The 57,671-nt window shown below is 45.9% G+C and carries 47 protein-coding genes; 18 read left to right on the forward strand and 29 right to left on the reverse strand.

What is annotated here, in order from left to right; genetic code table 11:
* From dnaA to DQN70_RS00025, 5 genes are all read left to right on the forward strand, one after another.
* A complete protein-coding gene (dnaA, locus tag DQN70_RS00005) occupies positions 1 to 1,407 on the forward strand; it encodes a chromosomal replication initiator protein DnaA (protein WP_042225728.1) in 1,407 nt (468 codons plus the stop codon).
* Between the two features lie 278 nt (positions 1,408 to 1,685).
* Entirely contained in the window at positions 1,686 to 2,441 is a 756-nt protein-coding gene (locus DQN70_RS00010) for a TrmH family RNA methyltransferase (protein ID WP_231968829.1), read from the forward strand.
* 217 nt (positions 2,442 to 2,658) lie between these two features.
* Positions 2,659 to 4,110 (forward strand): CCA tRNA nucleotidyltransferase, encoded by a 1,452-nt coding sequence (locus DQN70_RS00015; RefSeq protein WP_023939730.1) that lies wholly within the window; start codon positions 2,659 to 2,661, stop codon positions 4,108 to 4,110.
* Positions 4,107 to 5,420 (forward strand): 3-phosphoshikimate 1-carboxyvinyltransferase, encoded by a 1,314-nt coding sequence (locus tag DQN70_RS00020; protein ID WP_023939731.1) that lies wholly within the window; start codon positions 4,107 to 4,109, stop codon positions 5,418 to 5,420. The genes DQN70_RS00015 and DQN70_RS00020 overlap by 4 nt, the downstream gene beginning before the upstream one ends.
* Before the next feature lie 12 nt (positions 5,421 to 5,432).
* On the forward strand, positions 5,433 to 5,861 hold the full coding sequence (locus DQN70_RS00025) for a hypothetical protein (protein WP_023936197.1): 429 nt from the start codon (positions 5,433 to 5,435) through the stop codon (positions 5,859 to 5,861).
* Between the two features lie 120 nt (positions 5,862 to 5,981).
* Here the strand turns inward: DQN70_RS00025 and DQN70_RS00030 are convergent, their stop codons facing one another.
* The 9 genes from DQN70_RS00030 to DQN70_RS00075 form a co-directional block, all read right to left on the reverse strand.
* Positions 5,982 to 6,977, reverse strand: coding sequence for a class II fructose-bisphosphate aldolase (locus DQN70_RS00030; RefSeq protein WP_023939732.1), 996 nt, complete (start codon positions 6,975 to 6,977; stop codon positions 5,982 to 5,984).
* Positions 6,978 to 7,253: 276 nt separating this feature from the next.
* Entirely contained in the window at positions 7,254 to 8,462 is a 1,209-nt protein-coding gene (locus DQN70_RS00035) for a tetratricopeptide repeat protein (protein WP_036890044.1), read from the reverse strand.
* Between the two features lie 79 nt (positions 8,463 to 8,541).
* A complete protein-coding gene (gene gyrA, locus DQN70_RS00040; RefSeq protein ID WP_036890045.1) occupies positions 8,542 to 11,100 on the reverse strand; it encodes a DNA gyrase subunit A in 2,559 nt (852 codons plus the stop codon).
* Between the two features lie 174 nt (positions 11,101 to 11,274).
* Positions 11,275 to 12,321: a Holliday junction branch migration DNA helicase RuvB gene (gene ruvB, locus DQN70_RS00045; RefSeq protein WP_036887990.1), complete on the reverse strand. Its 1,047-nt coding sequence runs from the start codon at positions 12,319 to 12,321 to the stop codon at positions 11,275 to 11,277.
* 506 nt (positions 12,322 to 12,827) lie between these two features.
* The gene (locus DQN70_RS00055) at positions 12,828 to 13,835 is read right to left on the reverse strand and encodes a relaxase/mobilization nuclease domain-containing protein (protein WP_023939735.1); all 1,008 of its coding nucleotides are present in this window, start codon (positions 13,833 to 13,835) and stop codon (positions 12,828 to 12,830) included.
* A complete protein-coding gene (locus DQN70_RS00060; RefSeq protein WP_023939736.1) occupies positions 13,825 to 14,229 on the reverse strand; it encodes a plasmid mobilization protein in 405 nt (134 codons plus the stop codon). The genes DQN70_RS00055 and DQN70_RS00060 overlap by 11 nt, the downstream gene beginning before the upstream one ends.
* A gap of 231 nt (positions 14,230 to 14,460) precedes the next feature.
* Entirely contained in the window at positions 14,461 to 14,967 is a 507-nt protein-coding gene (locus DQN70_RS00065) for a DUF3408 domain-containing protein (protein WP_023939739.1), read from the reverse strand.
* Positions 14,968 to 14,970: 3 nt separating this feature from the next.
* On the reverse strand, positions 14,971 to 15,987 hold the full coding sequence (locus DQN70_RS00070) for a toprim domain-containing protein (RefSeq protein ID WP_081711887.1): 1,017 nt from the start codon (positions 15,985 to 15,987) through the stop codon (positions 14,971 to 14,973).
* A 369-nt stretch (positions 15,988 to 16,356) separates the two neighbouring features.
* Entirely contained in the window at positions 16,357 to 17,547 is a 1,191-nt protein-coding gene (locus DQN70_RS00075) for a VapE domain-containing protein (protein ID WP_023939743.1), read from the reverse strand.
* A 479-nt stretch (positions 17,548 to 18,026) separates the two neighbouring features.
* Between DQN70_RS00075 and DQN70_RS00085 the strand changes: the two genes are divergently transcribed.
* Together DQN70_RS00085 and DQN70_RS00090 are read left to right on the forward strand one after the other, a co-directional pair.
* Entirely contained in the window at positions 18,027 to 18,305 is a 279-nt protein-coding gene (locus tag DQN70_RS00085; protein WP_023939747.1) for a helix-turn-helix domain-containing protein, read from the forward strand.
* Between the two features lie 2 nt (positions 18,306 to 18,307).
* Positions 18,308 to 18,595, forward strand: coding sequence for a helix-turn-helix domain-containing protein (locus tag DQN70_RS00090; protein WP_023939749.1), 288 nt, complete (start codon positions 18,308 to 18,310; stop codon positions 18,593 to 18,595).
* 101 nt (positions 18,596 to 18,696) lie between these two features.
* Here DQN70_RS00090 and DQN70_RS00095 read toward each other — a convergent pair whose 3' ends face one another.
* Together DQN70_RS00095 and DQN70_RS00100 are read right to left on the reverse strand one after the other, a co-directional pair.
* Positions 18,697 to 20,109: a leucine-rich repeat domain-containing protein gene (locus tag DQN70_RS00095; RefSeq protein ID WP_042225733.1), complete on the reverse strand. Its 1,413-nt coding sequence runs from the start codon at positions 20,107 to 20,109 to the stop codon at positions 18,697 to 18,699.
* A gap of 71 nt (positions 20,110 to 20,180) precedes the next feature.
* Positions 20,181 to 23,288, reverse strand: coding sequence for a C1 family peptidase (locus tag DQN70_RS00100; RefSeq protein ID WP_023939752.1), 3,108 nt, complete (start codon positions 23,286 to 23,288; stop codon positions 20,181 to 20,183).
* A gap of 325 nt (positions 23,289 to 23,613) precedes the next feature.
* Between DQN70_RS00100 and DQN70_RS00105 the strand changes: the two genes are divergently transcribed.
* Positions 23,614 to 24,213, forward strand: coding sequence for a TetR/AcrR family transcriptional regulator (locus tag DQN70_RS00105; RefSeq protein ID WP_023939754.1), 600 nt, complete (start codon positions 23,614 to 23,616; stop codon positions 24,211 to 24,213).
* Between the two features lie 4 nt (positions 24,214 to 24,217).
* Positions 24,218 to 25,357, forward strand: coding sequence for a StlD/DarB family beta-ketosynthase (locus DQN70_RS00110; protein WP_023939756.1), 1,140 nt, complete (start codon positions 24,218 to 24,220; stop codon positions 25,355 to 25,357).
* Between the two features lie 89 nt (positions 25,358 to 25,446).
* Here the strand turns inward: DQN70_RS00110 and DQN70_RS00115 are convergent, their stop codons facing one another.
* Both DQN70_RS00115 and DQN70_RS00120 read right to left on the reverse strand, forming a co-directional pair.
* On the reverse strand, positions 25,447 to 26,631 hold the full coding sequence (locus DQN70_RS00115; RefSeq protein ID WP_111759301.1) for a site-specific integrase: 1,185 nt from the start codon (positions 26,629 to 26,631) through the stop codon (positions 25,447 to 25,449).
* The gene (locus DQN70_RS00120) at positions 26,594 to 27,865 is read right to left on the reverse strand and encodes a site-specific integrase (RefSeq protein WP_023939773.1); all 1,272 of its coding nucleotides are present in this window, start codon (positions 27,863 to 27,865) and stop codon (positions 26,594 to 26,596) included. Before DQN70_RS00120 ends, DQN70_RS00115 begins: the two co-directional genes overlap by 38 nt.
* A gap of 980 nt (positions 27,866 to 28,845) precedes the next feature.
* On the opposite strand from DQN70_RS00120, the gene tsaB reads away from it, so the two are divergent.
* Genes tsaB through DQN70_RS00145 form a run of 4 tightly spaced genes read left to right on the forward strand, consistent with a single transcriptional unit; the run spans position 28,846 to position 33,221 of the window.
* Complete coding sequence (tsaB, locus tag DQN70_RS00130; RefSeq protein ID WP_023939777.1) at positions 28,846 to 29,568, forward strand: tRNA (adenosine(37)-N6)-threonylcarbamoyltransferase complex dimerization subunit type 1 TsaB; 723 nt, start codon at positions 28,846 to 28,848, stop codon at positions 29,566 to 29,568.
* The gene (locus tag DQN70_RS00135; protein WP_023936181.1) at positions 29,565 to 30,428 is read left to right on the forward strand and encodes an electron transfer flavoprotein subunit beta/FixA family protein; all 864 of its coding nucleotides are present in this window, start codon (positions 29,565 to 29,567) and stop codon (positions 30,426 to 30,428) included. Before tsaB ends, DQN70_RS00135 begins: the two co-directional genes overlap by 4 nt.
* A gap of 16 nt (positions 30,429 to 30,444) precedes the next feature.
* Positions 30,445 to 31,464, forward strand: coding sequence for an electron transfer flavoprotein subunit alpha/FixB family protein (locus DQN70_RS00140; protein WP_023936179.1), 1,020 nt, complete (start codon positions 30,445 to 30,447; stop codon positions 31,462 to 31,464).
* A gap of 35 nt (positions 31,465 to 31,499) precedes the next feature.
* Positions 31,500 to 33,221 carry an acyl-CoA dehydrogenase family protein gene (locus DQN70_RS00145; RefSeq protein WP_023939780.1) on the forward strand — a complete coding sequence of 574 codons (1,722 nt, stop codon included), beginning with the start codon at positions 31,500 to 31,502 and terminating at the stop codon, positions 33,219 to 33,221.
* A gap of 125 nt (positions 33,222 to 33,346) precedes the next feature.
* Here DQN70_RS00145 and DQN70_RS00150 read toward each other — a convergent pair whose 3' ends face one another.
* The 6 genes from DQN70_RS00150 to DQN70_RS00175 are packed head-to-tail and all read right to left on the reverse strand — an operon-like array spanning position 33,347 to position 40,164.
* Positions 33,347 to 33,847, reverse strand: a complete 501-nt coding sequence (locus DQN70_RS00150) for an OmpH family outer membrane protein (protein ID WP_052115616.1) — start codon at positions 33,845 to 33,847, stop codon at positions 33,347 to 33,349.
* Between the two features lie 29 nt (positions 33,848 to 33,876).
* Positions 33,877 to 34,392 carry an OmpH family outer membrane protein gene (locus tag DQN70_RS00155; RefSeq protein ID WP_023935875.1) on the reverse strand — a complete coding sequence of 172 codons (516 nt, stop codon included), beginning with the start codon at positions 34,390 to 34,392 and terminating at the stop codon, positions 33,877 to 33,879.
* 59 nt (positions 34,393 to 34,451) lie between these two features.
* Positions 34,452 to 37,181, reverse strand: a complete 2,730-nt coding sequence (locus DQN70_RS00160) for a BamA/OMP85 family outer membrane protein (RefSeq protein WP_023935873.1) — start codon at positions 37,179 to 37,181, stop codon at positions 34,452 to 34,454.
* A complete protein-coding gene (locus DQN70_RS00165; protein WP_023939782.1) occupies positions 37,174 to 37,983 on the reverse strand; it encodes an isoprenyl transferase in 810 nt (269 codons plus the stop codon). The genes DQN70_RS00160 and DQN70_RS00165 overlap by 8 nt, the downstream gene beginning before the upstream one ends.
* Positions 37,984 to 38,004: 21 nt before the next feature.
* The gene (locus tag DQN70_RS00170; protein ID WP_023939784.1) at positions 38,005 to 38,745 is read right to left on the reverse strand and encodes an outer membrane beta-barrel protein; all 741 of its coding nucleotides are present in this window, start codon (positions 38,743 to 38,745) and stop codon (positions 38,005 to 38,007) included.
* A 54-nt stretch (positions 38,746 to 38,799) separates the two neighbouring features.
* Positions 38,800 to 40,164 (reverse strand): DUF6242 domain-containing protein, encoded by a 1,365-nt coding sequence (locus DQN70_RS00175; RefSeq protein ID WP_023939785.1) that lies wholly within the window; start codon positions 40,162 to 40,164, stop codon positions 38,800 to 38,802.
* Between the two features lie 571 nt (positions 40,165 to 40,735).
* Here DQN70_RS00175 and DQN70_RS00185 point away from each other — a divergent pair.
* Positions 40,736 to 42,139 carry a DEAD/DEAH box helicase gene (locus DQN70_RS00185; protein WP_023935865.1) on the forward strand — a complete coding sequence of 468 codons (1,404 nt, stop codon included), beginning with the start codon at positions 40,736 to 40,738 and terminating at the stop codon, positions 42,137 to 42,139.
* Between the two features lie 85 nt (positions 42,140 to 42,224).
* Positions 42,225 to 43,778, forward strand: a complete 1,554-nt coding sequence (locus DQN70_RS00190) for a hypothetical protein (RefSeq protein WP_023935864.1) — start codon at positions 42,225 to 42,227, stop codon at positions 43,776 to 43,778.
* Between the two features lie 94 nt (positions 43,779 to 43,872).
* On the opposite strand, the gene DQN70_RS00195 is transcribed toward DQN70_RS00190, so the two are convergent.
* From DQN70_RS00195 to DQN70_RS00240, 10 genes are all read right to left on the reverse strand, one after another.
* Complete coding sequence (locus DQN70_RS00195) at positions 43,873 to 45,144, reverse strand: exo-beta-N-acetylmuramidase NamZ family protein (protein WP_023939793.1); 1,272 nt, start codon at positions 45,142 to 45,144, stop codon at positions 43,873 to 43,875.
* A 10-nt stretch (positions 45,145 to 45,154) separates the two neighbouring features.
* Positions 45,155 to 45,814 (reverse strand): fructose-6-phosphate aldolase, encoded by a 660-nt coding sequence (gene fsa / locus DQN70_RS00200; RefSeq protein WP_023935862.1) that lies wholly within the window; start codon positions 45,812 to 45,814, stop codon positions 45,155 to 45,157.
* A gap of 171 nt (positions 45,815 to 45,985) precedes the next feature.
* Positions 45,986 to 46,405 carry a cytidine deaminase gene (gene cdd / locus DQN70_RS00205; protein ID WP_231968832.1) on the reverse strand — a complete coding sequence of 140 codons (420 nt, stop codon included), beginning with the start codon at positions 46,403 to 46,405 and terminating at the stop codon, positions 45,986 to 45,988.
* Positions 46,406 to 46,686: 281 nt separating this feature from the next.
* Entirely contained in the window at positions 46,687 to 47,646 is a 960-nt protein-coding gene (locus tag DQN70_RS00210; protein WP_023935859.1) for a PspC domain-containing protein, read from the reverse strand.
* Positions 47,647 to 47,659: 13 nt separating this feature from the next.
* On the reverse strand, positions 47,660 to 48,706 hold the full coding sequence (gene galE, locus DQN70_RS00215; RefSeq protein WP_023939796.1) for a UDP-glucose 4-epimerase GalE: 1,047 nt from the start codon (positions 48,704 to 48,706) through the stop codon (positions 47,660 to 47,662).
* Entirely contained in the window at positions 48,706 to 49,311 is a 606-nt protein-coding gene (gene yihA, locus DQN70_RS00220) for a ribosome biogenesis GTP-binding protein YihA/YsxC (RefSeq protein WP_023935857.1), read from the reverse strand. Before yihA ends, galE begins: the two co-directional genes overlap by 1 nt.
* A gap of 60 nt (positions 49,312 to 49,371) precedes the next feature.
* Complete coding sequence (locus tag DQN70_RS00225; RefSeq protein ID WP_023939798.1) at positions 49,372 to 50,391, reverse strand: NAD-dependent epimerase/dehydratase family protein; 1,020 nt, start codon at positions 50,389 to 50,391, stop codon at positions 49,372 to 49,374.
* Positions 50,392 to 50,699: 308 nt separating this feature from the next.
* Positions 50,700 to 51,563: a sigma-70 family RNA polymerase sigma factor gene (locus DQN70_RS00230; protein ID WP_023935854.1), complete on the reverse strand. Its 864-nt coding sequence runs from the start codon at positions 51,561 to 51,563 to the stop codon at positions 50,700 to 50,702.
* 202 nt (positions 51,564 to 51,765) lie between these two features.
* A complete protein-coding gene (locus DQN70_RS00235; RefSeq protein WP_023935851.1) occupies positions 51,766 to 53,262 on the reverse strand; it encodes a Do family serine endopeptidase in 1,497 nt (498 codons plus the stop codon).
* A gap of 319 nt (positions 53,263 to 53,581) precedes the next feature.
* Entirely contained in the window at positions 53,582 to 54,070 is a 489-nt protein-coding gene (locus tag DQN70_RS00240; RefSeq protein ID WP_023935849.1) for a ferritin, read from the reverse strand.
* Between the two features lie 707 nt (positions 54,071 to 54,777).
* On the opposite strand from DQN70_RS00240, the gene DQN70_RS00250 reads away from it, so the two are divergent.
* From DQN70_RS00250 to DQN70_RS00260, 3 genes are all read left to right on the forward strand, one after another.
* The gene (locus DQN70_RS00250; RefSeq protein ID WP_023935847.1) at positions 54,778 to 55,548 is read left to right on the forward strand and encodes a tRNA1(Val) (adenine(37)-N6)-methyltransferase; all 771 of its coding nucleotides are present in this window, start codon (positions 54,778 to 54,780) and stop codon (positions 55,546 to 55,548) included.
* A 259-nt stretch (positions 55,549 to 55,807) separates the two neighbouring features.
* A complete protein-coding gene (locus DQN70_RS00255) occupies positions 55,808 to 56,839 on the forward strand; it encodes a patatin-like phospholipase family protein (protein WP_023935843.1) in 1,032 nt (343 codons plus the stop codon).
* A 332-nt stretch (positions 56,840 to 57,171) separates the two neighbouring features.
* Positions 57,172 to 57,651, forward strand: a complete 480-nt coding sequence (locus DQN70_RS00260) for an RNA-binding S4 domain-containing protein (RefSeq protein ID WP_023939804.1) — start codon at positions 57,172 to 57,174, stop codon at positions 57,649 to 57,651.
* The last annotated feature ends 20 nt before the right edge of the window (positions 57,652 to 57,671 follow it).

A 57,671-nucleotide genomic window follows, 5' to 3' on the forward strand; every position in this document is an offset into this window, starting at 1 on the left:
ATGGATCGAAGCTCCAATTATACTACAGTCTGGCAGGACTGTCTCGCTTGTTTGCGCTCCTTGCTCAACGAAGAAGAATACACCACTTGGTTTACCCCTTTGGTACCAGTAGACTTCGACGGGCGTACAATCAAGGTGCGCGCGCCGAGTGTCTTTGTCTTCGAACATATTGAGGCCAACTATGTAAAGCAGTTGGGACAAGCACTTCAGCAAGTAATTGGAGCTGATGGACGTTTGGTGTATGATGCCTTGGTAGACAGTACTTCCGGCAGCCCTTCTGCAGCCAGTATCCACTCTCCATCTCGCTCCAGAGCCAGCACACAGTTACCTATTACTATGCCCGGGACTCCTCAACCTGTGGCAGTACAATCGGGGTTCAACTCCAATCTTAATCCTCGATTTTCTTTCGAACACTTTTTTGAGAGTAGTTGCAACAAAATTGCTGTAACGGTAGGTCAGACAATTGCATCTGTGCCGGGGACACCGTCTTCCAATCCCTTCTTCCTCTATGGGCCGAGTGGAGTTGGGAAGACTCATCTCTGCCAAGCAATAGGCCTTAAAGTCAAAGAGTTGCATCCGGAGATGAGAGTCTTGTATGTGTCCTCTCATCTTTTTGAGTTGCAATACACAACGGCCTCTCGCTCATCGCAATACAACAACTTCATCAATTTCTATCAGCAGATAGATGTTTTGATCATTGACGATATACAGGGATTGATCGGAAAAACCGGTACACAAAAGGCCTTCTTTGAGATATTCAATCACCTCTACATGCTTGGCAAGCAGCTAATCCTCACCTCGGATAAGCCACCAGTAGAGCTCAAGGGGATGCACGATAGACTTATCACTCGTATCAGCGGTGCCTTGGTGGTTCCTATCGACAGACCGGACATCGAGCTCAGGCACATGATCCTACACCATCGAATGGAGCAGGAAGGTGTCCACCTAAAAGAAGAAGTGATCAACTATTTGGCAGATAACTTGCGAGGGAATGTCCGTGAGTTGGAGGGTACACTGATTTCACTCATCACCAATAGTGTAATTCAAGGGAAAGAAATAGACTTGAATTTTGTCGAGTGCATCGTGAAACGCTCGGTAGAGGTAGAGAATGCGGAAATCACAATGGAGCTGATTCTGGAGAAAGTGAGTGTGCAATGTGCCGTTTCTATAGAGAAGATACGGAGTAAGAGTCGCCTGCAAGATATTGTACAAGCCAGACACCTCTGCATGTATCTGGCGAAGAAATATACTCCTCTATCTCTCAATGCCATTGGGCAAATGTTAGGAGGGAAAAATCATACAACAGTATTGCATGGGCACAATACGATATGTGATCGAATGTGCACAGAGTCGGATTTGAAACACCTTGTCGAAAATCTGGAAAGATCTATCGGGGTACATTCCTAAGAAGTAGGGGTATACCCCCCAAAAGAAAGAAAAAAAGAGAACATATTGGCTGTGTAGGGGGCTGCTTCAAAACTCGCATTTTGAGGCAGCCCCCGATTGTTTTTTGTCTATTCTCACAATACACTGTTCCAACTTGTCGGGACTCAGTACCCTCTGGACATATGAAAGGCTTTCATTAAAGAGGAACAAAAGACAAGACCGTGACTCCGACAAAATAGTGCACCTTTGCAAACAGATACGATACAGCAGGATATAAATAGATGATCAGCAGAGCCGAAATGAAATGGATTCGTTCGCTTGACCGAAAAAGCGTACGAGATAAAGAGGGGGTATTTGTCGCCGAAGGAGCCAAAGTGGTGAATGAGCTAATGCCACACTTCCGCTGCTTCTTGCTGATAGCAACAGAGTCGGCTCTATCCTGCATTGACAATCAGCAAGCCGAACGAACAGAAGTTGTTCCCGAATCTTTCCCTTTTGACAAAGTAAGCCAATTAGAGTCTCCCCAGCCCATCATAGCAATCTTTTACCGACCTCAATACTCCGCTCCTTCACTCGAATACCTCCGTGGACTGACACTACTCCTCGACACAGTGCAAGATCCCGGCAATGTGGGCAGCATCATCCGTTCAGCAGCATGGTTTGGTGTTGGCACAATCTTTCTGACTCCCGGCACAGCCGATCCTTTCGGTAGCAAAGTAGTTCGAGCGACGATGGGGGCCCTGGGGCAAACCAGGATTATTACACTGGAAGAACCCGGCAAGTTGCTTCAGGAGGCTCGTCAGGCTGGACTTAATATCTATGGCACATTCCTGCATGGTCCTTCTATCCGAGAAATACAATTCCCCTCACCTCAAGAAAAAGCTCTTCTGTTGATGGGAAATGAAGGACAAGGCATCAGCAGCGATCTGGCTGCGTATTGCAACAAACCAGTACATATCCCTCCTGCTGCAAATCCCAAAGGACATCCGGAGAGCCTCAATGTGGCCGTGGCTACAGCTATTATGCTCTTCCATTGGCAGGGAACCAAATCCTGAAAAAAAAGGGAACGAGGAACACACAGGGAGGGAAACACCTCGAAATAAGTTCTTGAACGGATTTTATGCCGGACTATATTTTGACCATCTCAAGAGAAACACAACGAAATAAATTCTTGAATCTCATGTTGAAATTCCTCGAGCATACTTGACTATTTGGATTTGTCCGACTCGACAAAAGAGTGTACAAAGCTCTCATCATCGTATCTTTGCACCCATGCTAACAAATCAAGAGCTCTACGAAGCTATAGACAAACCTATTTTTCGCCTCATTGGTAGTACAGCAGATGAATTGAAGTTGGAGGCCTATGTCGTAGGAGGATATGTACGAGACCTTATGCTCCACAGACCATCGAAAGACATTGATGTCGTGACTGTAGGCAAAGGGATTGATCTGGCTAAAGCTGTAGCACGTAAACTGGGGCGCGAAGCTCATGTGTCAGTCTTTGCCCGTTTTGGGACAGCTCAGGTCAAATACAAGGAATACGAAATAGAGTTTGTAGGAGCCAGACGGGAGAGCTACTCTCCAGACAGCAGAAAGCCGGTTGTTGAAGATGGGACATTGGAAGATGATCAAAGACGTCGAGACTTTACGATCAATGCGCTGGCCCTATCTCTCAATACTGAGACATACGCCCGTCTGACAGATCCGTTCGACGGAGTAGCCGACCTCTACGAATACACAATCTGCACCCCTCTGGATTCAGAAGTCACGTTTAGCGATGATCCTTTGCGCATGATGCGTGCAATTCGCTTTGCTTCCCAGTTAGGTTTTATAATCGAAGAATTTACTTGGGATGCGATTTGTAAGATGGCCGAGCGAATCCGTATTGTCTCTCAAGAACGGATTGCAGACGAGTTCAACAAAATAATGCGTTCACCCAAGCCTTCAGTGGGGTTGGAGCTTTTTGCTCTGAGTGGACTGATGGAGATCGTAATGCCTGAGGTTTATGCTCTCAAAGGAGCTGAAACGAAAGAAGGGATCGGACACAAAGACAATCTGACTCATACATTCAAAGTTGTAGACAACATCGCCAAGCACACCGATGACCTATGGCTTCGCTGGGCTGCCCTATTGCACGATGTGGGTAAGCCCAAAACAAAGAAGTTCGTCCCCGGGGCAGGCTGGACTTTCTACAATCACAATTTTGTAGGGGCCAAGATCGTACCTCCTCTTTTCAGGCGGCTAAGGCTACCCATGGATCACAAGATGAAGTATGTGCAGAAGTTGGTGGACCTGCATATGCGTCCTCAATCACTTGTAGATGAAGGTGTGACAGACTCGGCTGTGAGGCGTCTACTCTTTGAAGCCGGAGACGATATAGATGATCTAATGATGCTTTGTGAAGCTGACATCACAAGCAAAAATCCAGCTAAAGTGAAGCGTTATTTGGATAACTACGGTCTGGTAAGACACAAACTGAAAGAAATAGAGGAGAAAGATCGTATACGCAACTTCCAGCCTCCTATAGATGGGCAGGATATCATGCGCATATTCGGCCTACCTCCCTCTCTTCCCGTAGGACAAATCAAAGATGCCATAAAAGATGCTATCCTTGATGGCCTGATCCCCAACGAATACGAAGCTGCCTACCATTTTATGCTCAAACGAGCAGCCCAATTGGGTTTACAACCAACAAATGGGATTGAAGACCCTAACCCGAAGTGATAAGCAAGACAATCTATTTTCGTAGACCGGCACAAGCGGATAGTCCCATACCGTTACGGTTGCCTTTCTCCAAAAGCATCTGCTCCAGAGAGATAGTCATATCAGCACTCTCTACGAAGAGCCAAACCTTCGTTAATGGATTTACCGAGTCTCTCTCGGATGATCTCGCTGTACTGCAGCACGCTCTCAGCGCAAGTCTACATCAAGAAGCTACAATTGACCTGCAGGCCTCCGGTACAGCCTTACGTTTCCTCACAGCTTATTTTGCACTGCAAACCTCAGTTCCCATTCTCCTTACTGGCATATCCAGGCTCTGCAACAGACCAATCGCACCATTGATCGATGCTCTGCGTATGCTTGGTGCTCGTATCACCTGCATGGCGCATGAAGGTTTTGCTCCTTTGTACATAGAACCGGCAAAGCTGGAAGGGGGCAAGATAATCGATTTAGATGCTTCGCTGAGTTCTCAATTCGTATCAGCTTTGCTCTTAATTGCCCCCTGTCTACCGGATGGCCTATGTCTGCAATTGTCTACACCTCCGGCTTCAGTCTCGTACATAGCAATGACGATAGAGGTGATGAAACGAGCCGGAGTTTCAGTGCAAGTGTCACCTGACTATCGCTCCTATACGGTTGCTGCCGGCAGTTATACGCCTCTCCCCTTACCAATGATTGAGAGAGACTGGAGCGCAGCAGCTTTTTTCTACACCTTATTGGCTATTCATCGTTCCCCTTCCTTACAATTACAGCTGGAAGGAATCTACCAAGACTCAATACAAGGAGATAAAAAGGCCACTGAATACTTTGCTGCGCTGGGCGTGGAAAGCCGACAAAGGAAGAATGGTATTATTATCGAGTATAACTCGATGTCGAAAAATCAAGAGACTATCCTTCGCCCGGACTTCTCTTCCTGCCCCGATATGCTTCCGGCATGGGTTGTAGCTGCAACACTGCAAGAGAGACCTTTTGTCGCCACAGGTATTGCTACCCTGCGGCACAAGGAAAGTGACCGAATCGCTGCCGTAACAGAGGGACTGCTCCGTCTGGGATACAAAGGCTTAGAAATTCACTCTGATAGTCTCGTTTACCATAGTACTCCTGTTCAGCAAATGAGAGAGACAATCCCTACAATAGATAGCTACGACGATCATCGTATTGCTATGGCTTTTGCCATGGCTTCTGCAGACAGACGGTTTACAAACGGACTTTGTATTCGTGGGATAGAAGCTGTATCCAAATCTTTTCCCAACTTTGAGTCGGTAGCAGAGCATTGCGGACTCCTATTTACTTCCAATGGAAATGCTTATTAGTTCTCAAACCATATGACTAATACCATACTCATCTTTATTATCTCAATTACCCTGTTAGCTCTGATTGCTTTATTAGCTTCTCGAAGAGAAAAACGCAATCGGATTGCTCGAGGACTGCCCGCAGAGGAACCTTCAAGCTATCGACGCCCCGAAGGTTGCTGTGGCAAACATGAAGTCTGCGAACATGATCCGGCTCTAAGACATAAACAGGCGAAACCGACCTATTTCGATGACGAAGAACTCGATCGCTATTGTGGTACTCCTCCCAACAAATACAACGAAGAGGATAAGACTCTTTTCTACGAAGTCCTTTACACCCTTCTGCCCGAAGACATAAAGCCATGGATACTCAGCCTCGGACAAAGAGGAATCACTCTGCCCGATGACGTCAGACAACAAGCACATAGACTGTATAAAGAGCAAGAAAAGCCACGCTCTTAAACGACTCTCTATATTTTCTCCCTCTTTGAGAAAGAAAACCGCCTCACAGTTCCTAAAAGAACCATGAGGCGGTCGTTTTATTTAGCCCTCCTTGCAAAAGAGGAGGGAATAGACACCTCGTCAGATCTTATTATCCGAACCAAGCACCTTCTCTATTTTGTGCATATACAATTCCTTCAGGCTGTCACGAGCCGGGCCGAGGTATTTACGTGGGTCAAACTCGGCTGGCTTAGTAGCCATTACTTCTCGGATAGCAGCTGTCATGGCCAAGCGACCATCAGAGTCAATATTGATCTTGCACACCGAACTGCCGGCTGCACGACGAAGCTGTTCCTCGGGTACTCCTACGGCATCTTTCAGTGCTCCTCCATACTTGTTAATGGTCGCCACCTTATCTTGAGGTACAGAGCTGGAGCCATGCAACACAATTGGGAAGCCAGGGATACGACGCTCAATCTCTTCCAGAATATCAAAGCGCAGGGGAGGAGGCTGCAATATTCCATTCTCATCACGAGTACACTGCTCTGGAGTAAATTTGTAAGCACCATGGGATGTTCCTACTGAGATAGCCAAAGAGTCTACACCGGTACGCTTGACGAAGTCTTCCACTTCTTCCGGGCGTGTGTAGGTGTGAGACTCATGCTGCACATCATCCTCGATACCGGCCAATACTCCCAATTCGCCCTCCACAGTAACATCATATTGGTGAGCGTATTCCACCACACGACGAGTCAGCTCTACATTTTCATCATAGGGCAAAGCTGATCCATCTATCATCACCGAAGAGAAGCCCATTTCGATACAACTCTTACACAGCTCAAAAGTATCGCCATGATCCAAATGCAAACAAATTTGCGGATTGGCACAACCTAATTCTTTAGCATACTCTACTGCTCCTTGAGCCATGTAACGCAACAGAGTTTGGTTGGCATACTTACGTGCGCCACTCGAAACTTGCAAGATAACCGGAGAATTGGTAGCCACTACAGCCTGAATGATAGCCTGCATTTGCTCCATGTTGTTGAAGTTGAAAGCCGGTATGGCATAACCACCTTTCACTGCCTTGGCAAACATCTCCCTGGTGTTCACCAAGCCCAAATCTTTGTAACTTACCATATGATTGTTGTTTACACTTGTAATGAATGATCAGATAAAGAAAATGCCGGGCTATAATCACCACGACCACTACCGACAAAGATAGCCCTTGTATTTGGATTTATCCCCACTACTACTCGGTATAAAAGCCTCTTCTGGGCCAAGCCCTCTGAGGCATATTTTTAGGGAATAGAGGGAGCATTCACAGCCTTGTTTATTTTGAGAAGGAAAGAAATAAGCCCTTGCTATCCTCAAATGGATGACAAGGGCTTTTCTCTTCGGCTGAACCTGTTTACATCAGAATCCTCGAGCTTCGATGGCTTTGTACTGATCCATCATCTTGAGGTTGTAGTATACATTTTTCAGCATATACAAAATCTTGCTGTCATCCGGGCGAAGGGCATCAGCCTTCTCCAACAGAGGTAGAGATTGCTTGAGGAGTTCGTTGGCCTTCGCTTCCATTGCTGGGTTGTAGTTTGTAGCACTCTTGAGTTCGGCAGCCTCATTGAACAGAGCATTAGCATACTTGAAGTTCACCTCTGCATCATCAGGCTTGATCTGCAAAGCCTTGCTATACCACTTGATAGAAGTCTCAATGTCATTCTTCTGGACATGAAAGAGGTCTCCCATCACCAGATACAGCTGAGCATTATTGGGGGCGATAGTAATCGCATCTTCGAGATACTTGATAGCCTCATCAGTCTGTCCCTTACTACCATAGAAGTCTACCAAAGAAGCATAAAAGAAAAAGTCATTGGCACACTCCTTGGCTCCCTTCTGCAAAAGATTCAGATATTCTACAGAGTCTTGTTTGGCCAAATAAGCAGAGGCTTTTCCGCGAAGTACTTGACAGCCTTGGTCTCCCCGAGCAGCACCTTCTACAATAGAGAGGATATTCAATGCACGGTCAGGCTGATTGGTGCGAGTTGCCATTTCGGCCACAATCACAGCAACGCCAACCGAAGAGGAGTCCTGTGTGGAAACCTCCGGATCCGAAGCAAACATCCCCAGGCTCTTGATCTTGTAGTACTGCTCAAAAGCATCGAGAGATTTGTTCATGTCATTGGCCTGAGAATATACCACACCTGCATTATATACATAGGTCAAGTCTCGCTTCAGAAGTTCGGCCAACTTTTTAGCATAACGGGGTTTTATCTTTCCTTTCTCATTGGGCATATTATCCAATTCTCCAGCCTTCATTGCCTCGGGAAAAATCCTCAAAACAGCAGCATACATCTTATCCACATCCACTTCCTCTCCTTTTTGCTGTTTATCCAGCCAGTAGCGAAATTCAGTCTCAGCGATGTGGGCAGCCGTGTAGTAAGTCTTGGCATCATTAGCTGTCTCAGGATTTTCCTTGGCAGCATTGATAAGGGTACGCGCCTCTTCAAAATCAGGCTTACTCTGCTCTGCTCGTTTCTCGGCAGCACTCACGTTGCTTTTCTGAGCCATAGCACCGGCAGTTGCACAGAGGGCCAGTGCCAATATAAATGCGATCCTTTTCATTCTCTTCGTTTATTGGTTGAGATTTATACTTAAGAAATCCTACAATCTATTATTCTTTCAAAGGTGAAGCAAAGATAAATCAGGATTCGACAATTATGTCATCCTCGGCCGTTGTATCTGCATCAGTAGTGGAGAGACTCGTGACCCCTTCTCCTTTCGGAGTCTCTGCTTCGGCCATTTCCTCCTCCGAAATGACACTGCAGACGGAAGCTATATCATCACCTCGCTTATCCAAATTAATCAGCCTTACACCTTGCGTAGCACGACCGATCACGGCTATATCCTTCACACTTATACGAATAGCAACACCGCTTTTGTTGATAATCATCAAATCATTATCCTCCTCTACAGCACGAATGTCGATCAAATGACCGGTCTTATCCGTTACCTGCATGGTTTTGACACCCTTACCTCCTCGGTTGGTTGTGCGATAGTCTTCTATCGAAGATCGCTTGCCATAGCCATGTTCGCTCACCACCAATACAGTCTGCTCCTCGGGGTGTTTGATGGCAATCATACCTATCACTTCGTCCTGCCCATCCTCATCCAGACGCATACCACGCACCCCTATCGAGTTGCGACCGACTGTACGAACTGTAGACTCGTCGAAACGCACAGCTCGTCCGTTTCGATTGGCAATCAGGATCTGGTTTCGGCCATTGGTCAAACGCACACTTACGACCTCATCTCCCTCATTGAGATTGATAGCGATCACTCCATTGGTGCGAGGGCGAGAATAGGCCTCCAGCAAGGTCTTCTTCACCATACCCGTCTTTGTGGCAAACATCAGGTAATGAGAATTGACAAAGGCCTCGTCTTTAGTCAGGTCTTTAATTCGGATGAACGCAGTCACCTTGTCGTCAGGATCTATGTTGAGCAAGTTCTGTATAGCTCTACCCTTGGCATTTTTGGCCCCCTCAGGGATCTCGTACACCTTGAGCCAATAGCATTTACCTTTGGCTGTAAAGAGCAAAATCGTTGCGTGCATCGAGGCCGAATAGATATATTCCACGAAGTCTTCGCTTCGGGTATCCGACCCCTTGGCCCCTACTCCCCCTCTTGACTGAGTGCGGAACTCTGTGAGAGGCGTGCGCTTGATGTACCCCATGTGAGAGAGTGTGATTATCATCTCATCATCGGCATAGAAGTCCTCTGGGTTAAATTCTTCACTGGCGTAAATAATCTCGGAGCGTCTGTCATCGGCATACTTCTCTCGTACCTCCAGCAGTTCCTGTTTGACCACCTTCATTCGCTCTTCTTTGCTACCGAGGAGCATCTCGAGGTAGGCAATCTGTCTGGCAATCTCTTCATATTCGTTCCGCAGCTTTTCACGCTCCAGACCAGTGAGGGCTCTGAGCCTCATATCTACGATAGCCCGGGCCTGTATTTCGCTCAACTCAAAGCGAGCGATCAAGTTTGCCATTGCTTCGTTTGGATCCTTGGCAGCACGGATAATAGCTATTACCTCATCTATGTGATCTACGGCGATGAGCAGTCCTTCCAGGATGTGCGCACGCTCTTTGGCTTTTCTCAACTCATATATGCAGCGGCGAGTCACCACATCGTGCCTGTGATCGACAAATTCTCGAATGAGATCTTTGAGGTTTAACAGCATAGGACGTCCGTTCACCAGCGCAATGTTGTTTACACTGAAAGAGCTTTGGAGGGCCGTCTGCTTGTAAAGTTTGTTGAGCACAACAGAAGCATTGGCATCTCTCTTAATCTCTATCACAACACGTATACCCTGCCGGTTCGATTCGTCTCGAATATCTGAGATTCCGTCTATTTTCTTTTCGTTTACCAGTTGAGCTATCGAAGCGACTAAGTCGGATTTGACTACCTGGTAGGGGATCTCTGTCACTATGATACGCTCGTGATTGGCATGCTGCTCGATCTCGCAACGAGAGCGAATAACAATCCGTCCTCGTCCTGTCTCGAAAGCTTCCTTTACTCCGGCATAGCCGTATATCAGTCCTCCGGTCGGGAAATCGGGAGCCTTGACATACTTCATCAATTCAGAAATCTCTATCTCGCCATCGGCATCGATATAAGCTACACAGCCATCTATACTTTCGCCCAAGTTGTGAGGGGGCATATTGGTTGCCATCCCCACCGCAATACCAGCTGCTCCATTGACAAGCAGATTAGGGATACGAGTCGGTAAGACAACCGGCTCTTGCAATGTATCGTCGAAGTTATTTTGGAAGTCTACGGTTTCTTTGTCTATGTCACGCAGCATTTCGGCTGCTATGCGACTTAGCCTGGCCTCCGTATAACGCATAGCTGCGGGGGAGTCGCCATCGATAGAGCCAAAGTTACCTTGCCCATCTACCATCGTGTAGCGCAAATTCCAAGGCTGGGCCAATCTCACCAGAGTGAAATACACCGAGCTGTCCCCGTGTGGGTGATACTTAGCAATCACTTCACCGACGGTTTTTGCACTTTTCTTGTGTGGTGACGAGTGTACATTGCCGGTATCATTCATGGCATACAACACACGTCTGTGCACGGGCTTGAATCCGTCGCGCACATCAGGCAAAGCACGAGACACTATCACAGACATAGCATAGTCTATGTAGGCCGTGCGCATCTCTTTGTCGATATCAATATTGATAATCTTATCCTCTGAATCTATCATATTACAAACCAATACCACGCCGACAACGCGTGATTTATGAATTTAATGCCACTAAGGTACGTCTTTTCGATGAGACGACAGCTAAAAAAAGAAAGCCAAAAGCAAGTTTTTTACATTTGGAGAGAGTCAGCCTTTACGGTCGATCAAAGGGGACGAACAAATGATACTCAATGATCAAAAATCACCATCCTCAAAAAGCTCTCCGACGGAGGGACGCAAAGAGCGTCCGAGGTGTCGATAAGCCAAATGGGTAGCTTCTCTACCTCTTGGAGTTCTCTTGAGAAACCCCTCCTGTATAAGGAAAGGCTCATAGACCTCTTCGATAGTGCCAGGATCTTCTCCCAAAGCTGTCGCAATGGTCGTGAGCCCCACTGGCCCTCCGCCAAACTTATCAATGAGAGTACAAAGCAGTTTGTTGTCGGTCTGATCCAGACCATAGGTGTCTATATTGAGGGCTTCGAGGGCAAAGTTCGCTATCTCCAGGTCGATCCTTCCAGATCCTTTGACTTGCGCAAAATCTCTCACTCGCCTCAACAAAGCATTGGCAATACGAGGAGTCCCCCGACTACGTCCGGCAATCTCCCGAGCAGCCTCCGGTTCACACACAACTCCCAATATCCGTGCCGACCGGGCCACGATATTGGCGATCGTGTTCGTATCATAGTACTCCAGATGCAGATTGATACCAAAGCGAGCTCGGAGAGGAGCCGTAAGAAGCCCGGAACGAGTTGTAGCTCCAATCAGGGTAAAAGGGCTGAGATCAATCTGTATAGATCGAGCCGAAGGCCCTTTATCAAGCATAATATCAATGCGATAATCCTCCATTGCAGAATACAAATACTCCTCTACAACAGGGCTAAGCCGGTGAATCTCATCTATAAATAAGACTTCGTTCGGCTCAAGTGATGTGAGCAGACCCGCCAAATCCCCAGGCTTATCCAGTACTGGCCCCGAACTGATCTTAATATCGACCCCTAACTCGTTGGCGATAATATGAGAAAGGGTCGTTTTGCCCAAACCCGGGGGGCCATACAATAGCACATGATCCAGAGCCTCCCCCCGCATCTTGGCAGCACGAACAAAGACTGCAAGATTTTCGACTACCTTGTCTTGCCCACTGAAATCCTCAAAACGATGAGGCCGAAGCGCACGATCCAAATCGCGCTCCTCGGGAGCAATGGGTATATTCCGTTCGTTGTGAATATTAAAATCCGAACTCATTTGCTGCAAAGATAATGAGACAGGGCGAGAAAAATACACCACCGAAAGCCCCAATGCCGGGAATGACGTACAACAAGAACGACCATGCAGCAGTCTCTGAAGAAAGCTCCTGCTTCGACCATCAAAACCAACAAGTTTTGTTAATTTCCTATCATGACAAAAACCGGGAAAAGAGGGGAGAAAAGAGACTGTTGTAGACAAGTAGACATGCCTTTTTTTATGTTTTATATCGCCTTCTCAAAACATTGATGAACAGGGCGTTTCAAAGGGATCATTTTTTCTCCTGTGAGACTTTTTGCCTGCGAACTATCTTACTGAGGAGCAGAGTGTTACCATTTAGTAGTGGATAGATAGGTAACGATTTAGAAATGAGCGGAGTGCTTTGAGGTACACTGTTTTGAATAGCCAAAGAACGCTCACTATTATCACTTGCAAAGATATTGATTTGTGAGCAAAAGTGAGCGTTCTTTCGTGATTTTCTTCTTTGAGAAGAGAGAATTTGTTCCCTACATCCTTCGTCCCCGTTTCTTTCTCTTGTTGGCTTCGTGGCGCAGTCTCCGCTGAAAGGCGGTTTCGGCATAATCCTCTCCATGGACTTGGAAGTCCAGCATACCGCCAACACCCGATGCAATCCCTTCGGCAACAACATCCACTACGCTCTCAACAAGGCTTGGTTCAGGACTTGGTGTTGGCTGTCGCTTTTCTTCTTGTAAAGGGCCTTTCGGCTGATAAATTGGAACAGAAGAGTGATAGGGAGCAGCATAGGACAGCCCGAATTGTTTCAGCAGCGAGTTATATCCAAACTCTCGTCCTATTTCCGAAGCCTTGAAAGTCTGCCCCTCAAAATGAAACTTCAGTCCATAGATGCTACCTTTCTTGTTCGTCATCTGTTCCACGGTTACTCCTCGTCGTCTCAATTCATATCGAAAATAAGCATAGCCGTTCACTCCGCCATTCGTATATTTTCCCAACAATCCGTAAGCCATCAAGCGTAGTTTTTCTTTGCTCGCTTCTCGCGTCTGATTGACTCTCGGCTTTTGATACCGTTTCTTTGCCCGTATCTCATTGGCAATCGTCAGACCGTGCTTGCGACTCAATTCCTCTGCCACTCGTGCTGCCTTGTTGCTCACAAAGGTTGTGTCGTAAACCGCCCCGTTCATATCCATCCGATTGGCAATGATATGAATGTGCAGATTGTCAGTATCCTTATGCGTAACGGCTACCACTTGATGCTCCTGCAATTTCATTGCTTGGATAAACTCACAGGCTATCCCTTGGAGCCTCTTCCAATTCATTCCTGCTTCATCTTTCGGAGCGATGCCGATTTCTATCCGCAGGAACTTATTCCTACAACGGCTGTTGAACTGATTGACAAGGTTCATCTCCTCGCATATTCTCTCTGCCGTATCTCCACAAAGGTTCTGGATTAAGAGCTTATTCTTGAGTTTCGTTTCTCTGAAAATATACTCCAATGCCGTCTTGCCGTGTGCTATGGCTTTACACTTAGCTATCATTACGCTTGATATTTAGAACATCATATACCTCGTCCGTAATCCGGTATCGAGGATTATAGAATCGCTCAAAGGCGTGCAGGGAGATGCAAGAAAGGTTCTTGGCAATGGGAGCCCAAGATGGGTCTCTCGTCTTAATCAAGTTGGAAATATGACTGAAGAAATAGCTGACCCGTTGCAAGACCCGAATGGCTTCCCGTTCGTGTTCTCCCAATCGGGGAACGGCAACAATCTCTCCCGTAAGCAATGCCTCCCGACAGAACTCGGAGAGCTTCTTGCCCGTCCGCTCCGCTCGCTTTTGTATCCTTGCTTTCTCCTCTTCGGAACAACGTACCCGAAGAAGGCAGGTCTTATTGGACTTCTTATTTCGTTTCTCTTTATCTGTTTTTGTTTTCATCTTAGCTTGTTTATTAAGGCATCCCAGCCGATGAGAACGAAGTAATTACGGCTCTCCCCCGAGCGCAGTGGCGAAGGGGGCAAGCGCAGTTTGTGGCTACAAACTGACGTCTTGCAATGTTACCGATGAAATACCTGCGCATATACTATACTTGGCTTTCATCTCTCGTTCTTCTTGCCTTCTGAGAATGCCGATTATCCATTTCATCACTGATGGTTCGGAATGCTGTAATTAGAGTTTACGCCAGCGTTCTATCTCCTCGCTGTATTCTTCCAAATGTCGGAGAGCTATGCACTCCAAGAAACTTGAAACATTGGCTCCGTAATCACCCAAGCGACGAACAACAAACTGCAAGCGTTCCCACGTGGAGCGACTGAGATAAGTTGCCTTTCGGTCGATGATTTTATGGGGCGAGAGAAAGGCTTCCTGATAGCTCTCCAAGCTCTCTTGTCGTTGCTTGTGGCTGATGCGTTTCGGACTGCTTGATACCGCTTCTTGTTTCTCCTGTACGGAATGCGCTGCATTCACGGCATCCTTTACTTCATCCGAAGGCTTGGACGGCAATGTCAGTTCGGATGTAGAGGAATGCAGAGAGCTTTCAGATTGCCCGGATTGCTCTATCTGCTTTGCTTCTTGTTTGGTAGAGATGGCTTTACTGACAATTTTGGAAAGTATCTGTGAGCCATCGGAGTCTTTGGGATGGTTCAAGTAATGAGACAAATCAAATTCTTCTTTCATGGCTTATTTGAGTTTACGTTTGACAATAACAGGGCGCACCGTTCGCCCTCTCTCGATTTCTAATGAGCTTTCTCCCGATTGGTAATTAGTAATCTTTGGATTGCCAATTAGCTTTTTCTGCTGTTGAGAGCATTGAGCAACATGATACTCATTGAGGTCTTTGTATCGGGAATAGTGTCGGCTCATATCCTCCACGTTGATACCTGCCGATTGTAAAGAATGTAGGGCTTGTCGTCCAGCTTGGTCGTTATCGAAGAAAGCTTGAACGGAATCGATACCTTTCTCGTGGAGATAGGCAATGGCTCGTGGGAGATTGCTGACAGAGTTCAGTACAAGGCAGGGAGCAGTTTCTTTTCCTTTCATCGTGAGAAGGGAAAGGAAATCCATAAAGCCCTCAAAGATGCAGTGAGGAGCATTGTTCGCTTCTCCTGCAATCAGAGAAATATCCTTTGGAGCTATCGTTCCCTTGAATGTCTTGTCGTCTCGGAGTTCATATCCTCCTGCACGATTGGCAAAGCCGATGGCAGAATACTCTCTTCCTCCTACTTCGTAGCGAATATGACGGAGATAAGGACTTGCCACGGCAAGGTCTATCCTGCGTACCTCTCGAAGATAGTTTTGCAGATACAGGGGCAACTCTTCGCTGATGAAGAGAATACGCCTTACATTACTTGGTCGCTGTTCACCTCTTATCTGCTCTGTGTGAGTTTCACGATGAAAGGAAGAGGAAGCGAGGGTTATCGCTTTCCTTTCGGCAAGATGCGCCATTGCTTCGTAGGTACTGCATCCACGCATCCGCATCACAAGGTCTATGATGCTTCCACCTTGGCTTGTCCCATAGTCGTGCCACAGGTTTTGCCGAAAGTCCACTTTCAGGCTGGCATTGGGGTCTTCTCGGTAAGGTGCGTGGTAAAGAGCATAGCTGTTGTAACGCTTGGCTGGCTCGATACCGCAGGCGTGCAGATAGTCCGCTATCGGCATCGCCTTGATGTGTTGCAGGTCGTAATATTCGTTGTTCATTGCTGTTATCGTTGGATTGGGATTATTCATATTCATTGTTCGATATTTCATTGTTCGCTCTGTTTTCTCTTTCGGGAATTTTCCTCTTTTCATCTTACTACCCTTCGACACTCGGATAAGTGATTGACAGTGAAAGAGAAAAGTGTAACACTTCATTCGGTTTTATCCTTCTATACCTTCTTTCTACACCTCTCCCCATTCATTCTGCCGTAGAAGCGTAGAAAGATGGTAGTAAGCAGTGTCGAAAGATGGACACCTCCTGCAATCCTTTCTCTTTCACTGTATTACCCTTAGTTGTAGTAATGTAGTAAGGAGAATAGGAAAGAAAAGAGAAAGGAGTATTACAAAGAGGTTGGTAACAACAGGGAGCTATGGTGGTTGCTCGGGGTGAATCTTGCGGACGGCATAGACATAGACAGGATTGCTGTTTATCCTGCGACACTCCCTCGCATAGCCTGCCTTTCTCAGGGCTTCGCCCATCCGTTTGGTGGAGAGGGATTGTCGGGTATAGCAGGAGAGGTAACCCACTATCTCCGAATTGGTCATATAGAAGCGTTTCGTTGCCGTCTCCGCTTCCGTGGGAAAGGTGAAATAGCGGAGCAACAGTTCCATCTCTGTCGTATAGACTTGGAAGGCTTCGCTGTTTCTATGCAATTCGATAATCTCCTCATCATTGAACCAATAGCGAAACCCTTCATTCAATAGGGTCTTGGCTTCACTGTAAACGTCATCCATCGGAATGCTCTTGGCTCGGTCTATATCTATTGCCAGCACTTCAAAGGGCAGGAAGCGTCTGCTTCCTGTCGGGTCGGTGAGGAAATCGTTGCCATTGACCGAAGCCACGAAACTTGCCAAGTGGGGTCGTTCCTCGATATGCTTCTCGTAGGGCATACGATACTTCACCTGCGGACAGGTAATGAGGTTCTTCAGTTCGTTCTCGTCCCGCTTGTTGAGGGCTTTGAGTTGGTCGTCAATGTTGATGATGAGGTTTTGCCCGATAAGGCTCAGCACGTCCTTTTCCTGCGGGTAAATCTTTCCCGTATAGCGGTAATCGGATAGAGCCGGTGGACAGAGCAAGTCAAGGAACGTTGTCTTGAACTTGCCCTGCTCGCCTGTCAGCACAAGGCAGGTGTGATTGCGACACTGCTTGTCGTCCATTACATTGGCGACCACTGCCACCAGCCACTTGGTGAGGTATTCTTTCCACTTCTCAGGATTGGTTACGCTCACGCAGTCGGAAAGGGCGGTGATAGCTTCCGCATTCCCTTTCGTCAGCGGTAAGGCTTGGAAATAGGCTTGCACGGGATTGATGCGTGGTGAGAAATCGCTTTCGATGATGCTGTACAGGTTCTCGGGTGAGGTCTGTACATCGGCTTCCTTGTCCAAGGCTCGTTTAAGGGTATTGATGCGGTAGCGGTCTATGGCTGTGTAATCACCCATCCCTCGAGGACGGTACTCCGCTCGGCGCAACACGGTGTTGTACCGAAACTCGTAGCGAGCTGAAAGAAACTCTTCTATTTGGGCATTCCTGGAGGGGTTGTCCTTCTCTTCTTTTTTCATTGTTCGTTCTTCTTCTGTTTGCTTGATTTTGAACTTTCATCCGAAAACGGATGCTGAAACCAAGTTAGAGAGCCGAACACAGAGACCCAAGGTTAGTGTGTCTGTTGCTTCGAGGTACAGAGAAATGCTCCGAGAATGGATGGGATAAACAGGAAAAATTGGGACAAAAACGCTCAAAAGGAGAGAACAGCGAGGAGAACGGCTCGGAAAGCGACTTCATCGGACTGCCAATGCCTGCATTCTTTTTCTTCGGACGAAAGAGGAGCATCTGTTTTCATTGGCAGGAGAGCCACTTCATACCATTTCGACGCCACAAGTACGCACGTAGAGAAAAGGGTGTGGAACAGGTGGTTTGTGCTTGTACATTTGCCTCGGACTTCCTGCTGTTTCCCTTGCTTTCATCGGGGCTGGGAACAAGGATTTCGCCTGCGTACATTTGCACCGAACAAAGTAAAAATGACAATTAAAACGATATTGATATGAGATTTACCGCCATCGACACCTCCGCTTGGGAGGAACTGAAAAAGAGCATCGAAGAGTTGGCTATTTGTATGAGAGAACATCTCGGTACAAAGCCCGAAGTCCCCGACTTGTTGCACAATGGGGACGTGTGCCGAATACTGAACATCAGCAAACGGACGCTCCAGCACTATCGGGATACTTCCGTATTGCCCTTTATTCAAATCGGGCATAAGTGTTATTACAAACTTGAGGATGTGGAAGCACTCCTCGAAAAGTCGAACCGAAAAATACAATGACTATGGAACACGAAATCGTAAACAAAGAAACACCCGAAATGAAACAACTCATTTCGGGCATTCAAGAAGTAAGCAAACGTATTCGGGAGATTGCCCAAACGCATCGTCCGCTGTTCGGAGGAGAAATCTATCTCACGGGGCGAGAGGTCTGCGAACGCCTTTTCGTCAGTCCCCGCACCTTGCAGGATTATCGGGACAAGGGCATTATTCCCTATACCCAAATCGCAGGGAAAATATTATACAGACTGTCAGATTTAGAGCAACTTCTAATTCAGTTCTATCGTATGTAAACAAGTGCATTTTTAGCTCTCTGCTTTTAAGCCTCTCTGACTCAGCACTTTTTTCACCTATTTATACAATGATTATTCCATACCTAATCTCAACGCATCTTTTACAACAAAATCTTCCGAGCTACATCCGCAATACAAACTACGTACCTCCCTTCATTAATAAGAATAAAAGTTTTCCCTTCTTGAAGAATGCCCTGCTGGATGAGCGAACCCTCCAGAGAGTAGACAGCATAGGCCTTACCTGACAACTCCGCAGGAGTTTCAATCACCAACTGCCCATTGCAACCATACACTTTACACAAAACAGGTGGGCGGTTGGGTTGCTCATTGGCTTGGGGGAACTGCCAAGGGTCAAGTTCTACAATAGTTCCAAAATTCCTAAAAATCTCCGAAGAGCGGTAGGCTTCTGCAGAGCCTTTTGGCACATAGAGGGTAACGGTTTCCTCATTGCAGGCATGAAAAGGCAAATTGGGAGCAATCACTGTCGGTTCACTTGTTACAGGAGGTACGACTGGTTTAGCATACACTTTCTTTAAATTGCGATTATTCCAAAAAGCCTCTCGTCCGATTAAAACGACCTTTGGGGGGATAACAATCGAGTCAAAAGGAGCACTGTTAAAAGCATCATCTTCTATATGAGTTACAGATTCTGGCAACGTTATATCTTTCAACTCTAAATTCCAAAAGAAAGCCCCATTACCGATACGTGTAACTCCCTCGGGAAGTTTGACCTCTCGCAATTCTTCACACCAATAAAAAGTATTTTTTTCGATTTCGGTTAAAGGAGCTTGAATATCGACCTTACGAAGTTTTTTTGCCCCCCAAAAGGCTCCCTGCATCTTCTTGACACTCTTGGGCACTACAATCTCATCCATCAAAGTGCCTTCAAAAGCAGTCTCTTCAATAATTTCCAATGTATTAGGAAGCTCTTTTATGTGTAAATTTTCACATCCCCAAAAAGCACTATCTCCAATCCTTTTTAAGTTTTTGGACCAATGTACTTCACGCAAGGCAATACAGCCTCCTCCCAACATGCTCTCACTAAACTCTGTCAGACTCTCGGGCAGCCAAATCTTTTCCAAGTTCCTATTCCAATAAAAGGCTCTCTTGGCAACATGAGTGACACCCTCTGGTATGCGAAGCTCTTTGAGATCGTGATTCCATTGGAAAGCACACTGCTCTATGTTTTTTAGGGTCTTGGGTAATTTGTAACTTTCCATACAACACTTGAAGAAACCCTCTTTAGGAATTGTATTATTCTCCAATACAGCATCTTCGATATCGAGATGGCGGAGCTTGCTTTGGGAGCGAGGATATCTCGCCAGACTTCGTATAAAAGCAAGGTCTTGAGCATTCAAGAAGCCCGTAATGCGAATATGGGATAAATCTCGCACCTCGGGCCCTACCACTTGCGATAAGGTCCCAGCTTTTGTTACATGATACTCTTGTGCTTGCACAGAGATAGGGAGACAAAACAAGACAAACCCTAGCAATAAGAAATATTTTGCACTCATAACCAATATCTTAAAAATAAATGATATATGGGGAGAGTGTCCTATTGAAGAACAGGACACTCTCAAAGGATTTATTCTTTAAAGAATTTTGCAGTAGCTACCAGTTGTCCATTTTTGTCTAGGATCGAGATTACGTAGCCTCCTTGCAAAAGGTCTGAGACATCAATACTCTTTTCTTGATGATGACCGTCCACCAATTCTCTTCTGAAAATATACGTGTCATCGAGTCCTCTTATATGTAAGAAATATGTCTCTTCTGTTGGAAGCCTATATGATAGAGTTAATCTTGATCTTACAGGATTGGGAATAACTTGTAATCTCGAATTCATCTCATTAGGTTCCACCATCGTTTCTGAGTAGGTGCAATATCCATCTGACTTAGCTATTACTTCTACTTTATATGTTTCCTTGCTATATGGATTACAGGAAAGCGTTTCTCCTTGCCCTACAAAATTCCCTTTTGAATCAAACCAATGATATTCAGCATCTTCTCCTACACCTCGGGCTGTAAGTATAAGCTTACTTCCTTGTCTTTCTTGCTCAATGTGAGGAATAATTACAGTTCTTGGATTACGGATAATAACAAAAGTTTCTCCTCCAACAATAACGCCTTTTTCGTCTATTTGTCGCAGAAGCAATGTCCGTTTTTCTGGTTGTGAATACCATGGAAGAACCGAAGTAAAGTTCACTTTTAGATTAACGAGGGAATATTCCTTTGGATTGAAAATCATATCTTTAAGTACTCCAGAAGAGGACGTATATTCTACAACGCTGGGAATTTCTGTAGACCTTAGATATTCTCCCTTTTTTCCTCCTTTTGTCCAGGCATTTAGCACTTTGGGAGACATCTTTAAGGAAACTTTCGCTTGCTCGAAAATGGATGTTTGGTTGTCCTCTAAAAGCTCCACAATATCCAAACTGTACTTTTTATGCTCGGATAGATGATTATACATACCTACTGTACCCTGATATCCGGAATTTCCCAATTTTACAAAAGTCACATTCTTTTGTGCGAGGTTGTTATTGTTAATTACATTGACATGCGAGGTCGGAGTAAGAGGATAGGTATCTGGGTCATTTCTATCCGTGATTCTTAGCAGCAAACAGAAATGCCAAAGGTTATCTCCCCCAATCTGTTCATTCTCAAGATTTGCATATTGTTCAGGATCCGGAGTACGCCATTTAATTGTTATAATTTTTGATTCTCCAGGATTTATAGGAGGAATTCTTCCCACATCAGTAACTCTAGCCCCCATCGTTAATCCCTCTTCAAGATCTTCTCCTGTCCAAGCTCCAGGCCAGGGTAAATGAGTGCCCGCTTTAGACCAATAAGCGACAACTGTGGAGGGTTTTGAGACCTGTGTCCCTCTATTCCAGACACGAACTTTTATGTAGTTTTCTGCATTTGGAATAGGATTTTGATGCATTTCCACATCATCATTCTCATGCCTAACCCATACTTCAGGAGCACTCCAGAAATCCCCATTTTTGATGGTTATATTGGGTTCGAATCCTCTATCTTCCGAATTATCTTTAATAAATAAATCATATTTTTTCAAAACTTGTGGATAACCATATTGATCCATGGGTCCAATGGAAGCATCACTATCATCACTATCCTCCTCCAGCTTGGCATTGGGAGGTAGATTTTTTGGACGAGGCCCAATACCCCACCAATAATATCCATCATTATCCTTATCATAAGCAGAGGGAAAGGTGGAGAAAAGATTATAAAAACTTTGGGGCATATGGTAAGCATAACCCCGAAGTTGGCAGGAAACGGGATAAGAAGGGGTTGCCGAATTGCGCATATTGCTAATATCAACAAAGGCATAGAGAAAACCATGATCTCCCCAACTTTCTCCCCAGCTATTTTTGAAAATCCAAACAGTTTTTCCAATACGCGGATCTCCCGGTTTAATCTTAATAGCAGTAGTATAATGTGGATAAATCACATCTCCCTCTCTGATTGTTTTATACCCTACCAGAGTCATGGCATGTCTCCATTCCCCGACTCTTCCTGCAAGAGGACTTTTTACCAACATGGATTTCAGTTTTTCCATATCGGCATGGGCGTTTCCAGTCGGATTAAATAACTCCTTTCCTGCAATCTTCACTCGATAAGCATAAGGCTTCTTGTCAGAGCAAGGGAGATCTTTTGCTTTATATTTGAAAGAGTTTTCATCCTGTAGGTAGTAGCCACGAATATAATCTAGTGCCGAAGAGGCAAAACCTCCAGTACAATTGCCTGCGTTTGAACAAGAAACCAACTCCTGTTCAGATAGATTCAAGTTATATGTAGCATTCTTATAAAGCTTGGCCACTGCTTCGACCGCCCCTGCTGCTGAAAAAGCCCAGCAAGAACCACATCCTGCCTGATCTTTAACTGGGGTAATCCAGCCTGTGACTTCATGTTGGAAATAAGGAGAACCCTTAATATTTGCAGAATGACGTGCTCTCCAATCGAAATCGGGGGTATAGGCAGAATTTTCTCTAGGGGCATTATCTCTGGACTGTCCACTGATATCAATAATTCCTCCAATGTAGTATTCTGCTCCCTGAAGATTGGGAACAACCCCTCCAAAAAGGGTCTTCTTTTCTTCATAGGAAAGGCGCGAAAAAGGAGTATCTCCAGCACGCCAAAGCTCCCCTCTTCGTGCTAAATCTATATTCATTCTTTGAATCAGAGCAGCACGGTATTCACCAGCATCTCTGAGCTGAAGTGAATAAGTGTATTTTTTTATTTTCAATGTGGAAGTAGAACTTCTCAAATTTCCTAATCCGCCGATATTCAAAGTCAAGTTGAAAATTTCAGCATTCTCGAGTTGAAGATGAATCTCCTGAGGATCGAAATCCTTCAAATTGAAAGTTTCCCATGCCATGTGTTCAAAATGGTCAACATCATTTGTCGCTAGTAGAGGAAAAGACTCATAAATCATCTTTTCAAAACCATGTTCGTTGACCGATAGAATACGGACATTCCCTTTGGGAGCTGTAAAACGAATTGTTCCGCTTACAGATATGGAAGAGATAGATTTTCCCTCTTCCTTGGAGAAGGATAATAAGATTTCATTACTTCTCAATGTTTTTTCAATCGAAACCTCAACATTCTGTCCCCATAAAGTTGTCGTGCCAAGTAACAGACAAACCAATGATATGAAGTATTTTTTTGTATTCATAGTTATCTCAAGGATTAAATTGTACTTATTTGGTATTGTAAACACTCTGGGTTACCTCGGTTTTTACTACCAAAGTAACCCCTTTCGTATATGGTGGATTATCTGTACTCATAAGCATTATCAATCATTTATAAAAACTAACAATACCAGGGTATTGAGGTCATAAATATTTCTATCCTAAAGCCTTCCCCTTTATTATCGTCTGCTAAATTAGTAAAATATTCCGAATGTACGTACGGTTTTTCTTTTGTTAAACACAAAACAATAGATTCTCAAGCTTAATTATTACCTTAGCGTTGGAATTCAGACAATAAGCACAGTAGAAATGAATAAGAATGAGGAATTGATATACAGCTCAGCTTTTCGCCTTTTTTTACAGAAAGGCTATCATGATGTATCTGTCAAAGATTTAGAGGCGGCTACAAACCTCTCTAGAGGAGCTGTATTTTATTACCAGCGTGATAAGAGGGCTTTGTATACGAGAGTATTGGAGTCATACTTCTTATCTCAACAGTCGGTAGAAAGGAAACTTTCTGGTTATGAAGCTTGTAATACACTTGCTGGCTTTATCGATTTTTATCTTGGCAAAGTAGAGAAATCAATGACATACATATATGAGGATGTAGGCAAAAAAAATATCCTTCAACCCTACCTCTTGTTGTCATTGGAGGCACACAAGCATATTCCTGATTTTAACGGACGTATGGAAGTCCTCTTTGAGGAAGAACGCAATGTCTGGAGAAAGATTATTGACAAAGCAAAATTGGCTGGAGAAATTTCACAAACGTTCGACACCGAAGTTATCGTCACTATGTTTCGTACAGCCTTTTTCGGTCTTGTTTTCGAAACGTCCTTCTCTAGAGATTTAAACATTTCCAAATTACAGAACCTTTTTTCGACAATTTATAACCTACTAATGAACTAACTGTATGATTCGTGATGTTTTCCTAACAACCACTTCTTCTCTTTTTCCGAACGAACCGATTCTGAATGAAGAAATGGAGGATTATTTGGGGCGAATAAATGGTAAAAATTCTAGATGTCGCTCCATCGTTTTGAGGCAAAATGGGATAAAGTGCAGATACTATGCTCTTAATAAACAGCAGGGTATAACTCATACTAATGCTGAATTGGCCAAGGGTGCTGTTGAGAAAATTCTTGAAAAACGCTCTTTGGACATAGGTGAGGTTTCTCTACTCGCCTGTGGAACATCCAGTCCCGACCAACTACTGCCCTCTCAAGCCTCAATGATTCATGGTGTTTTAGGTGGTGCACCACTAGAAATTTTTCAAAGCGGTGGTGTTTGTCTAACCTCTTTACAGGCTCTTAAAATTGCTTTTTGGGCTGTTGCCAGTGGCGAAAAGGAAAAAGCAGTGTGCTGTACTTCCGAATTGGCATCTCCTACCCTTATATCCCAAAATTATGACATTGAATATGAACGATGCAGTAAGGTTGGGACCAATCCTTATATGGCGTTTGAAAAGGACTTTTTGCGTTTTATGCTATCAGACGGGGCAAGTGCTGCATTGTTGGAGGCCCAACCGAATGGCGACTTGTCATATAAGATAGAATGGATTGAAATGACTTCATATGCAAATGAGTTGCCAACATGTATGTTTATGGGGGCAGAGTTAAGGGAAGATGGAGAGTTAAAAAGCTGGAAAAACTTTTCTCCTCAAGAACGACTAAACCGCTCGATTTTTGTGGTTAAGCAAGATATTCGCCTGCTTAAACCATACATTATAAAATATTGGGTTAATCACATAGAAGCAGTGTTGGCTAAACACAAAATTGGAGCTGAAGAAATAGATTATGTACTTCCCCATGTATCTTCGATGTTTTTTTATAACAAATTACTAGATGAGATAAAAGCCAGAAACTTGTGTTTAGGAGAAGAGAAATGGTACACGAACCTTTCTGAGGTGGGGAACATTGCATCTGCAGCCATCCTATCTGCATTAGATTATCTTCCCCAAAACAAAAATCTTAAGTCAGGCGATAAAATACTTTTATTAGTACCCGAAAGCGGACGTTTTTCGTATGGAACGGCATTATTGACACTTGTATAAACGAAAAGTCTGGGATGATTTATGGATGGAAGCATACCATTGTTGTAGTAAGTGATATGCTTCCTTCATTGTTTGATCTATCATCCTCTCTATAAAGAAGAGGATACTCGCTGCACCAACTTCTCCATATCTCTTGCAATCTTTTGGTCGGTGATTTGGGCGTAGATTTGCGTGCTGGCAATGGACGAATGTCCCATCATCTTGGCAATGCTCTCTATCGGAATGCCTGCTTCCAAGGTCAGCGTGCCGAAACTATGCCTACCAACGTGGTAGCCCAGCGGAGTACGAACGCCACACGCCAAGCCCACGGCTTTGAGATGGAAAAGCAGTTTGCCCTTGCTTATCGTATTGGGGAATATCTTGTAATCCTCTTTGTTCTCCTCCTTCGTGTAAAGCGAGAGTATCTGCTCCGCAATCGGATGCAGGGGTATCAGACTCTCCACTTCCGTTTTCTGTCTTGCCTTGCGGATATACCGCTTCCCCTCACTGTTCGTTTCGATTTGCGAAGCTCTTAGGCTCTGCAAGTCGGCAAATGCCAAACCCGTAAAGACAGAGAAAAGAAACATTCTTCGGCTCAGTTCCGCCCCTTCTTCCTGCAACGGGAATGCCAAGAGCTTTGCCACCTCGCCCTTGCTCAGGAAACGAGGTTTGCGCTCCACGGCTTCATACTTCACCTCTTCAAACGGATTGAAGCGTATTGTCCCTTGGCTGACAGCTCGGTACATCAACCGACTCAACCAACAGAGATGCTTGTTTATCGTTGCAGGAGCATAGCCCTCCTTCTTCAAATAAAAACGGTAATCATCAAAAAAGTCTATCGTTAGAGCCGTTAGGGGAATATCCTCCTCGCCACGACTTCGCACAAAAGCGTTAAGCTGTCTGTCGGAACTTCGATTGTTGCTATACGTTCCCTCGCTCTTGCTTTCTCGTTGGACTTTGAGTTCCTCCGTACTAAGAGCAAGCAGGGTCGTTTGAGTTCTCCCGATGCCTTGCTGGTAGTTCTTCAGAAGCTCGGCACTCACTGCTCCATATTTGTAGAGCAAGGTATTGTAGCCTTGTTCGATTTCTTCCCGAAAGGCTTGCAGGCGTTGGTTGGTCTTCTTGTCCGTTGTTTCCCCTCGCTTCACGTTCCAATCGTGGGGAGTTGTGCTTTCTCCCGTGGTTATCACTACGTTTGCTCCGTCAATGGTAATGCGGCAAAGGATTGCCGTTGTGCCGTCCGCCTTGGTCTTATTCTTATTGATATAGAAAAGGATTTTGAATGTACTGCGCATAGCTTTGTAGGGTTAAGGTTATATTTTCAGTGAAAGAGAGAAATCGCTCGAACTCATCAAAGAGTTTCTTCGGTGTAACGTGGGCATATCGCTCGGTCGTTTGGATGTTGCTATGCCCCAGCATTCGGCTCACCGTTTCGATGGGAACTCCTTGTTCCAAGGTAATCAAGGTCGCAAAGGTGTGGCGACCGACATGTGCCGAAAGAGGAATAGATATACTAGCCCGAAGTTGCAGGGCTTTGAGCTGGACAAGATAAGCCGAATAGGCAATGGGAGCAAAGAGCGTGGTTCGTTCGTCAGATTGATACCGCTCTATCAAACGCACAGCTTCAGACAGGAGCTTCACACGACAAAGGGTATTGGTCTTTTGTCTGCGGAACTTCAGCCACAAAGCACCCTCATCGTCCGTAAAGAGATGTTCCCGATTCAAGGCGACCATATCGCAATAGGCAACGCCCGTATAACAGGAGAAGAGAAAGAGATTATGAGCAGTTTCCAACTCCACTTCATACGGCTCAAAGGTCAAGCCCTGCAACTTATCCAACGAAGCCCTATCCAATGCCCGAGGTTGTTTGTTCTCTCCTCGCTCTATCTCCACGTGCGCAAATAGTTGTCGCTCTGTTAATCCTTCACGATACGCCAAACGGCAGACTTTCTTTACGGCTAATGCCAGCTTGCGATAACAGGCTTGCGAATGTCCCAATACTCCAATAGAGTAGCGTTGAAGACTTTCCAAGAAATCTTCTTCTATCTGTCCGAAAGGAATGTCTGCCGTATGGTACTTCTCACCAATAAAGACTTGCAAATGCTTACGGATAATATAGTAACCTCTCATAGTCGTAGTCTTTATTTCGATGCCCACCTTTTGCTCCATCTCCTTGACCATTCGGTCGTATCGCTCCAAGAAGGTGGTCTGGCTTTGCATACTCCCTTGGAACTGCTCCTTGATGTCCGATGCCGTAAACACCACACCACGCTCACAAAGTACTTGATAAGCCGACTGCACTGCGAGAAGCAAGCGTTCCAACTTGCCATTCGTGGCCACTGCTTCACGGCTCTTCCCGTTCAGTCTGCTCTCACGAGCATTCCACAGCTTGGGATCGCATGAAAGCTTACAACTAAATTGGGCTATTGTTCGCCCGTATGTTATTCGTCCCATTATCGGGGCTTGCCCCGACTTGTCCAATCCGCTCTTTTTCAGGTAGAGCAAAACCTTGAATTTGTCTGTTTGCATACGCTTCTGTTTTTATGGGCAAAGTTACCCGTTATCGAAGCGTTTTCAGCTATGCAAAACATTGTATTACAAAGCATAAGCACCGTAATGACAGAAAAGATAGTTACCGAACACTCTTCTGTCAGTTACCTTCTCTTACCTCTTCGTTACCATTAGAGAAATGGACTAACGATTTGGTAACGGAACTTCTGCATAAATCCACATCTTCTGCACTTTATCCCTCAATGCAAACCACCGAGATATGGCGCAAATCGCTCTCATTTCCATTCACTTACCTCTCATTCTCTCTCTAATGCCCTTTCCTCTGATAGTTCCTGAGAGAATTTTTGCTAACACAGGAGAGAGCAAATTTTTTCTCAGGAGAGAAATTTCATTCTCTCCTCAGGCAGAAAAAAACGACTCCTATCGACATCAAAAAAGGAAGTGAAAGTACGATCAAAAAGCTCCCAATCTGAGCAGAAAATGCACAGCAAATGGAAATAGAAAAACATACAAACAAACAAATAAATATACACACTCTAAAGAAGAGACTCGAGGACTTGTATTCAGGGACTGTTGCACAACACGGCACTCACTGTATCATTTTCGACATTCGGGCTTGGTCATGCACAACAAGTATACCTCCTGCACCTTCATTCTCAGTCTCAATACCGTCAAAAGGTCACCGCATTCTGCAAAATCAACAAAACGGCAATTAAAACTTGTCATTTTGTAGTCTGTGCAAAGATCTCTTGAAGGACTTTTTCAGTATACATCAGTATATATGCAAGGGCCGTACACAACGGTCTCTCCAAAGAATTTAATGCGATTGATCTGCTGCGAGAGAGCAGGTTTGCTCAAAAGAACTATTTTTGTGCAGTTTTCGAGTTCTACATATATAGACAATTGCCCAACTTAGGGTATATTTGCCAGATGTAGATAGGCTTTCTTCTTACAGGATAAATAAGGGGATTGATCGAAACAAAACAGAAATAAAGAATATGCAATCGAAGGAAGGAATATTGCTTATCGAGACTGCAACCCGAGTCTGCTCCGTAGCCTATAGCCTCAAAGGAGAGCTACTCGCACAACGTATCAGCTCGGAAGCAGGAGCCAATCACGCTGTACAGCTGGCACCTTTCGTACAGGAAGTGCTAACCGAAGCACAAGCACAAGGTTTTGCTCCGGAAGCTATAGCCGTAAGTGCAGGGCCAGGATCCTATACCGGACTTCGGATAGGCGCATCGACAGCCAAAGGACTTGCATTCGGCTTCGAGATACCTCTCATAGTCGTACCCACGCTGCAAATCGTGGCAGCAGCTGCTATACCATACAACACACAAAACTTACGCATTCGCAGCATGATCGATGCCAGACGAATGGAGGTCTACACAGCGATGTACGACACCGATCTTCGCCCTCTCTCAGACGAACGGGCAGAGGTGCTGACCCCAAAGTCTTTTGAATCGGACTTTGCGCTCGGTCCCGTCTTGTTGGTGGGAGATGGAGCAGCCAAAAGCAAAGAAATATTCACCCATCCCCATGCTGTATTCTGCGACCAGGAGATTGCTCCGACCGCCATGGCTATGGCTCGATTGGCTCAATCTAAGATGGAACAAAGAGATTTTGCAGATCTCGCTTATTGGGAACCGGATTATCTGAAAGAATATGTGGCCGTAGTTGGTCAGAACAAAGTGCTAAACAACATAACCAAGACAGTATGAAAATAATCGTATTAGCCAAACAAGTACCCGATACCCGCTCTGTGGGGAAAGATGCCATGAAGGCAGACGGTACAGTCAATAGGGCTGCGCTGGAAGCAATCTTCAACCCTGAAGACCTCAATGCTTTGGAGCAAGCTCTCCGCATCAAAGATGCTACCCCGGGTAGTAGTGTACATATCCTCACCATGGGTCCTCTGAGAGCTTCCGATGTGATACGGGAAGCTATGTACCGCGGGGCAGACGGTGGATACTTGCTCACAGACAGAGCCTTTGCCGGGGCAGATACTTTGGCCACAAGCTATGCTCTCTCTACTGCCATCAAGCACTTGGGAGGAGCCGACCTGATACTCTCCGGCAGACAAGCCATAGACGGAGATACAGCTCAAGTAGGTCCACAAGTAGCCGACAAACTCGGATACTTGCAGGTAACCTATGCCGAAGAGATAAAAATGCAGGATGGCAAACTGACCATCAAACGCAGACTTGACAATGGGGTGGAAACCGTGCGTTGCCCCCTACCCTGTCTGGTCACAGTAAATGGATCGGCAGCTCCTTGTCGCCCTCGCAATGCCAAGCTACTGCAACAATACAAACACGCCAAGACTCCTACGGAGCTGCAAGAATGTGACGAACGTATACAGACATTGGTAGCAGCACGCCCGGACCTCAACATCACGGAACTGAGTGCTCAGGCAGTAGGTGCCGACCCCAACCAATGCGGTTTGCCCGGGTCTCCCACCAAAGTAAAGACAATCGTGAATGTAGTATTTCAGGCCAAAGAGGCCCGCACAATAGAGCCGACCGACAAGGCTATAGAAGAGCTGGTGGTCGAATTGATTGCTAACCATACCATAGGCTAAGGAGGTGCCAAGAACAATGAACAATCTATTTGTATATCTGGAAATAGAAGACGCCCAAGTACAGGAAGTAAGTTTGGAGCTGCTTACCAAAGGGCGCAGCTTGGCAGACATTTTGGGCTGTGAACTGGAGGCTATCGCTATCTCCGGTTCCGAACAAGGTATTGCCGAGCAGGTGATGCCGTATGGAGTAGATCGTCTGCACATCTTTGCAGATCCCAGATTGGCCCACTACAGCACAATGCCTCACACGGCCATCCTCTGCAAACTCTTTGAGGCAGAGAAACCACAAATCGCTCTCATGGGTGCTACATCAGTCGGACGTGATCTTGGCCCCAGAGTATCTTCTACACTCGGCAGCGGTCTTACAGCTGACTGCACCGCTCTGGAGATAGGCACACATGAGGACAAGAAGGCAGGCAAGACCTATGAGCAGCTGCTATACCAAATTCGTCCCGCTTTCGGCGGTAACATCGTGGCAACAATCATCAACCCCGACTGTCGCCCTCAAATGGCAACCGTCCGTCCCGGTGTGATGAAAAAAGAGGTTGCTGCAAAGGCCGGGAAGGGAGAGATAGTTAAGCACAACATGGGCAACTATGTATCGGACACCGACTTTGCCGTAGAAATCATCGAGAGACATATAGAAAAAAGCCAACTCAACCTGGGTGGAGCCCCCATCATCGTATCCGGAGGTTATGGCGTTGGCTCAAAAGAGAACTTCGAGCTTCTGCACAAGCTGGCCAAACTGCTGGGAGCTGAGGTCGGAGCTACTCGTGCAGCTGTCGATGCAGGCTTCACCGAGCATGAAAGACAAATAGGACAGACCGGCGTAACTGTGCGACCAAAACTCTATATTGCTTGTGGTATCAGCGGACAGATACAGCACATCGCTGGTATGCAGGAAAGTTCGATGATCATATCTATCAACAGCGATCCCGAGGCTCCTATCAATACAATTGCCGACTATGTGATCACCGGCAATCTGGAGGAAGTGCTGCCCAAGATGATTGCTTCCTATAAGAAAAACAGTAAGTAAGACAAACAGACTTGTAATCGGGAAAAAGAAATATTATGGCAAACTTTTATACAGATACTCCTCAACTCAAATATCACTTGAATCACCCACTGATGAAGCGTATCGTGGAGCTCAAGGAGAGAGGATATACCGACAAAGATAAATACAGCTATGCCCCCATCGATTTTGAAGATGCGATGGATAGCTACGATAAAGTATTGGAAGTCATTGGTGAGATCTGTGCAGACATCATTGCGCCCAACGCCGAAAGCGTAGACCACGAGGGCCCCACTCTGGAGAACAATCGCGTGACCTATGCCAAAGGGACTCAACAGAACCTCAAAGCAGTGGTAGATGCCGGCCTCATGGGGATCTCTATGCCTCGCCGATTCGGAGGGCTGAACTTCCCTATCCTACCATACATTATGGCTGCGGATATGGTCAGCCGTGCCGATGCCGGATTTGTAAATATCTGGGGCTTGCAAGACTGTGCTGAGACCATATATGAATTCGGGAATGAGGATCAGCTGCAACGGTTTATTCCTCGTGTATGTGCTGGAGAAACTCTCTCTATGGACCTCACAGAACCGGATGCAGGAAGTGACCTCCAGGCAGTTCGACTCAAAGCGACCTATCACGAAGAAGATGGCACTTGGCGTTTGAACGGGGTGAAGCGTTTCATCACCAATGGAGACTCTGACATTCACCTTGTATTGGCGAGAAGTGAAGAAGGGACCAATGACGGTCGTGGTCTATCTATGTTCGTCTATCAGAAAAAAGATGGAGGGGTGGATGTACGCCGAATTGAGAACAAAATGGGTATCAAAGGTTCTCCCACCTGCGAATTGGTATTCAAAGATGCCAAGGCCGAACTGGTAGGAGATCGCAAGCTGGGTCTGATCAAATACGTAATGGCTCTGATGAATGGAGCACGTCTCGGGATCATGGCCCAAAGTGTTGGGATATGCGATGCAGCTTTGAGAGAGGGAGAAGCCTACGCCAAAGATCGCAAACAGTTCGGGCAGACAATAGATCGTTTCCCTGCTGTCTACGAAATGCTCGCTATGATGAAAGCCAAGACCGATGCTGCCAGAGCTCTGCTATATGAGACTTGCCGTTTTGTAGATATGTACAAACTCTACGATGACATATCTCGCGAACGCAAATTGACTCCGGAAGAGCGCAAAGAGCAAAAGCACTACAACCGTCTGGCCGATGCCTACACACCCTTGGGCAAGGGTATGTGTAGCGAATATGCCAATCAAAATGCCTACGATGCTATCCAAATACACGGAGGCTCGGGCTTTATGAAAGACTACACCTGCGAACGCCTTTATCGTGATGTAAGAATCGCAAGCATATACGAAGGTACCACGCAGCTGCAGGTTGTAGCAGCCATCAGGCATATCACCACCGGCACCTATCATGCCCAATTGGATGCTTATCAGCAAACAGAAGTCATCGAAGCCTTGCGCCCGATGAAAGAAGAGCTAGCCAAGCTGAACGCACGTAGTCGAGACCTGATAGAGTTTGTAGTCGAGCAAAAAGACCAAGAACTTCTTGACTTCCATGCCAGAAGATTGGTAGAAGCGACTGGCCACTGTGTGTTCGGCCACTTGTTGATGTTGGCAGCCAATGACGAAGAAAGCTTCCGCAACTCCGCGGAGGTCTATCTACGCTATGCCAAAGCCGAAATACAAAAGATAGAGACCTATATCAGAGAGTTCAATCCTTCTGACTTGGCCTACTATCGAGTAGCCAAAACTGATCAGGACTAAGCAATTCCAGAAAGAGACTGCTGCCTTATCCTTATGCAGCAGTCTCTCAAGAAATAAAAAAGCTCGGAGAGGAATCCTCTCCGAGCTTTTTTGTTGTTGATAAATATAGCTTACTAAGGCAAGTCTTATTTGATTCCCAACTTCGCTTTCAACTGTGCAGTACAGTCTACTGCAGAAGCTCCTGTATAGTGGAAAAGCTGCGCTTCCATGATATAAGCATAGCCATTCTCATCACCGACTTTTTTCAAAGCATCATAAACTTTCTGCTGTATGGGAGCCATGAGCATCTGCTGTTGCTTCTGCAAATCTTCGCTCATCAATCTTTCGCTCTGTCCCAAACGAGATACCATGTCCTGTATCTCCTGTTGGCGAGTCTTCTTTAGAACTTCGCTCAGGCTGTCTTTTTCCTTGTCGAAAGCTTCTGCCTTTTTCTCAATCTCCTGTTGCATAGCCTTATAATCGGCATCATACTTTTTGCCCAGTTCGTTAAGCTTGTTTTGAGCCTCCTTAAATTCGGGCATCTGTGCCATTACTTCCTGTGTATTGACAATGGCAATCTTTTGCTGGGCTCCGGCCACAAAGGGCAAGCAAAGCAGCAGAGTAAGAACAATTTTTTTCATCATCATTTCTTATTGGTTAGATTTTATGATCATTCTCATCGGGTGGAAAAACCGAGTTTGGCCAAAACATCCGTACTGATGTCTATTGCAGGATTGGCGAATATAATTCCGGACGAACCACGATCCAATACCATTTGGTAACCTTTGGCTTTGGCCAGATCTCGGATGGCGTTCCAGATCTCATCCTGAATAGGCTTCATCAGCTCCATACGCTTATTGAAAAGCTCTCCTTCCGGGCCAAAGTATTTGCGCTTGAGTTCGGCAGCCTCTTTCTCCATTGTCACAATCTGATCCTCTCGGCTTTTCTTTTGATCGGCTGAAAGAAACACCAAATCGCTCTGATACTTTTTGTAGAGGGTTTGTGCCTTGTTTTCGAGAGCCTCTATTTCATTTTGCCACTTCTTAGACACTTCTTCCAACTGTTGGTTCATCATCTCATAGTCTGGAATATTTTTTAGGATATACTCCATATCTACCAAAGCATACTTCTGTGCTGAGGCAAAACCGATTGCCACCAGAGCGAGAATGAGGGATAGAAAGATTCGTTTCATGATGTTTGTTGTGTTTGAGTTTTTATTAATGTGCTATTACTCCTTGTGGGGAACTTGGCCTAAAATTCCTGCCCAAGGACAAAATGGATATTACTTCCCCCTCTGTCCGACATACCATTGGGACGATCGAAGCCATAACCCCAATCTATACCAAGGATCCCAAGCATGGGCAAAGTAATACGAAATCCGACACCGGCCGAACGCTTCAAGTTAAAAGGATCATAATCGGAAAAATTACTCCAGGCATTACCGGCCTCCAAAAATCCCAATACCCAAATATTCGTTTGTCCTTCCAACATCAGGGGATAGCGTAGCTCCATGGACATACGCATATAGGCATAGGCATAGTTATAATTACTACCAGCTATAGAACCATTTTTATACCCTCGAAGACCTATCGTCTCGTTCATGTATCCACCCATATATGAGCTCATCCCATCACCTCCCATGTAGTATGTACCAAAAGGAGAGCGCTTGTGGCTGTTGTAGTAGCCGATCAACCCTGTCTCCACACGTCCCATCAACACCGGAGTTCGTTTGACGGTGGCGGGATTGAGCAGAGGCAAGAAGATACGATTGCGGTACATCCATTTGTGATATTCCACAAAACGATAACGATCAGCCATCGAGAGCTTGGGATTGGAGTAATCGTTCCCATCCCAAAGCGAATAAGGCGGAGTTGCTTTTACCGAAATTGTAAACTCCGAACCTGAGCGAGTATAGATAGGATTGTCTATAGAATTTCTTTGCAAACGAAGCTCCATATTAACGTCATTGGAATAACCCTCATGGAAATTTTGGAAAGTCTCATAAACCCAGTTGCGAAGTCTGTAGTGGGTGTAATTGAGTGAGGCATAAATCTGGAACCAGTTGTCCGGCCAACTGAGACGTTTTCCATAGCCGACTGACAAGCCAAACATCTGCAAGGACTTGTCCGGGTCTTGTGCCTTCTCGTACAACTCTCCACCTATGTTGTATCCGCCACCCATATTATCGTATCCTCCCATTCCATAGGAGCTACCACCATATATAGGATTATAGAATCCATTGTAATAGGGATTGTAATAGGAACTAATACGATTGTTGTAATACTTGGTGTCAATAGCTGTCATCTTGGAATAAAAAGCACTTACACTCAACAAGTTGGGTCGCTTACCACCAAACCATGGATCCATAAAAGAGATGCCATACGATTGGTAGAACTTACCATTCGTCTGCATATTGATCGAGAACGTCTGCCCCTGTCCTTGTGGCACAAAGTTCTTGTACATCGAAGGTCTGAAGATATTGCTCATGGCAAAGTTGGAGAACCTCAATCCGGTACGGAATATCACCCCCGTCTGGCTCCAACCTGCAGACAACTCAAATTGGTCATTACTCTTAGGAGAGAGGTTGTATTCCAAATCGACTGTTCCTGAAGCTGGGTTTGGGATCGTGTTCGGAATCATCTTTTCCGGATCGAAGTGCCCCAGCTGGGCAATCATACGGAGAGAATTGAGGACATCATCGCGCGAGAAGACAGCTCCAGGTTTGGTAAACAGCTCACGACGGATCACCTCATCATAGACAATATTGTTTCCCTTAATCGAAACCTTGTTGATAGTAGCCTGCATACCCTCCACGATACGTATATCAAGCGAAACCGAATCTCCATCCACCTTAGTCTCCACCGGATCTACATGAGCAAACATATAGCCGTTGTTGTAGTAAAGCATGGAAAGAGCATCCTCCTCTGTGAAGATGCGGGCATTGAGTTTTTTCTGGTTATAGACATCTCCTCGTTTCATGCCGAGCATCTTCTCCAAATTCTTCGTCTCGAACTTGGTATTACCCACAAAACGAATATCATCTATGTAATATTTGCGCCCCTCATTCAGTTTGATGCGAATATCAACTCTATTTTTCTTACCAGAAGGCATGATCGTGTCGGAAAGAATCTCTACATCACGGTAGCCTAACTCTTGATACCGCTCAATAATCCTATCCAAATCCTCCCGATACTCTTTATCTACCAATTTTTTGGAGCTAAAAATCTTGCGTATGCTATACCAAAGACGTCCATCAGTCAAACGAAAACGCTCATTGGTTTTCTTCATCGCCATACGTATCTGGTCATCGGAAAGAGCTGTATTCCCTTCTATACTGATCTCGTTTACCGAAGTCTTGTCTTTCCGATCAATTCGGATAGTAAGATTGACGAAGCCTTCTTCGCTCAAATTATCTTCCTGACGGATCTCCACATCCATGTCTCGGTAACCTTTCTCGGCATAGTATTTCCGGATGAGCTGTTTGGTGCGATCCGCCACATTGGGAGTCATTTGCAACCCCTTACGTAGGTTCGTACGTTTCTCCAATTCCTCTCGGTCACTTTTCTTGATTCCGACAAATTTGGCCTCATATATGCGAGGTCTCTCAGTCAGACGTATCTCTATCCATGCTTTGTTGCCCTGATATTTGGTAACCAGTATCTGAGCATTGGAGAAAAGACCATGGCGCATAAAACGCTCCACCGCATTGGTGAATGCCACTCCCGGAATAGTTACTTCCTCTCCTACGGCCAAACCGGAGAGATTGAGCAAAACTTCAGGGTCGTAGGACTTTGCCCCCACAATCCGTATATCCGCTATCACCTTATGTATAGGACGGGCATAGTTGATCTCTGGCAGACTATCTACGGGCAACTCTGCCTGTGGAGACTGCGGAGTCGGCAAACTGTCTGCCAGTACCTGAGCTTTGAGACCAACTGAGGCAAAAGCCACAGCTAGGCCGAGAGTAAAAAGTTTATGCATCATGGGTCGTAGCTAAATCTGTATCTTCTGCTTGTTGTATAGGTTTGTTTATCTGTTCTCTCGTGAGTCCGTAACGACGTTCGCGACCGCTGTAGTCAGAGATAGCCTCCAACAAAGCATCACCATCGAAGTCCGGCCAATAAATGGGAGAGAAGTAAAGTTCGGCGTAGGCAGTCTGCCAGAGAAGAAAGTTGCTAATGCGTTGCTCTCCTCCGGTACGTATCAGCAGGTCCGGATCAGGCAATCCGGCTGTACATAGTCGTTGAGAGATAACTGCCTCATCTATCTCCTCGGGGAGATACAATCCCTGCTGAATTTCTGTGGCTATTCGACGCATACAATGAGAAAGCTCCCAACGAGCCGAATAACTTAACGCAAGAGTGAGAGTGAGTTTATCGTTATGCTGAGTTTTCTCTATTGCCTCGGCAAGTGCAGTACGAGAGATCGAGGGAAGTCGATCCAAATCTCCTATGGCCAGAAGTCGTACTCCATGCTCTTGCATACCGGGAGTTTGTTCTCTGATCGTCTCCACCAACAAAGACATCAAAGCTTCGACCTCTCCTTGTGGCCGCCCCCAGTTCTCTGTACTGAAAGCATAAACCGTAAGGTAAGGTATACCAAGAGCCACAGCAGCACGCATCACCTTGTCCAGTGCTTTTGCTCCAGCTGCATGCCCCTGTTCGCGAGCCTGACCACGCTGCTGAGCCCAGCGTCCATTGCCATCCATGATGATAGCAATATGCCGAGGCAACTTAGGTGCAGTTTCGAGAAAGGCCTGATATTTATCTTTGGTTTGAGACATAGATCTTTTGTGCAGCTTACTTTATTTCAATTTGAGTTCCGGGATTTTCTTCTTTCTCATTTTTCTCTTTTCGGTACGACAATCACGCTTGTCTCTCGTCCCCAAACTGTAGGTAAAGGAGAGGGTAAGACTTCCCAATCCATCACCATTTCTCAGCATTGTCTGACTGATCCGAAAGGGATTATCCAAATGCTTTGTCTGCTCATTCGGAGCATCAAAAGCATCGGACAAAAGCCAACGATATATGTACTGTACACTCACACCCAAGCGAGAGTTGATTTTGTATTTGAAACCTCCACCTATCTGTAAAGAAGGGGCTACCACAGTTCCTTGATAGGAAGGCCCCAAAGCAAGCCCTCCTCCAAAGCCTACATAGGGAGAAAAGCGAGAAGTACGAAGGTAAGAGAACTTATCACTCAGAGGAACAAAGTTAAACTCGCCCATAACTCCCCAATGGTAAAGGTGACTATCGAAATCGACTTCCTTTCTCTCTGGGAATATATTGTCGGCATATCGATACCGCCCCTTGAGGCCATAATAGCCAATCTGTGAAGAGAGAGCAAAACGGAAATTTATATTGTACCTCCCTTCGGCAGAAAAGGTATAACTCGTTGCCGAGAATGGAGCCCTGCGCCCTATATCACCGACATACTGAGACAAGCCCACCTGCCCTCCAAACTCGAAGAGATACTCCTGCGCCTCCAACCCTACGGGGATCAGCAGAAAGCTCAGCAAGAAGAGATATGGGAATCGTCTTTGCATACCGGATATTTCTAAGAGATGTGCATTTTGTAAAGATTTGTCTGACTCGTAGTATCAGAGATACAACTTCAGACGCCCTCGAAAGAGTCTTACATTGGTGTCTGCGCCCTCACCTTTAGTGGCTACCCCGAGATAGATGTAATTCTGTTCGTCAGAAAAGGCAAAACAAATTTCATAGGGTTTGGCAACCGAAGGCAACATCAACTGCTCCACCCCTGCTTTCCACGTATAGCCTCTGTCAGAAGAATGGTAAACGGTATTCCTAACCTCGCCACTGCGCTCCGAAGTACCGAAGAAAAAGAGCTGCTTGTCACTCCTTACCATTTGCCCTGCTCGGTAAGAAGAAAGAGGCAAATTGGATGCAGCTATCTCTCCCGGTTTGAGCCAGTCTTGAGCATTAGTACTGAGCCAATACTGGCCTTCTGCAGATGCTTTTGACTTGCCACCCAATAGGCGAATTACAGGTTTGAGGTAATTGTTGTCTGCAACTATACACAAATGTTCCATCGGAAAATCCTCTGGCAAGGGGTCATGGTAATTAAGCCCCCCCCCTGACCAACTCGCAGCTCGTTTGAGATTGCCATCCATATAAGCCAAAGCCACCATATACGGCTTGCCGGCATCCTCCACACAGCCGAGGAAAGAAAAGCGATTGAGCCCAACAGGAGAATCCTCGGTCCACAAAATACCATCTGAAGACTTATATAGTCGATCTCGCTCTCCATCCGAAGTCTGAATGAATCTCTGAGTTCCCTGAGAATTGAGCTGCATGGCTACTACTTGCCCAGACAAAGACATCTCTTGTCGTTTCCAATCTTTTGGATTGCCCAAATTTCCGGAATACATCACAACCTTATCAGCCTCATTGGTATATATCCTTACATCGGACTTTTCCTGGATGGCGTAATATGAAGAGGCCAAATTCACGGATAGACTACTCGTCCCCAAGTCTTCCCAAAGGATTGTCCTCGGATCGAAGCTATAGATACGAATTTCCACCTGATATTCCTTGGTCATCTTTCCTGCCTGATCCTTTACCTGAAAGCGGATACGATCTGCTCCATTCAATGCGATGGAGTCCTTCCCACTCCACGGGACCCACTCGGCATTATCTCCCACCGCATAGCTAAGCTTATTGAGTTTGAAGGTTCCTACAGATGGCAAGACCTTACCTATCCTCGTTTTATAAGCAATGGGAATAGCATTGTATATCTTACCCTGTCGCTGATCTATCGAAAAAAATACTTTCCCCAATTCAGGAGTGTCTTTAGACTGCATCACCAATGTATGGATTTGCACGCTAGTCAGATCTACTTTCTCCACCGCAGAATCATTCCTGTTGCAGGCACTGCTGATGAAAGTAAACACCAAGGCCAGACAGGCCGCTGTCAAGTATATGCTGATATTGCTACGATTCATAACGATACAAATATATTAGGTAGCAAAGGTAACTTTTTCCTTCTTATCCCTAATCGTCCTCCATTCGGCTCACATCCGAACAATTGAGGGTATTCATCCAAGAGCTATTTAGGCAACAGACACTTCGCAAAACTCTATTAGCCTTCTTTTCTCGGAATCAGAGAAACTACTAAGTTCTTTGTCACAAATAACTGTAAGCAAATATTCTCGTTCTCCTCCATCCGACAAGTTGTAAAAAAGGGCTTTTTGGCAAAGGAGTGAGAGATCATCATTGAATGAATGCGGGCTTTCCGAAAGACAATTTGAAATCAAAAAAACAAGAACCAATAAGCAAACGACAGAAAAACAACTACAACACGAGAATAAAGAAGCAAAACTTCCTTTCATCGACAATCTGTGTAATCACAAAATTATTCTTACCTTTGCTCCGTGGTTTTTTCATAATAGTATTAAATTTAAGGTTAACAATGTTGGTTGGGGCATGTCGGGAGACATTCCCCAATCTTTTTATCCCCTCATATTCCTTTGCTCCAAGCCCTTTTAGTACATTTGTTTCCAAATGTGCAATCCAATGAGATTTGACGAATTCGATTTAAGCGACGAAGTATTGGACGGGCTGGATGCCATGAACTTCTTCGAAGCAACCCCTATACAAGAAGCAACTATCCCACTCATATTGGAGGGACATGATCTGATAGCTTGTGCACAGACCGGAACAGGCAAAACAGCGGCCTATGTACTACCGATCATTAGCGAACTCAATAGTGGGAAGTACCCTTCTGATGCTGTCAATGCCGTGATCATGGCTCCTACTCGGGAATTAGCTCAACAGATCGATCAACAAATCGAGGCCTTCTCTTACTTCCTCTCCGTATCGGCTGTAGCCATATATGGAGGTACAGACGGTATTGCTTGGGAGCAACAACGCAAAGGGATGGAGATGGGAGCCGATGTGCTGATTGCCACTCCGGGAAGGTTGATATCACATATCAATATGAAGTCGGCCGATCTCTCCCAGGTATCATTCTTTGTATTGGACGAGGCAGACCGAATGCTCGACATGGGTTTCTACGATGACATCATGCAGGTTTACAAGCAATTGCCCAAAACCTGCCAAACACTGATGTTCTCGGCCACCATGCCAAAGAAAATCAGAGAACTGGCTGCCGGAATTCTAAAAAATCCGAAGCAAGTAGAGATCGCTATCAGCCGTCCGCCCGAAGCTATCACACAGACCTGCTGTATATGCTATGACGAACAGAAATTACCCATTTTGCTCGATCTGTTTGCTGCCACACCTCCCTCTCGCACAATTATCTTTTCCAGCTCAAAACAGAAAGTCAAAGATCTGACACAAGCTCTCAAGCAAAGGCGATACAATGCAACAGCAATGCATTCAGACCTTGACCAAAGTGTACGAGAGCAAGTGATCCGAGACTTTAAGAACAGGAGTATAGACATATTGGTCGCCACCGACATTGTGGCAAGAGGAATAGACGTGGATAATGTGACTGTGGTAATCAACTATGATATACCCAGAGATCCCGAAGACTATGTACACCGCATCGGGCGTACTGCCCGAAACAATGAGTCCGGCTTGGCTATTACCCTTGTTGGAGAAAGCGAGCAATATGAGTTTAGTCGCATCGAAGAGTTCTTGGGCAAAAAGCTCTATCAACTACCCATACCGACACATATCGGAGCCACACCAGCATATGAGCCGAACAAGCTAAAAAGAGGACGTTTCTCCTCCGGGCGTGGACATGGGGGAAATCGGGTGAGAAAACCGGACACAAACTCTGCTCGGAAAGAATATAAACGAGACGAAAAGTCTCAAGCAAGAGATTCGAAAAGACAGCCTTCAGAACACCGGAAAGCGAATACCAAACCCTCAGGGAGAAAGGATGGGCAACACCTCCGACAACACAACAAACAAAGGTTGGCCAACAAGAAACAAACCCCAAGAGAACAATAATGGGAGCAGCGTATCACACGCCTGCATACAGCACTCTGCACAAAAGACTACCAGACAAACAATTGCAACGACACTCGGGACAGGTATGGAGATACAAAGCCGCTCGCAGAAAGCAATTAAGAATGCTTCCATAGGCATTCTGAGCTACCTGCTCCCCGTTTTGGCAACCTTCATTTTCCGTCGCTACTTCATCCTGCACCTCGGAGGAGAACTCTTGGGGCTCAATAACATTGTAGTAAATATCCTCGGCTTTCTGAATGCTTCTGAATTAGGACTTGCATCCGCTATTGCCTACGCTCTCTACAAACCGCTCTACGAGGGAAACAAACAAGAAGTAATCGACATTGTATCGATACAAGCCGTATTCTACCGCTGGATTGCCCGATTTATCCTCCTTGCCAGCATCATTATCTTTTTCTTTTTCCCAAAGATCTTTGCAAAAGTAGACCTACCTCTGTGGTATGCCTATGCGACCTACTTTGTGCTTCTTTCAGGGACACTGCTGAGTTATTACTTCAATTACAGACAAGTTGTATTCATCTCCGACCAGAAAGGTTACATCCCCAATCTCTGCATCCATATTCCCCGCTTTATAAAGCTCATACTGCAAACGCTCTGCATCATCTATCTGTCACATGGTTATATCTGGTGGTTAAGTTTAGAGCTGATCTGGTATATAACTACAACAGTAAGCATAGAGTACTTTGTAAGAAAAAGCTACCCGTGGCTAAGAGTAGACCGCAAGCAATTCGGGCAGCTTATAAAGACATATCCCGAAATTCTCATCCGGACTAAACAGCTCATCGTACACCGTTTGGCAGCCGTCGTATTGGACCAAGGTTCCCCTCTGGTACTTTTTGGAGTAACGGCTGCAGCTTATGCTGTCACAGTCTATAATAACTATTTGCTGGTGTACGCCAGCATAGCAGCCACCCTACGCATACTGTTCGGAGCTCTCACCAGTTCTCTGGGACACAAAATCGTCGAAGAGAAGAAACAAACGAGTGGGACAGAGTCCATGGCCTCCCTTTTTGGTCGTATCTATAGTCTGCGCAATTTCTTTTCCACAGCCGTTGTAGGTATCCTGCTCATTTTTATGCCCTCTTTCATTGAGCTATGGCTTGGGAAGGAGATGCTTTTCGACACTGGTACTTTCTATATTTCTCTCGGATATATCTACTATGCCTCCAATCGTTCGACCGATGATTTCCTGGCCGCCTATGGTTTGTACCAGGATGTGTGGGCTCCTTTTGTCGAACTATCTCTCAATCTCGGTCTCTCTATCCTGTTGGGGATGCAGTTCGGCATAGCCGGTATCTGGAGTGGTATTATCATCAGCCAAATAGTGATAGTTTATCTGTGGAAGCCCTATTTCCTGTATCAACAAGGATTGCACACCCCTCTCCGGCATTATTTGCTTCTGCTGACACACAATCGACTGATGAGTTTAGTCGCCATTGTCTTGATCTATCAAGTAATGATACCAAGCTATCCAATAGAGAGTTGGGGGCAATTCATACCCGAATTTCTGTGGCGTGGAGGATCAGTCACCCTTATTACGGGAGTAATATTCATCGGGCTCTCGGCTTTCTTCCGCCAAATAGTGATGCAAACGCTGCGACAGCTACACTTGCATTAACAAGATTGAAGCCCAAACAACAATATCCATCGATACAAACTAAAAACTGACAGCCGGGAATAAGAAAACCCTCACACCTTGAGTTGGCAGAGGGTTAGCGATTGTCGGGATAAAGCAGATAGCGGTTTCTCAATTTCCTGTACAGGGAGAGATCCTCCTGCCAAGTCGCACGAATGGCCTCCTCCCTAAGTCCTGATTCAAGTTGTTGAGACAAGTGTTTGTTTCCTGCCAGCAGCTCAAAAGTTCGACGACGGTTAATGAGTTTCAGCCCATGCTTGCGAGCCAGTCGATAATAATGAATAAGAGGAGCCAGAGACAGCCCCCTATCAAACAAAGGAGAGAGAGAATCTGCGGCATTGCTCTCTCCTTGAGCAGACAAGTCTACCCCATAACAAGCTCGTCCACTATAGAGCGGTTTGGAGGCACCCTGCATCGGATGTGGCACGAAGCGATATGAGCCAAACCGTTTATCCGGATAGCCCAGTACCTCAAAAGGACGATCTGTGCCACGTCCTACACTCATGATCGTTGCTTCAAAAAAGCAAAGCGAAGGATAAAGCCTGACCGCTGCATCGGTTTTCAGATTGGGACTCGGGGAAACAGGCAATTGGTAAGGCTGCCCGTGCTCCCAGCCTGAAAGAGGGATGACCGTCAAGCGACATTTCTTGCCGGATTGCAACCACCCTTCGGAATTGATCATTATAGCCAATTCTCCCATTGTAAGTCCATGCAACACCGGTATAGGGTGCATTCCCACGAAAGAGCGACAATCGGACTCAAGCAAAGGACCATCCACATAATCGTTCGGGTTGGGCCTATCACAAACTACAATTTCCTTCCCCTCCTCTGCTGCTGCTTCCATGGCATAGTGCATCGAACTGATATAAGTATAGAAACGAGCTCCCACATCCTGCATATCAAAGACAATCACATCTACATCGGCCAAATCTTTTGGAGAAGGCTTCTTGCGAGAGCTATAAAGAGAAGTGATATACAAACCCGTCTTCGGATCTCTCTCATGTGCGACCTTGGCTCCGGCATCATCGGTGCCGCGAAATCCATGTTCGGGAACAAATATCTTAGACAGGTGTACACCCTGAGAGAGAAGTGTATCAACCAAATGTCTTCGCTCACTACCAACAACGGAAGTTTGATTAACAAAGAGGGCTACTCGCTTGCCCTTGATCAGGGGAAGGAGTAGCTCCATTCGTTCAGCTCCACAGAGCAGAGCCGTATCCTTAGCAGATGCGACCCGGAGAGTATTGGGGGCGGAAGGATTGTTCGAATGGCCAGAACCGGAATGCCCGGTGACACAGGACAGCAACAAAGAAAGAAGCAGCAACAATCCGACCGGTTTATCGATCATTTCACAGCATTTACTTATTCACAGAGCGGTAATCAGCCATGAATTTTTCCAACCCGATATCGGTGAGAGGGTGCTTGAGCAAGCCCTTAATCGCAGACAATGGACAAGTAGCCACATCGGCTCCAACTTCCAGACAATCAATGATATGACGAGTATGACGAATGCTGGCTGCAAGAACTTCTGTCTTAAACTCATAATAGTTGTACATCTCCACAATGTCAGAAACAAGCTGCATACCATCCTCGGAAATATCGTCCAAGCGACCAACAAAAGGAGACACATAAGTAGCTCCAGCTTTGGCAGCCAAAAGAGCCTGTCCTACAGAAAAGACCAGTGTACAATTGGTACGATAACCCTCTGTCGTGAGTTGCTTCACAGCCTTAATACCATCAGCCGTGCAAGGCACCTTTATCACGATCTGAGGGTGCAGGGCAGCTAATTCACGACCCTCCTTCAGCATCCCTTCGTAATCTGTGGCGATCACCTCGGCACTAATGTCACCTCCTTCCACTATGTTGCAAATCTCCACATAGTGACGGTGACAAGCCTCCTTTCCACTGATACCCTCTTTTGCCATCAAGGAAGGATTGGTAGTTACTCCATCCAACACCCCCATTGCATTTGCCTCACGGATTTGATCCAGATTGGCTGTGTCTAAAAAAAACTTCATTGCTATATGTCTAATTTATTATGTCCTAATCTCCCACAAACGCCCCTTGACAAGCATCAGTAGCTCACAAAGAGCGACACGCAAAGGTATGAAAATTCACTACCTCGTCATTTTCTTTCGCCCATCCTCTTCTTCCTAAGAAGAAGACTCTCCAGGGCTCACAAAGAGTACTCAGAGATCCGATCCATCAAAGGGAAATGGCAAAGCATCCCGGTTATCCTCTATGCAAATCACCTCCTCCGGGCCGGCCAAGTAAACCGGATAGGGATGAAAGCGCACCGATGTCTCCAACATTACCTGACGACATGCACCACAAGGGCTGGCTACTCTCACGCGACCGTGGGGAGAAAAAGCAACTATCAAGAGCTTCTCTACAGCTTCATTGGGATACTTAGCTCCGGCATAAAACAAAGCCGTACGTTCGGCACAAATCCCCGAAGGATAAGCCGAATTTTCCTGATTGCTTCCACTCACAATCTCTCCATTGGAAAGCAATACGGCAGCTCCCACCCGAAAGTTGCTATACTTGGCATAAGCATCCTCCGCTGCTGCCACTGCAGCCTGCTCCAATGCGCGTAACTCGTTACTCATATCCTCTCTTCGAACAATCGAATAGGGAATCTCCAATATCTTATGCTCACACTTCATTTTCTACTACACTAAATCTTTAGCCAAAGGCCATGACGCAGCTCGAAAACCTCTGCTTTTCCTTTATGTGTTGCCCTCAATCTCTCTTTCTTCCCAGCAACGACTCCACCAAGAGAGTAAAGAAAGGGTGGACTTCACAAGACAAGAGGAGAAAAGCATACTCAAGCCTCCTCGCAAACATACGAAATAAGCCCCAATTGCAGGCCATGGTCTCCTTTTCAGGACTATCCTAAAATTTCAAATAGCAGGATAGCCATGCGCACACAAATAGTAAGCGTAGCAGCCCAAGTCGTTATCCAAATAGGCAATAGCCAAAACCTTCGAGAGGAATGAGGCTTACGCATGGCAAACAGAGGCAGTGCAATGGAGAGTAGGCCTAAAATCAAAGCTGCTATAGGCATCCAAAGAGGGATTTGCTCGGCAGCATAAGACTCGTCCCAGAAGTCAGAAGTGGAGAAAAGCCAATTCACCCAGTCTAAGAAAAGTTTGCCCAAAACGAGAAAGAAAGAAATGGCAGCAAACAGCATAGCTGAGAGGATTGCCAACTTGAACAGACAACCCAAGAACTTCGATAATGGATGTTCCTTGGGAGAAGAGATCGCAGCCGACTCGGCTATCGAATGAGACAGGTTCTCTTCCGTAGGGGGCAGTCCTCGCAACTCCAGACGTTGAGTAGCCGTAACTGCCGATGGGACAATCATCCAGACTAGCAAGTAAGAGAGTGGCACAATCCAGCCAACCCCTAACAACCAGGCAAAACCGACAAAAAGAGATACAGCAAGAACACGCAGAGCAATTACATTCCACCCTTTGTATATAGCCAAGCCACTCAGCACTCCACACAACCGCCCATGTTCAAGATCTCGATAATATCTCTTTATCGGCTGTCGGTATGAGACATGTTTTTTTTCGTGGAGCTTATCATTATCTACGCGAGGAGGAATGAAAGAATGATCTAACAACCTTATCGCCTCAATAGCCATGGAACGATCCACAACTATGCAAGCTTTTTCCTGCAATTGAGCAGAAAATTTCCCAGCCAGCAAAGAAAAAAGCCCGTCAAGCTCCGCTCCCTTGCCTAAAGCCTTTTCACGAGATTCGATAAAGGACGACACCACATCATAGGCATCATAATCTATATGGTAGATCTGCCCAGCAAGACTTACACTATAAACTCGCTTCATCGACGACAAAGACTTATGGTTGCAATATACGCTGCTGCCAAAGCCAAGCTGAGCGCAAGGTCTCAGCCAAAGGAGTCTCGGCTCTCCACCTCAGCACTTTGGCAGCCTTGGACGGATCCGCCCAAATCTGCTCTATATCCCCAGCTCTACGATCGGCAAAAACGTAGCGAAGCTTAAGGTTATTGACCTGTTCAAAAGTTTTCACCAATTCCAGCACAGATACACCATGTCCCGTCCCTATATTAAAGGCTTCACAAGGCGGAACTTCTTCCCTCAAATCAGGCGACAACAGATGATCAATAGCGGCAACATGAGCTTTAGCCAGATCATTTATGTCAATGTAATCTCTAATACAGGTTCCATCCGGAGTACTGTAATCTCGCCCAAAAATGCTTAACTGAGGGCGTATCCCAGCTGCGGTTTGACACACATAGGGAAGTAGATTCTGTGGGACTCCCTGGGGTAACTCTCCGATAGCAGCCGATGGGTGAGCCCCTATGGGATTAAAATAACGAAGCAATATCGCCTTATACGAAGTCCCGGCCTTCACCACATCCTGAATAATCTCCTCAGCAATCTGCTTGGTATTGCCATAAGGAGAAGTAGCGGGCAAAATAGGGGACTTCTCCGTTACCGGCTGAACTTCCGCCTCGCCATATACGGTACAGGACGAAGAAAAGACAAAAGCACGAAGACCGCATCTATCGGAAAATTCGAGCAATGACAACAAAACATCTATATTATTGCGATAATAACGCAAAGGTTGCAATACGGACTCGCCAACGGCTTTATGTGCAGCAAAATTGATAATACCATCAATAGTTCCCTCTGTGGCAAATATCCGATCAAGAGCTACCCCATCCCTGCAATCTTGCTCATAAAAAACAGGACGATAACCCAGTATTTGTTGCAACCCGTCGAGGACAGACAAATCACTATTAGCCAGATTGTCTACCACAATCGGCTCATAGCCGGCCAGAGCCAGGGTGACAGTAGTATGCGACCCTATATAACCAAGCCCTCCGGCAACCAATATCTTCTTGTGTTGAGACTGTTTCATTACTGCTTGGATATATCTCGATTGAGTTTATCTATGTAGCTTAGCAGTTCGGCACGCCCATCAGCTTTGGCAGAGGAGGTTACAAAAATAGGAGGTAACTCCTCCCAGTCTTCCGATAGGCGTTGCTTATACTTGCCAACCATTTCTTCGGCTTTACCTCGGCTCAGCTTGTCACTCTTGGTAAAAACAATTGCAAAGGGGACGCCAGCCTGCCCCATCTTATTGATAAACTCCAAATCTATTGCCTGTGCCTCGTGCCGTATGTCTATCAGGATAAAGAGATTTACAAGCTGCTCTCTCTTGGCAATATAACTTCCTATAATCCGCCCCAGCTCCTCACGTTGCTGTTTGGAACGCTGGGCATAGCCATAACCAGGCAAATCTACGAGATACCACGAATTATTGATAAGAAAATGATTAATGAGCAAGGTTTTACCGGGCTTCTGCGAAGTATTGGCCAGCTGTTTCTGCCTAACAAGCATATTGATGAGAGAGGACTTCCCCACATTGGAGCGACCGATGAAAGCGTACTCCGGCAAATCTCCCTGCGGGCATTTGCTCACATCACTGTTGCTTATTACGAAAGTCGCTGATTTGATTTCCATAATCTTGAGATAAAATATGTAGGTGCAAAGATAAAGGCAATAGCCAACATGAACCTTTCTCTAAAGGAGTCCTTGGGAGCGAGCCTCCTCTATGGTACGCCTGAGCCCCTCTGTCAATCCCACCTTGGGAGTAAAGCCCAATTGCCGTATCGGAGTATCATCGCAAAGCCAGGACCTCTGCCTGAAGATCCGATATTTGTCCAGATTGAGCGGTGTGATCTTCCCACAAAGACGACCAACACACTCCCCGACAAAGCAGGCCAGAAAAACAAACGGAAGAGGAATGCCCAAATGAAAGACCCGAGATTTACCCAAGAGAGACTGTACCAAACGGCCAAATTCGGCATCGGTATATACACCACCATCGGTAAGCATGTAGCGTTTCCCTTCGGCTCGCGGATTGGTCAGAACAAAGAGAGTGGCTTCCGCCACATCAGAAGCATAGACGAAGGTCAAAATCTGCTTACTCAACCCGGCCGTCAGGTCCCACCCCTTATTAATAGCCTGTATAGCCATCAGATAATCTCTGTCTCCGGGACCATAAACACCGGTCAAGTGCATGATAGAATAAGGGATGCCTCCTTGTAATACATACCGTTCCCCCAACAGCTTGGATTTGCCATAATCAGTGTTAGGCTGCTGTCTATCGCTTTCTTTGGTAGGATGTCCAGAGACGATGGGTGGGCCATAGGTTCCCAAGCTACTCATCAGCACAAAACGTTCAGGCCGGCATTCGGCGGTGGACAATCCCTCTACCAAACAGTGCGTTTGCAGGGCATTCACTTCATAAAAAACAGATCGTTTGGCTGTCTTCGTGACACCGGCATTGTGAATCACGTAATGCCAAGCCGGCTCTCCCGGAGGAGCCAATCGATTGGCGAAGTTCCGTATGGCATCGCTGGAGCTGTAATCCACCTCCACAAATCGAATACGAGGATCTGTAAGTCTCGATCTCGAGCTGTGAGTGCGCACTGCTGCCCAGACCTCAAAACCCTGTTTGAGGGCTTCCTCCACCAAATATCCACCAATAAAGCCCGAAGCTCCCGTGATGAGCAAACGCTTCCGTATCTGCTGTTCCATAATCTTGGACGAAGATAGCCAAATGAGAGGCTACCGCACAACACGGCTCGCGCTGTATTATTTTCGACGATATTCAGGCTTGACCATGTACTACAAGCACTTCCAGTCTCAATGCCCCAGATTACCCTGTTCTGCAAAGTCAACAAAATGACAAGTTTTAATTGCCATTTTGGAGTCCGCACAAAGGTTTCTTCATGATTGCTACATCATTCATCGGAGTCGGGCAAAATAAAAAAGCCGCCGCTTCTCCTTTCTGAAGAAAACGGCGGACACAAAAAATATCACTAAAAAAGAGAGAGCAAAAAGCCTTAACCCAAATATCCCTTGAGTAATTTACAACGGTTACTTTGTCTCAGTCTACGAATTGCTTTTTCCTTGATTTGACGCACACGCTCACGAGTCAGACCAAAGGTATCACCTATCTCTTCGAGTGTCATCTCCTGCCTTTCCCCAATTCCAAAGAACAGTTTTACGATTTCGGCTTCACGTTCGGTAAGCGTAGAGAGCGCACGATCTATCTCCTGCGCCAAGGACTCATTCATCAGAGAGGTATCCGTATTGGGCGTATCATCATTGACCAAAACATCAAGCAAGCTGTTGTCTTCTCCCTCCACGAAAGGAGCATCCACAGAAATGTGGCGGCCGGAGACTTTCAACGTATCGGTAATTTTATCCTCGGGCAAATCTAATTCCTTGGCCAGCTCGGAAGAGGAAGGACGTCGTTCATTCTCCTGCTCAAAACGTTGAAGAGCCTTGGTAATCTTATTGAGCGTACCAACCTGGTTCAATGGCAGGCGCACAATACGCGACTGCTCGGCCAAAGCCTGCAATATGGACTGACGAATCCACCACACAGCATAGGATATGAACTTAAACCCGCGCGTCTCATCGAATTTTTCGGCAGCTTTGATCAACCCGAGATTACCCTCGTTGATCAAGTCGGGCAGGCTCAATCCTTGATTCTGATACTGCTTGGCTACGGAAACCACAAAGCGCAGATTGGCCCTGGTGAGTTTTTCGAGAGCTCGGCGATCTCCTCGTCTGATCGCTTGAGCCAACTCCACCTCTTCTTCCACTGAAATAAGCTCCTCACGGCCTATTTCCTGCAAATACTTGTCCAGAGATGCACTCTCACGGTTGGTAATGGACTTCGATATCTTTAACTGCCTCATCTATCCTCTATACTTGTATCTACTTGTTACGACTAAAACTCTCCCAAAGGAGCTCTAATATGCACGTGCAGCCGAAGCCACAGCCGATTTTACCGATCAGAGCCAAATAACCAAATAAGGGAGAAGTGTGCCAGCATGGCCGAACCCTCATCCGCCGGCACCACAATGTGCGCCGGCGGGCAAAGGTACGACTTTTTTCTCATCAGGGCTTTTTGTCGAGTTCTATGGTATAGTACTTTATATTCCCTTCGGAAGGATAGAAACCCTTTATCACGAGAGTTCTATCCCGCCCTTTGCTATTGGAGACTTCCGATACGATACGTCTGACATCCTCCGGGCTACGCATCGGTTCATTGTTGATCGAAAGAAGGATATAGCCGGGACGAACTCCGACTTGACGCATCTTACCGGCACTCAAATTCTCCACCCGAATACCATAAGAAATCCCATAACTGATACGCGTCTCTTCATCGATTTGCTCAAAAGAAGCTCCAAGCACATCAATATCCTGTGGTTTGAGAATATTGACTCCTCCTTGAGTATTCTTGAGTGTCACGAACATCTTCTTGACAGAGCCTCCCCGGTTCACTCCGATCTCGACTTTATCTCCCGGGCGGTGACGAGCCAACAAATCAAGCATAGAAGCCATATTCACAACTTTCTGCCCACCTATCGAGGTGATGACGTCACCCTCTTTTATTCCGGCAGCCAGAGCCGAACTGACATCGGCAAAACCTACAACGACGGCTCCGTTGTGTACTTTCAGGTTGTACTTCTCAGTCAAGGACTCTTCTATATCGGAGCACTGGATACCCATCACGGCACGCTGCACAGTCCCATATTCTTTGAGATCGGCAACAACCTTAGAGGCTATGCTGATAGGCACAGCGAAAGAGTAACCAGCATAATTACCTGTCTGCGAATACAACATCGTATTGATACCAACCAATTCCCCTTTTCCATTTACCAAGGCACCGCCACTATTACCAGGATTGACAGCCGCATCGGTTTGAATAAAAGATTCTACCTGCAAGCGCGACCCTTGGGCGATAGTAGACCGAGCTTTGGCACTGACAATACCGGCTGTGACTGTGGAAGTCAAATTGAAGGGATTACCAACAGCAAGGACCCACTCTCCTAAACGCAAATCATCCGAATTACCAAAAGGTATTGTGGGCAAATTTTTGGCCTCTACTTTGATCAAAGCAATATCGGTGGCAGGATCACTTCCCACCAGTTTAGCCTTGAAAGAGCGGTTATCATTCAAACGAACCGTAATTTCATTAGCCTTCTCTATCACGTGGTTGTTCGTAATGATATAACCATCTGTACTTATGATTACACCTGAGCCATATCCTACGACCGGCCGTGTCTGTGGACGCTGAAAACTGCGACTTCCTCCTCCGAAGAAAAATTCAAACGGATCGACATATTGTTGATCGACTTGCTGACGCCCCTCTATCTTGATATGCACCACAGCATGAACCGAAGATTCGGCTGCGGCTGTAAGGTCGGGTAATCCACCGATACCTTCGGCCACCTGCCTGTACCGAGCCTGCTTGAATCCGTAAACTTCTTCAGTAGGAATATCTTCTCCTGCTGTATCGGAGGAAAGCACCCGATGAGTAACGACTGTAGTGGTGGCACTCAAGGCTACCACAGAGAGCGAAAGAACTGCATACTTCCAATACTTCTTCATCTTTACTTCTTACAATTATTTTGAGTTTTACTTCCAAAAAGGACAACCGAGAGATGACAATCCCTGCCATTCACAGCTGCCAACAGACACAACGCCACTCCTTCTCCTCTTATTATATTCCAGCTGTAGGCCAGAGACAGGCCTGGCCATTCATTTCGGAGAATGAGCCCACGAGAAGCGAAAAATCAGGACAAAAAAGCACAGACACACCATCCCTCACAGCCTTGTGCCAGAGACCGGTGTGTCTGTCCCGCTAAACCCGAAAGGGAATAGAATCAGCAACAGCCGGGCGACTGCTGTCTGTAGAGTTTTTTCACGCTTATGCCTGACGAGTGCCCAATGCCTGATCAATAAGTGTCAGATGTACGCCTCCGGCCAATCTAATGTCGTTCACGATCCCGGCTGCGGTATCTTCTTCTTCCACCTGCTCACGGATAAACTTCCAGAAAAAGTCCTGACTGGCCATATCACGAGCTTCACTGGCTACACGAACAACCCCTTCGATCAACTGTGTCACATGGCATTCATGCTCATAGACCTGCTCGAAAACGTCCAAGGGAGTCCCAAACTTCACAGGTACTTCAGCAATAGCTCCGATCTCTACCTTTCCTCCTCTTTTGTTAAGGTAGTCTGCCATTTCGTAGGCATGCTCCAATTCCTCACGGCTTTGGGCAAAAAGCCACTTGGCAAAACCATTGTAACCTTCGTTCTTGAAGTGCATAGACATGGACAAGTAAAGGTTGGAAGACCACATTTCGGCATTGATCTGGTCGTTGATGGCACGACAAACGTTTTCTGAAATTCTCATAAGTCGATATTCTTCTAATTTTTCACCGACGGACAAGCCGACGGCCTGATTTTATTACTCAATTTGCTTTGTTTCCGGAACAAACGACTTGAGCGAAAAGTTCAAAGTTCCAAGGAAAAGAAAAACCAATGGCAGGAGCCCCTATCCTACGATCTCAAACTCTCGAGCCACCCCTTTGAAATACATAAAAAACGCATTAGAATGTTTATCTATATATTATTATATTTTCTTTCTACCGAGCTATTTCTACTCGAATCGGGGTCATTTTGGCAGTATTTTTCCTCTCTTTTTTGAAGCTCATAGGAGGCACTCTTTGCTGACACGGGAGAAAACAAAAATTCTCTCCTGAGAGAATTTTCGCTAACACAGGAGAGAGCAAAATTTTTCTCAGGAGAGAATTTCGACCTTCCTGAAACGCCCTATTCATCGACATTCTGGAAGGGCGACAAAAAGCCTATAAGAAGGGTTGTATTTGCTCACCTACAGCAGCCCCTTTTCTCTCTATTTTTTTGCTTTTCTCTGCGAATGGAAATTTACAGAACAAAACAGTCAGTGAAAGTTAGATCCGAGGGCAACAAACCCGGTATTCGTTCCTCTTCCCCTATCTGAACCATACCCGATTGCAAATACACACGAGATTGTAGGATCTCATGTACATTCCCAACATCCGAGGGTTTGATATACCTCTTATCACTTAGCTTTGCTACATGAAAACAAGCGAAGATGTGTTTTGCTTCCGTCGCTTTGCTCTCTCTCAGAGCAACTGCGCTATGCGAATTGGCACAGATGGCGTCTTACTGGGTGCATGGGTCGGCCGTCATGTCTCTGAGTCCTTGACCAGCATACTTGACGTTGGCTGCGGATCGGGACTTATCGGTATGATGTTGGCTCAAGCTCTACCTACTGCACAGATACATGGGCTGGAGATAGACTCGGCAGCTTCTCTCACTGCCACAAGAAATGCCGAATTGTCTCCCTTTGCCGATCGGGTGAAAATCGTCGAAGGGGACATCATCTCTCTTCCTGCAGAGCTCAGCAATTATTCGTACGATCTGATCGTAAGCAACCCACCATACTTCTCAAATAGCCTGAAGTCTGCACAGACAACTCGTAATCTGGCTCGACATCAGGGAGAAGGTTTCACCTTGGCACAACTACTACATTCTGTAGGCCCTCTCTTGTCAGCAAAAGGATTGGTCGGTATCGTGTGCCCCACTGACAGAATGGAGCAGCTACGACTATGTGCCACCTCGGAGCGGTTGGGATTGGTACGCCTTTGCCATATTCACACGGTTGAAGGAAAGGCAGCCAAACGAACTTTGAGCCTGTGGCAAAATCTACGTATCAACAAAGAGCCTCTTCCATCTCCTTATATCGAGTCTCTTGTCATACGGAACAGAGATGGGTGCTATCATCCCCAATATATAGCTCTAACAAGAGAATACTATCTGCCCGAGCATTTTAATACAACCGATTGATATGGCAGAGATTTGCAAAATCAAACACTATTGCTACCTTGGCTCACGCTACAACCGTCAGGAGTTCTCTGAGAAACCATCATCAGGGGAGAGAGGGGGGGATTTGCCCGACTCGATTTCATTATGACTCCAAAGCGTAGTCTCCGGCTTCCTTTTGCCAGGAGAGCGAAGAGAGGGGAGCTTTGCGTGTAGACAGTATCTCCAAAGGACTCTTTCGGTTTCATATTATCTATATAATAGAATAAAGGAGGTAACGACCATGGCAGAACAAAAAAGTTATTTCTTTCAAAATCTCGTTTTCGAGGGAGGTGGGATGAAAGGGCTTGCCTACGTGGGAGCTCTGGAAGTATTGGAACAGGAACAGATATACCCAAATATCAAGAGAGTGGCCGGAACATCGGCCGGAGCGATTATGGCAGTACTCTTGGGGGTGGGCTATACTCTGGAAGAAGTCAAAGAGATTGTGTGGGGGTTGGACTTCAAAAAATTCCTTGATGACTCTTGGGGCTTAATTCAGGACTGTCATCGTTTATTGAATGAATATGGTTGGTATAAGGGGGATTTCTTTCGTTCATGGATCGCAGACCTTATAGCCCGCAAGCTGGGAAACACAGAGGCAACATTCGATGACTTGAAACACTCATCGTGTGGTCTCAACACCAAAGAGATCTATTTGGTGGGCACCAATCTATCTACTGGCTATTCCGAGGTATTCTCCCATGAGCATTCTCCTCGTTTCTGCATAGCTGATGCAGCCCGTATATCGATGTCCATACCTCTGTTCTTCTCTGCCAAACGGAATTTTCGTGGTGACTTATATGTAGATGGAGGGGTACTAGACAACTATCCAGTGAAAATCTTCGACAGACGCAAATACGTAACCTCTGATTGGAGACGGACAGATTATTACGAGGAGATCAATCGGAGTATCAGACTCAAAAGCCGGAAGATAACTGACTACGTGTATAACAAACAGACGTTAGGTTTCAGGCTCGATTCAAAGGAGGAGATAGCTTCTTTTCGCGATCAGTCCGAAGCTCCTATAAGGCGAATAGAGAATTTCTGGGATTACACTTTTTCTCTGATCAAGACTCTTATCAGCGTACAGGATAATACCCATCTGCACAGCGATGATTGGCAACGGACAATTTATATCGATACTCTTGGCGTCAAATCAACGGATTTCCATATCGGAGACGATATCAAAAGAGCCCTGTTGGAATCCGGGAGGAACCATACTAAACAGTATTTCGAGTGGTATAACAACTCCGAGAAGAAGGCCAATCGCTAAAATTTTCTTCGGATTTCTCAAGATCTCAATGCAAAGAAGGCTGTCTCTCTTTCGTTCCTTATAACATATGTAAGGGAGAGATAGCCATTCTTTTCCTTGAGAATGAACTTGTAGTTCTTTTTTTCAGATCATCTCGGGAACATTTCTTTCGGATTGAGGAAGTGGCATTATACTGCACCCATTGTACTGTTATCGACATCTAAAGGCTCAGGCTCATACCTCTCCCAAAGAGTCGCCCTAAAAACCAACTTTCTTTGAAGTCCATGCAGCGTCTCTTATTACCTTTGCCGATGATCCGATCGTTTTCGGAGTATGCTACATGATTTTGCCTAATGGAAGAAGTACGTATAGATAAATGGCTGTGGGCCGTGCGAATATTCAAAACTCGCAGCATAGCCACCCAAGCTTGCAAGATGGGGCGTGTGACAATCGGAGGACAATTGGCCAAGCCGGGGCGTAATGTAAAAATAGGCGATGTCGTTGCCGTGCGCAAACCTCCGGTCACTTACAGCTTCGAGGTATTGGGACTTAGCACCAACCGCATGGGAGCAAAACTGGTTCCCGATTATATGCGCAACGTTACACCGGCGTCTGAATATGAAATTCTGGAGATGAACAAGATTTCCGGGTTTGTGGATCGAGCCAAGGGGTTAGGTAGGCCAACCAAACGAGACAGACGCGAACTGGAACAATTCGGGCAAAACTTCCTAAGCGGAGAGAGCCAGTTCAACTATCTGGCAGCAGAAGACGCAAAGGAACTTACCGGCACAACGGATTTCGATTGGGACGAAGATGATTTGTTCGACGAATAAATATCCAATCAAAATTTCAA

The organism is Porphyromonas crevioricanis, from assembly GCF_900476255.1.
In the GTDB taxonomy this organism is placed as follows: domain Bacteria; phylum Bacteroidota; class Bacteroidia; order Bacteroidales; family Porphyromonadaceae; genus Porphyromonas; species Porphyromonas crevioricanis.

What these genes read in the sequence shown, in the direction of transcription:
- dnaA (WP_042225728.1), top strand. Translation starts at nt 1, where the DNA reads ATGGATCGAAGCTCCAATTATACTACAGTCTGGCAGGACTGTCTCGCT.
- DQN70_RS00010 (WP_231968829.1), top strand. Translation starts at nt 1,686, where the DNA reads ATGAAATGGATTCGTTCGCTTGACCGAAAAAGCGTACGAGATAAAGAG.
- DQN70_RS00015 (WP_023939730.1), top strand. Translation starts at nt 2,659, where the DNA reads ATGCTAACAAATCAAGAGCTCTACGAAGCTATAGACAAACCTATTTTT.
- DQN70_RS00025 (WP_023936197.1), top strand. Translation starts at nt 5,433, where the DNA reads ATGACTAATACCATACTCATCTTTATTATCTCAATTACCCTGTTAGCT.
- DQN70_RS00030 (WP_023939732.1), bottom strand. Translation starts at nt 6,977, where the DNA reads ATGGTAAGTTACAAAGATTTGGGCTTGGTGAACACCAGGGAGATGTTT.
- DQN70_RS00035 (WP_036890044.1), bottom strand. Translation starts at nt 8,462, where the DNA reads ATGAAAAGGATCGCATTTATATTGGCACTGGCCCTCTGTGCAACTGCC.
- gyrA (WP_036890045.1), bottom strand. Translation starts at nt 11,100, where the DNA reads ATGATAGATTCAGAGGATAAGATTATCAATATTGATATCGACAAAGAG.
- ruvB (WP_036887990.1), bottom strand. Translation starts at nt 12,321, where the DNA reads ATGAGTTCGGATTTTAATATTCACAACGAACGGAATATACCCATTGCT.
- DQN70_RS00055 (WP_023939735.1), bottom strand. Translation starts at nt 13,835, where the DNA reads ATGATAGCTAAGTGTAAAGCCATAGCACACGGCAAGACGGCATTGGAG.
- DQN70_RS00060 (WP_023939736.1), bottom strand. Translation starts at nt 14,229, where the DNA reads ATGAAAACAAAAACAGATAAAGAGAAACGAAATAAGAAGTCCAATAAG.
- DQN70_RS00065 (WP_023939739.1), bottom strand. Translation starts at nt 14,967, where the DNA reads ATGAAAGAAGAATTTGATTTGTCTCATTACTTGAACCATCCCAAAGAC.
- DQN70_RS00070 (WP_081711887.1), bottom strand. Translation starts at nt 15,987, where the DNA reads ATGAACAACGAATATTACGACCTGCAACACATCAAGGCGATGCCGATA.
- DQN70_RS00075 (WP_023939743.1), bottom strand. Translation starts at nt 17,547, where the DNA reads ATGAAAAAAGAAGAGAAGGACAACCCCTCCAGGAATGCCCAAATAGAA.
- DQN70_RS00085 (WP_023939747.1), top strand. Translation starts at nt 18,027, where the DNA reads ATGAGATTTACCGCCATCGACACCTCCGCTTGGGAGGAACTGAAAAAG.
- DQN70_RS00090 (WP_023939749.1), top strand. Translation starts at nt 18,308, where the DNA reads ATGGAACACGAAATCGTAAACAAAGAAACACCCGAAATGAAACAACTC.
- DQN70_RS00095 (WP_042225733.1), bottom strand. Translation starts at nt 20,109, where the DNA reads ATGAGTGCAAAATATTTCTTATTGCTAGGGTTTGTCTTGTTTTGTCTC.
- DQN70_RS00100 (WP_023939752.1), bottom strand. Translation starts at nt 23,288, where the DNA reads ATGAATACAAAAAAATACTTCATATCATTGGTTTGTCTGTTACTTGGC.
- DQN70_RS00105 (WP_023939754.1), top strand. Translation starts at nt 23,614, where the DNA reads ATGAATAAGAATGAGGAATTGATATACAGCTCAGCTTTTCGCCTTTTT.
- DQN70_RS00110 (WP_023939756.1), top strand. Translation starts at nt 24,218, where the DNA reads ATGATTCGTGATGTTTTCCTAACAACCACTTCTTCTCTTTTTCCGAAC.
- DQN70_RS00115 (WP_111759301.1), bottom strand. Translation starts at nt 26,631, where the DNA reads ATGCGCAGTACATTCAAAATCCTTTTCTATATCAATAAGAATAAGACC.
- DQN70_RS00120 (WP_023939773.1), bottom strand. Translation starts at nt 27,865, where the DNA reads ATGCAAACAGACAAATTCAAGGTTTTGCTCTACCTGAAAAAGAGCGGA.
- tsaB (WP_023939777.1), top strand. Translation starts at nt 28,846, where the DNA reads ATGCAATCGAAGGAAGGAATATTGCTTATCGAGACTGCAACCCGAGTC.
- DQN70_RS00135 (WP_023936181.1), top strand. Translation starts at nt 29,565, where the DNA reads ATGAAAATAATCGTATTAGCCAAACAAGTACCCGATACCCGCTCTGTG.
- DQN70_RS00140 (WP_023936179.1), top strand. Translation starts at nt 30,445, where the DNA reads ATGAACAATCTATTTGTATATCTGGAAATAGAAGACGCCCAAGTACAG.
- DQN70_RS00145 (WP_023939780.1), top strand. Translation starts at nt 31,500, where the DNA reads ATGGCAAACTTTTATACAGATACTCCTCAACTCAAATATCACTTGAAT.
- DQN70_RS00150 (WP_052115616.1), bottom strand. Translation starts at nt 33,847, where the DNA reads ATGATGATGAAAAAAATTGTTCTTACTCTGCTGCTTTGCTTGCCCTTT.
- DQN70_RS00155 (WP_023935875.1), bottom strand. Translation starts at nt 34,392, where the DNA reads ATGAAACGAATCTTTCTATCCCTCATTCTCGCTCTGGTGGCAATCGGT.
- DQN70_RS00160 (WP_023935873.1), bottom strand. Translation starts at nt 37,181, where the DNA reads ATGCATAAACTTTTTACTCTCGGCCTAGCTGTGGCTTTTGCCTCAGTT.
- DQN70_RS00165 (WP_023939782.1), bottom strand. Translation starts at nt 37,983, where the DNA reads ATGTCTCAAACCAAAGATAAATATCAGGCCTTTCTCGAAACTGCACCT.
- DQN70_RS00170 (WP_023939784.1), bottom strand. Translation starts at nt 38,745, where the DNA reads ATGCAAAGACGATTCCCATATCTCTTCTTGCTGAGCTTTCTGCTGATC.
- DQN70_RS00175 (WP_023939785.1), bottom strand. Translation starts at nt 40,164, where the DNA reads ATGAATCGTAGCAATATCAGCATATACTTGACAGCGGCCTGTCTGGCC.
- DQN70_RS00185 (WP_023935865.1), top strand. Translation starts at nt 40,736, where the DNA reads ATGAGATTTGACGAATTCGATTTAAGCGACGAAGTATTGGACGGGCTG.
- DQN70_RS00190 (WP_023935864.1), top strand. Translation starts at nt 42,225, where the DNA reads ATGGAGATACAAAGCCGCTCGCAGAAAGCAATTAAGAATGCTTCCATA.
- DQN70_RS00195 (WP_023939793.1), bottom strand. Translation starts at nt 45,144, where the DNA reads ATGATCGATAAACCGGTCGGATTGTTGCTGCTTCTTTCTTTGTTGCTG.
- fsa (WP_023935862.1), bottom strand. Translation starts at nt 45,814, where the DNA reads ATGAAGTTTTTTTTAGACACAGCCAATCTGGATCAAATCCGTGAGGCA.
- cdd (WP_231968832.1), bottom strand. Translation starts at nt 46,405, where the DNA reads ATGAGTAACGAGTTACGCGCATTGGAGCAGGCTGCAGTGGCAGCAGCG.
- DQN70_RS00210 (WP_023935859.1), bottom strand. Translation starts at nt 47,646, where the DNA reads ATGAAGCGAGTTTATAGTGTAAGTCTTGCTGGGCAGATCTACCATATA.
- galE (WP_023939796.1), bottom strand. Translation starts at nt 48,706, where the DNA reads ATGAAACAGTCTCAACACAAGAAGATATTGGTTGCCGGAGGGCTTGGT.
- yihA (WP_023935857.1), bottom strand. Translation starts at nt 49,311, where the DNA reads ATGGAAATCAAATCAGCGACTTTCGTAATAAGCAACAGTGATGTGAGC.
- DQN70_RS00225 (WP_023939798.1), bottom strand. Translation starts at nt 50,391, where the DNA reads ATGGAACAGCAGATACGGAAGCGTTTGCTCATCACGGGAGCTTCGGGC.
- DQN70_RS00230 (WP_023935854.1), bottom strand. Translation starts at nt 51,563, where the DNA reads ATGAGGCAGTTAAAGATATCGAAGTCCATTACCAACCGTGAGAGTGCA.
- DQN70_RS00235 (WP_023935851.1), bottom strand. Translation starts at nt 53,262, where the DNA reads ATGAAGAAGTATTGGAAGTATGCAGTTCTTTCGCTCTCTGTGGTAGCC.
- DQN70_RS00240 (WP_023935849.1), bottom strand. Translation starts at nt 54,070, where the DNA reads ATGAGAATTTCAGAAAACGTTTGTCGTGCCATCAACGACCAGATCAAT.
- DQN70_RS00250 (WP_023935847.1), top strand. Translation starts at nt 54,778, where the DNA reads ATGAAAACAAGCGAAGATGTGTTTTGCTTCCGTCGCTTTGCTCTCTCT.
- DQN70_RS00255 (WP_023935843.1), top strand. Translation starts at nt 55,808, where the DNA reads ATGGCAGAACAAAAAAGTTATTTCTTTCAAAATCTCGTTTTCGAGGGA.
- DQN70_RS00260 (WP_023939804.1), top strand. Translation starts at nt 57,172, where the DNA reads ATGGAAGAAGTACGTATAGATAAATGGCTGTGGGCCGTGCGAATATTC.